The organism is Pseudoalteromonas sp. SIMBA_162, assembly GCF_046535955.1.
Lineage (GTDB): Bacteria > Pseudomonadota > Gammaproteobacteria > Enterobacterales > Alteromonadaceae > Pseudoalteromonas > Pseudoalteromonas marina.
Genome location: NZ_JAWJBQ010000021.1, coordinates 1 through 57,671, shown reverse-complemented (window position 1 = coordinate 57,671; position 57,671 = coordinate 1). Strand labels below are relative to the sequence as shown.

At 39.6% G+C, this 57,671-nt stretch carries 53 protein-coding genes and 1 pseudogene (1 of these 54 running past the window's edge); 22 read left to right on the top strand and 32 right to left on the bottom strand.

The window, feature by feature from the left end; translation table 11 throughout:
* Window positions 1–1,778 carry the 3' portion of a hypothetical protein gene (locus R0J88_RS15170; protein ID WP_410900323.1) on the top strand. Its footprint begins 334 nt before the window's first position, so 1,778 of the gene's 2,112 nt are visible here — the last part of the coding sequence; its start codon lies beyond the left edge, outside the window; the stop codon is at window positions 1,776–1,778.
* 41 nt (window positions 1,779–1,819) lie between these two features.
* Here the strand turns inward: R0J88_RS15170 and R0J88_RS15165 are convergent, their stop codons facing one another.
* The 14 genes from R0J88_RS15165 to R0J88_RS15100 all read right to left on the bottom strand — a co-directional run bounded on the left by R0J88_RS15165 (window position 1,820) and on the right by R0J88_RS15100 (window position 17,751).
* On the bottom strand, window positions 1,820–4,906 hold the full coding sequence (locus tag R0J88_RS15165; RefSeq protein WP_410900318.1) for a diguanylate cyclase domain-containing protein: 3,087 nt from the start codon (window positions 4,904–4,906) through the stop codon (window positions 1,820–1,822).
* 36 nt (window positions 4,907–4,942) lie between these two features.
* Window positions 4,943–5,428, bottom strand: coding sequence for a phosphatidylglycerophosphatase A (locus R0J88_RS15160; RefSeq protein ID WP_006794265.1), 486 nt, complete (start codon window positions 5,426–5,428; stop codon window positions 4,943–4,945).
* A complete protein-coding gene (thiL, locus tag R0J88_RS15155) occupies window positions 5,425–6,399 on the bottom strand; it encodes a thiamine-phosphate kinase (protein ID WP_006794266.1) in 975 nt (324 codons plus the stop codon). The genes R0J88_RS15160 and thiL overlap by 4 nt, the downstream gene beginning before the upstream one ends.
* 85 nt (window positions 6,400–6,484) lie before the next feature.
* Entirely contained in the window at window positions 6,485–6,895 is a 411-nt protein-coding gene (nusB, locus tag R0J88_RS15150; protein ID WP_006794267.1) for a transcription antitermination factor NusB, read from the bottom strand.
* 15 nt (window positions 6,896–6,910) lie between these two features.
* Entirely contained in the window at window positions 6,911–7,375 is a 465-nt protein-coding gene (gene ribE, locus R0J88_RS15145; RefSeq protein WP_006794268.1) for a 6,7-dimethyl-8-ribityllumazine synthase, read from the bottom strand.
* A gap of 98 nt (window positions 7,376–7,473) precedes the next feature.
* Window positions 7,474–8,586: a bifunctional 3,4-dihydroxy-2-butanone-4-phosphate synthase/GTP cyclohydrolase II gene (gene ribBA, locus R0J88_RS15140; RefSeq protein ID WP_006794269.1), complete on the bottom strand. Its 1,113-nt coding sequence runs from the start codon at window positions 8,584–8,586 to the stop codon at window positions 7,474–7,476.
* A 29-nt stretch (window positions 8,587–8,615) separates the two neighbouring features.
* On the bottom strand, window positions 8,616–9,269 hold the full coding sequence (locus R0J88_RS15135) for a riboflavin synthase (protein ID WP_006794270.1): 654 nt from the start codon (window positions 9,267–9,269) through the stop codon (window positions 8,616–8,618).
* Between the two features lie 4 nt (window positions 9,270–9,273).
* Window positions 9,274–10,425 carry a bifunctional diaminohydroxyphosphoribosylaminopyrimidine deaminase/5-amino-6-(5-phosphoribosylamino)uracil reductase RibD gene (gene ribD, locus R0J88_RS15130; RefSeq protein WP_410900317.1) on the bottom strand — a complete coding sequence of 384 codons (1,152 nt, stop codon included), beginning with the start codon at window positions 10,423–10,425 and terminating at the stop codon, window positions 9,274–9,276.
* Window positions 10,426–10,427: 2 nt separating this feature from the next.
* Window positions 10,428–10,877, bottom strand: coding sequence for a transcriptional regulator NrdR (gene nrdR / locus R0J88_RS15125; protein ID WP_006794272.1), 450 nt, complete (start codon window positions 10,875–10,877; stop codon window positions 10,428–10,430).
* 97 nt (window positions 10,878–10,974) lie between these two features.
* A complete protein-coding gene (gene glyA / locus R0J88_RS15120; protein ID WP_006794273.1) occupies window positions 10,975–12,231 on the bottom strand; it encodes a serine hydroxymethyltransferase in 1,257 nt (418 codons plus the stop codon).
* Between the two features lie 268 nt (window positions 12,232–12,499).
* Window positions 12,500–13,783, bottom strand: coding sequence for a threonine synthase (thrC, locus tag R0J88_RS15115; protein WP_410900316.1), 1,284 nt, complete (start codon window positions 13,781–13,783; stop codon window positions 12,500–12,502).
* Between the two features lie 11 nt (window positions 13,784–13,794).
* Window positions 13,795–14,730, bottom strand: a complete 936-nt coding sequence (gene thrB / locus R0J88_RS15110; protein ID WP_008132165.1) for a homoserine kinase — start codon at window positions 14,728–14,730, stop codon at window positions 13,795–13,797.
* 9 nt (window positions 14,731–14,739) lie between these two features.
* Complete coding sequence (gene thrA / locus R0J88_RS15105; RefSeq protein WP_410900314.1) at window positions 14,740–17,157, bottom strand: bifunctional aspartate kinase/homoserine dehydrogenase I; 2,418 nt, start codon at window positions 17,155–17,157, stop codon at window positions 14,740–14,742.
* 228 nt (window positions 17,158–17,385) lie between these two features.
* Window positions 17,386–17,751, bottom strand: coding sequence for a response regulator (locus R0J88_RS15100; protein WP_006794277.1), 366 nt, complete (start codon window positions 17,749–17,751; stop codon window positions 17,386–17,388).
* A 386-nt stretch (window positions 17,752–18,137) separates the two neighbouring features.
* Here R0J88_RS15100 and R0J88_RS15095 point away from each other — a divergent pair, with 386 nt between their 5' ends.
* Entirely contained in the window at window positions 18,138–19,904 is a 1,767-nt protein-coding gene (locus tag R0J88_RS15095) for an ATP-binding protein (protein WP_410900313.1), read from the top strand.
* An 84-nt stretch (window positions 19,905–19,988) separates the two neighbouring features.
* Window positions 19,989–20,906 (top strand): recombination-associated protein RdgC, encoded by a 918-nt coding sequence (rdgC, locus tag R0J88_RS15090; RefSeq protein ID WP_006794279.1) that lies wholly within the window; start codon window positions 19,989–19,991, stop codon window positions 20,904–20,906.
* Window positions 20,907–20,977: 71 nt separating this feature from the next.
* Here rdgC and R0J88_RS15085 read toward each other — a convergent pair whose 3' ends face one another.
* Window positions 20,978–21,817, bottom strand: coding sequence for an HDOD domain-containing protein (locus tag R0J88_RS15085; RefSeq protein WP_008126555.1), 840 nt, complete (start codon window positions 21,815–21,817; stop codon window positions 20,978–20,980).
* A 289-nt stretch (window positions 21,818–22,106) separates the two neighbouring features.
* Here R0J88_RS15085 and R0J88_RS15080 point away from each other — a divergent pair, with 289 nt between their 5' ends.
* On the top strand, window positions 22,107–23,795 hold the full coding sequence (locus R0J88_RS15080) for a dipeptidyl-peptidase 3 family protein (RefSeq protein ID WP_410900312.1): 1,689 nt from the start codon (window positions 22,107–22,109) through the stop codon (window positions 23,793–23,795).
* A 46-nt stretch (window positions 23,796–23,841) separates the two neighbouring features.
* Here the strand turns inward: R0J88_RS15080 and R0J88_RS15075 are convergent, their stop codons facing one another.
* Both R0J88_RS15075 and R0J88_RS15070 read right to left on the bottom strand, forming a co-directional pair.
* Window positions 23,842–24,369, bottom strand: coding sequence for a fused DSP-PTPase phosphatase/NAD kinase-like protein (locus R0J88_RS15075; RefSeq protein WP_410900311.1), 528 nt, complete (start codon window positions 24,367–24,369; stop codon window positions 23,842–23,844).
* A 32-nt stretch (window positions 24,370–24,401) separates the two neighbouring features.
* Window positions 24,402–24,800: an HIT domain-containing protein gene (locus R0J88_RS15070; protein WP_008126549.1), complete on the bottom strand. Its 399-nt coding sequence runs from the start codon at window positions 24,798–24,800 to the stop codon at window positions 24,402–24,404.
* 113 nt (window positions 24,801–24,913) lie between these two features.
* Here R0J88_RS15070 and R0J88_RS15065 point away from each other — a divergent pair, with 113 nt between their 5' ends.
* Window positions 24,914–27,139, top strand: coding sequence for a S9 family peptidase (locus tag R0J88_RS15065; protein WP_288337601.1), 2,226 nt, complete (start codon window positions 24,914–24,916; stop codon window positions 27,137–27,139).
* A 201-nt stretch (window positions 27,140–27,340) separates the two neighbouring features.
* On the top strand, window positions 27,341–28,978 hold the full coding sequence (locus tag R0J88_RS15060; RefSeq protein WP_006794285.1) for a methyl-accepting chemotaxis protein: 1,638 nt from the start codon (window positions 27,341–27,343) through the stop codon (window positions 28,976–28,978).
* Between the two features lie 52 nt (window positions 28,979–29,030).
* Here the strand turns inward: R0J88_RS15060 and R0J88_RS15055 are convergent, their stop codons facing one another.
* The 3 genes from R0J88_RS15055 to R0J88_RS15045 all read right to left on the bottom strand — a co-directional run bounded on the left by R0J88_RS15055 (window position 29,031) and on the right by R0J88_RS15045 (window position 31,985).
* Window positions 29,031–30,566, bottom strand: coding sequence for a M17 family metallopeptidase (locus R0J88_RS15055; protein ID WP_410900310.1), 1,536 nt, complete (start codon window positions 30,564–30,566; stop codon window positions 29,031–29,033).
* 116 nt (window positions 30,567–30,682) lie between these two features.
* Complete coding sequence (gene dinB, locus R0J88_RS15050; RefSeq protein WP_410900309.1) at window positions 30,683–31,735, bottom strand: DNA polymerase IV; 1,053 nt, start codon at window positions 31,733–31,735, stop codon at window positions 30,683–30,685.
* 73 nt (window positions 31,736–31,808) lie between these two features.
* Complete coding sequence (locus R0J88_RS15045) at window positions 31,809–31,985, bottom strand: hypothetical protein (RefSeq protein ID WP_006793665.1); 177 nt, start codon at window positions 31,983–31,985, stop codon at window positions 31,809–31,811.
* 144 nt (window positions 31,986–32,129) lie between these two features.
* Here R0J88_RS15045 and R0J88_RS15040 point away from each other — a divergent pair, with 144 nt between their 5' ends.
* The 3 genes from R0J88_RS15040 to R0J88_RS15030 all read left to right on the top strand — a co-directional run bounded on the left by R0J88_RS15040 (window position 32,130) and on the right by R0J88_RS15030 (window position 34,681).
* Complete coding sequence (locus R0J88_RS15040; protein WP_410900308.1) at window positions 32,130–32,564, top strand: acyl-CoA thioesterase; 435 nt, start codon at window positions 32,130–32,132, stop codon at window positions 32,562–32,564.
* A gap of 9 nt (window positions 32,565–32,573) precedes the next feature.
* A complete protein-coding gene (locus tag R0J88_RS15035; protein WP_410900307.1) occupies window positions 32,574–33,626 on the top strand; it encodes an aldo/keto reductase in 1,053 nt (350 codons plus the stop codon).
* Between the two features lie 131 nt (window positions 33,627–33,757).
* Window positions 33,758–34,681 carry a hypothetical protein gene (locus R0J88_RS15030; RefSeq protein ID WP_008126520.1) on the top strand — a complete coding sequence of 308 codons (924 nt, stop codon included), beginning with the start codon at window positions 33,758–33,760 and terminating at the stop codon, window positions 34,679–34,681.
* Here R0J88_RS15030 and R0J88_RS15025 read toward each other — a convergent pair.
* From R0J88_RS15025 to R0J88_RS15000, 6 genes are read right to left on the bottom strand one after another with little or no spacing between them, the layout of a single operon-like run.
* Window positions 34,638–35,252 carry a fumarylacetoacetate hydrolase family protein gene (locus tag R0J88_RS15025; protein WP_410900306.1) on the bottom strand — a complete coding sequence of 205 codons (615 nt, stop codon included), beginning with the start codon at window positions 35,250–35,252 and terminating at the stop codon, window positions 34,638–34,640. The genes R0J88_RS15030 and R0J88_RS15025 overlap by 44 nt on opposite strands.
* Window positions 35,253–35,271: 19 nt before the next feature.
* The gene (locus tag R0J88_RS15020) at window positions 35,272–37,236 is read right to left on the bottom strand and encodes a response regulator (RefSeq protein WP_058430250.1); all 1,965 of its coding nucleotides are present in this window, start codon (window positions 37,234–37,236) and stop codon (window positions 35,272–35,274) included.
* 10 nt (window positions 37,237–37,246) lie between these two features.
* The gene (locus R0J88_RS15015) at window positions 37,247–37,708 is read right to left on the bottom strand and encodes a response regulator (RefSeq protein WP_008126515.1); all 462 of its coding nucleotides are present in this window, start codon (window positions 37,706–37,708) and stop codon (window positions 37,247–37,249) included.
* Complete coding sequence (locus R0J88_RS15010; protein ID WP_410900322.1) at window positions 37,709–39,193, bottom strand: sensor histidine kinase; 1,485 nt, start codon at window positions 39,191–39,193, stop codon at window positions 37,709–37,711.
* A 34-nt stretch (window positions 39,194–39,227) separates the two neighbouring features.
* Window positions 39,228–39,437, bottom strand: a complete 210-nt coding sequence (locus R0J88_RS15005) for a hypothetical protein (protein ID WP_008126509.1) — start codon at window positions 39,435–39,437, stop codon at window positions 39,228–39,230.
* Window positions 39,438–39,450: 13 nt separating this feature from the next.
* Entirely contained in the window at window positions 39,451–40,794 is a 1,344-nt protein-coding gene (locus R0J88_RS15000; protein ID WP_006793674.1) for a sigma-54-dependent transcriptional regulator, read from the bottom strand.
* A gap of 222 nt (window positions 40,795–41,016) precedes the next feature.
* Between R0J88_RS15000 and R0J88_RS14995 the strand changes: the two genes are divergently transcribed.
* From R0J88_RS14995 to R0J88_RS14955, 9 genes and pseudogenes are all read left to right on the top strand, one after another.
* Complete coding sequence (locus tag R0J88_RS14995; protein WP_410900305.1) at window positions 41,017–41,532, top strand: NUDIX hydrolase; 516 nt, start codon at window positions 41,017–41,019, stop codon at window positions 41,530–41,532.
* A gap of 215 nt (window positions 41,533–41,747) precedes the next feature.
* Entirely contained in the window at window positions 41,748–43,127 is a 1,380-nt protein-coding gene (locus R0J88_RS14990) for an NAD-dependent succinate-semialdehyde dehydrogenase (protein ID WP_410900304.1), read from the top strand.
* 278 nt (window positions 43,128–43,405) lie between these two features.
* Window positions 43,406–43,594, top strand: coding sequence for a hypothetical protein (locus R0J88_RS14985; protein ID WP_006793677.1), 189 nt, complete (start codon window positions 43,406–43,408; stop codon window positions 43,592–43,594).
* 718 nt (window positions 43,595–44,312) lie between these two features.
* Window positions 44,313–44,561: a hypothetical protein gene (locus R0J88_RS14980; RefSeq protein WP_410900302.1), complete on the top strand. Its 249-nt coding sequence runs from the start codon at window positions 44,313–44,315 to the stop codon at window positions 44,559–44,561.
* A 67-nt stretch (window positions 44,562–44,628) separates the two neighbouring features.
* Window positions 44,629–44,814, top strand: coding sequence for a hypothetical protein (locus R0J88_RS14975; RefSeq protein WP_006793680.1), 186 nt, complete (start codon window positions 44,629–44,631; stop codon window positions 44,812–44,814).
* Window positions 44,815–44,952: 138 nt separating this feature from the next.
* Window positions 44,953–45,144 carry a hypothetical protein gene (locus R0J88_RS14970; RefSeq protein WP_410900301.1) on the top strand — a complete coding sequence of 64 codons (192 nt, stop codon included), beginning with the start codon at window positions 44,953–44,955 and terminating at the stop codon, window positions 45,142–45,144.
* Window positions 45,145–45,331: 187 nt separating this feature from the next.
* Window positions 45,332–45,568 carry a hypothetical protein gene (locus R0J88_RS14965; RefSeq protein ID WP_410900300.1) on the top strand — a complete coding sequence of 79 codons (237 nt, stop codon included), beginning with the start codon at window positions 45,332–45,334 and terminating at the stop codon, window positions 45,566–45,568.
* Window positions 45,569–45,696: 128 nt separating this feature from the next.
* Complete coding sequence (locus R0J88_RS14960) at window positions 45,697–45,987, top strand: hypothetical protein (RefSeq protein ID WP_243531551.1); 291 nt, start codon at window positions 45,697–45,699, stop codon at window positions 45,985–45,987.
* 81 nt (window positions 45,988–46,068) lie between these two features.
* Window positions 46,069–46,227, top strand: a pseudogene (locus R0J88_RS14955) (IS3 family transposase); the annotation flags it as partial.
* A 27-nt stretch (window positions 46,228–46,254) separates the two neighbouring features.
* On the opposite strand, the gene R0J88_RS14950 reads toward R0J88_RS14955, so the two are convergent.
* From R0J88_RS14950 to R0J88_RS14940, 3 genes are all read right to left on the bottom strand, one after another.
* Window positions 46,255–47,331 (bottom strand): endonuclease/exonuclease/phosphatase family protein, encoded by a 1,077-nt coding sequence (locus R0J88_RS14950; protein ID WP_410900299.1) that lies wholly within the window; start codon window positions 47,329–47,331, stop codon window positions 46,255–46,257.
* A gap of 23 nt (window positions 47,332–47,354) precedes the next feature.
* Window positions 47,355–47,720 carry a hypothetical protein gene (locus tag R0J88_RS14945; RefSeq protein ID WP_008126494.1) on the bottom strand — a complete coding sequence of 122 codons (366 nt, stop codon included), beginning with the start codon at window positions 47,718–47,720 and terminating at the stop codon, window positions 47,355–47,357.
* A gap of 81 nt (window positions 47,721–47,801) precedes the next feature.
* The gene (locus R0J88_RS14940) at window positions 47,802–48,050 is read right to left on the bottom strand and encodes a TIGR03643 family protein (RefSeq protein WP_006793686.1); all 249 of its coding nucleotides are present in this window, start codon (window positions 48,048–48,050) and stop codon (window positions 47,802–47,804) included.
* A 119-nt stretch (window positions 48,051–48,169) separates the two neighbouring features.
* Between R0J88_RS14940 and R0J88_RS14935 the strand changes: the two genes are divergently transcribed.
* Window positions 48,170–48,853 carry a substrate-binding periplasmic protein gene (locus tag R0J88_RS14935; RefSeq protein WP_410900298.1) on the top strand — a complete coding sequence of 228 codons (684 nt, stop codon included), beginning with the start codon at window positions 48,170–48,172 and terminating at the stop codon, window positions 48,851–48,853.
* 98 nt (window positions 48,854–48,951) lie between these two features.
* Complete coding sequence (locus R0J88_RS14930; RefSeq protein ID WP_410900297.1) at window positions 48,952–51,012, top strand: TonB-dependent receptor; 2,061 nt, start codon at window positions 48,952–48,954, stop codon at window positions 51,010–51,012.
* Between the two features lie 84 nt (window positions 51,013–51,096).
* On the opposite strand, the gene R0J88_RS14925 is transcribed toward R0J88_RS14930, so the two are convergent.
* The 3 genes from R0J88_RS14925 to R0J88_RS14915 form a co-directional block, all read right to left on the bottom strand.
* Window positions 51,097–51,510, bottom strand: a complete 414-nt coding sequence (locus R0J88_RS14925; protein ID WP_010557825.1) for a GFA family protein — start codon at window positions 51,508–51,510, stop codon at window positions 51,097–51,099.
* 108 nt (window positions 51,511–51,618) lie between these two features.
* On the bottom strand, window positions 51,619–52,908 hold the full coding sequence (locus R0J88_RS14920; protein ID WP_410900296.1) for a M20 family metallopeptidase: 1,290 nt from the start codon (window positions 52,906–52,908) through the stop codon (window positions 51,619–51,621).
* 227 nt (window positions 52,909–53,135) lie between these two features.
* Window positions 53,136–54,137: a fatty acid desaturase gene (locus R0J88_RS14915; protein WP_410900295.1), complete on the bottom strand. Its 1,002-nt coding sequence runs from the start codon at window positions 54,135–54,137 to the stop codon at window positions 53,136–53,138.
* Window positions 54,138–54,405: 268 nt separating this feature from the next.
* Here R0J88_RS14915 and R0J88_RS14910 point away from each other — a divergent pair, with 268 nt between their 5' ends.
* Both R0J88_RS14910 and R0J88_RS14905 read left to right on the top strand, forming a co-directional pair.
* Window positions 54,406–55,536 carry an FIST signal transduction protein gene (locus R0J88_RS14910; RefSeq protein ID WP_410900294.1) on the top strand — a complete coding sequence of 377 codons (1,131 nt, stop codon included), beginning with the start codon at window positions 54,406–54,408 and terminating at the stop codon, window positions 55,534–55,536.
* A 12-nt stretch (window positions 55,537–55,548) separates the two neighbouring features.
* Entirely contained in the window at window positions 55,549–57,441 is a 1,893-nt protein-coding gene (locus R0J88_RS14905; RefSeq protein WP_410900293.1) for an EAL domain-containing protein, read from the top strand.
* Window positions 57,442–57,671 lie beyond the last annotated feature (230 nt).

Genomic DNA, 57,671 nt, shown 5'->3' with positions numbered 1-57,671 from the left:
ATTTATTACAAGCAAGCGACAGCGAAAGTGGCAGTATTAAAACTATCTGTCAGCTTGCTAACCGTGCTGATGGCAGCAGCTATGATGCAAATACTGATCGCGAAATAACAGGTGCTAACACTACGCTCGTAAACCCTAAAGGAATTGCCGTTGCACAAAAAAGTGGCCTTATTTTTATTGCTGACTTTGGCGCGATGCAGGTAACGACTTTTGGCGCTACAGCCGCGGGTAACGCAATGCCATTAGGCACAACCATAACAGAAGCTGCACCGTGGGATGTTGATTATGATGAAACAAATGACCGTCTGTATGTAGCACTTACAAATGGTGATGTAGCCGTTTACGATAATTTTGTTGGTGGTGAATTTGCCGCTATGCCAAGTCGTACAATTACCCCTAGCAATAATGATGGTACGCAAATATCTGTAAATATTCATGGCATTGTTTATGATTCAAATACTAATAAACTTATTTTATCTGATGTAGGCAGTGCCTCAGATGCAACCGATGGTTCGTTATTTGTAATCAATAATGCATCAACCGCAGATGGCTTAGTGAGCGTTGCACGCAGTATTGCCGGCCCAGCAACAATGCTTGGTAACCCGGTTGATATTAGCCTTGAAGGGAGTGACTTGCGTGTAGCCGAAAAATCAAATGATGCTGTTCTTGTATTTAGCAATATTTTTTCAGGTGAAAGCGGCGATATTACTCCTGACTTAATCACTTCAACTATTAAACCTGAGTCAATTACCAAACTGGGTATGCAAAATGAAATGGCTGATATTTCAGATAGTGATACCGCTAATATGGCGCTACTTGGGGTTGCTGTTAGCAGTAATCCGGGTACTACAGGTGAAACAACTGGGCAAATTAGTCGATTAAGTTCACAACTTAGCACAGAGATTGGCAACTATAATGCGGGTCAAACTATCGAGAGTGTAACTTTTGATAAAGCAGGTAATAGCTATACAACGTTCGATAACAGTACAACCTCTATTGGCGGTATTGCTATTTCAAATAAGGTGGCAATAAACAGAGATGGACAAACGTATAATACAAACCAAGACAGTATTATTACTGGAGCAAATACAGGCCTTATATCTCCTAAAGGTCTTGATGTAGCTTCTGATAGCGGTATGATTTTGGTTGCAGAAAATAACGCAGATACGCCAAGTATCTCAATATTTTCAACGTGTACCACAGGAGATGCAAGCCCATTAATGACCCTTACTTTTGCTAACGGTGCGCGTCCTTGGGACGTTGATTACGATGTAAATACTGACCGTGCTTTTGTCGCACTCACAAATGGAACCGTTGCTGTATTCGACGAAGTCAAAAGCAAGCTTATGGCTGGAAATGTAAATATTGCTGTTGAAGATAGGCTTATAACGCCTGCTAATGCTGGAACCGCGGTAGAAGCGCCAAGCAATATACATGGCATCGATTTCGACTCGCTTAGTGGCTCGTTAATTCTCTCTGATGTGGGTAGCGCCGCGGTTGCTGACGATGGAAAAATATATGTATTAAATAACGTGGCAATGGCATCGGGGTTGGTAAACATCAGCACCACGATTAGCGGCCCAAATACCCTACTGGGTAACCCTGTCGATATTATGTATACCGGGACAGATTTATACGTAGCTGAAAAATCAAATAATGTAGTTATGCGTTTTAACAATATTTTAAGTATTGCCGGCGGTGATATTAGCGCCGATGCAAGCACAGCATTTACGGCACCTGAGTCAGTTGCAATATTACCAGCTTGGCTTAATCAATAGCGTTAACCTCACCATACCTGACCAATCACTTTGGTCAGGTATTATCGCATCCACACTTTTATATCGGCCAAACCATTTTTCTGTAGCATACCCAGTTGCTGCTCTACATTAGAGTTTTGTTCAAACTCAAATGCATCTAGCTGCTCGTCGAAAGTAATATGCGCTACACCGTCACCACCGCGTTTTTTAACTTGATGAAGCGAAATGTCAGCTAAATTAATAGAGGTTTCCCAACTAATTACTTGCCCACCAAGTAACGGTAATGGGTAGAAAGACCAACCAATTGAGGCTGTTATATTTGTCATATTTCCGTTAGGTAATTGGAAAGAGTACTCTGCAATCGCTTTACAAAGCTCTGAAGAGTAACTGTCTATTTTATTGCACTTAAAGTCACGTAAAAGTAATAAAAACTCATCACCACTCCAGCGCGCTACGTAGTCAGAGCCCTGCGTACGCGAGTTTAATAGCGCAGCCATTTGCTGCAAACAGCTGTCACCTGCAATTGGCCCAAAGGCATCATTTATACGGCTAAAGTTATCTAAATTAATAATAACCAGTACAAGTGATTTCCCTTGGGCCTGTAATGACTGTGAATTACGTTGAAAATGCTCAATATCTTTTGGTAATTGATCAAACAAGAAACGACGGCTACGCAAGCCTGTAAGCTCATCGGAGTGGCTTACAAGTTTAAGTTGTGAGTTAACTTGCCCAAGCTTATCATTCGCTTGTCGAAGCTCTAACGTACGCTCTGTAATTAAACCTTCAAGCACTTCTTGTTTTCTGCGTTCTTGTGCTTTAAGCACCCAAAATACTAAGTAAAGAAGTAAAATAAAGCCACTGGTGATCAGTAATCTAAAGTAAATCGTTTCATCAAACCGCTCTGGCACAATAAACTCATACTCTACGTATTGCGCCTTTGACCAATCTTCACCTTGGCGTTTTGCCTCTAACTGAAATAAAAATGCCCCAGCTGGTAAATTGGTATAAATAGCCTCGCGGCGCGTGTTTGCATAACGCCAATCATTGTCCAAACCACTTAACTGATACCTAAACTCAATACTGTTTGGCGCGTAATAGTCTATCGCCGTATAGGTTAGTGTTATGTCTCGCTCGTCAGTTTCTAAAGTCGGCTTTTTACCTAGCGCAGCCGTTGTTAAATTACGCTCAGGAGTTGTAATTGTTTCAATAGTTGGTTTTAACGACAGCACCCCAAATAGCTCTACATTTTTAGGGATCTCAACAACACCTTGTAGGCTCGGATACCACATTGAGCTGCCCATATTGACAACTGCATCATGGCCTAAACCACTACAACACTGGTTTGCTTTGCCGTCAAGCTGGCGATCGAATGACGAAATCACCTCTTCTACTTTTAAACTTTCTATGTTTGTTTTGAACTGCGCCGCTGGCATTCTGTAAACACCTTTCATGGTGCTCACCCACACGTTATTTAATTTTTCGTCGTACTCTAAGCTAAATATAGAGCCATACGGTAACCCATTTGCGGCATCAAGCTGTCGCCATTGGCCCTGCGTGCTTCGGTAAAATAATCCATCATTAAGCGAGCCTATTAAAATACCCACGCCATCAATATGCAAAACACTTGTAATATAAGCACTTTCAAGTGAAGTTTGATCCCCGACCTTTTCGATACCGCGATCAGTAAAGTAATACGCACCTTTACTGGTACCTATGACACCAAAGTTTCCTTTGTCTAATACATAAGTTATAAATTTACTGCCTAAAAAGGCGTTATAAGCAAAGGGAGTTAAACCTGCAAAGTTGAGCCTGTAGAGCCCACGGCCGGTGCCAATCCAAAACCCGCCTTTACTAGAGCGGCTTATAGCAAAAACGGGATTATCACGCAGTGCACGCCCAGGCACACTATAGAGTTTATCGTCTTCGTATACGAACAACCCTCGCCCTGTGGCGATGTATACGCGTTCTCCATCAAACTGTAAATCGTGTACTGAGGCACGCCCATACTGACTACTTGGAATTAAGTTAATATAACTTTTATTCAAGTCAAAATAACCAACACCACTTTTATTAGCGACCCATAATTTACCATCTGGAGCTTGGCTCAGCGCCATAACCGCTTCAGTCATTTGTGAAACAGCAGCGTGCCTCTCTACTCGCCCTTCGTGAGCAAGCCACAACCCTTCACTGAAGCTTGCTAACCAAATATTATTTTTATCATCTCTAAAAATATCAGCAAACCAAATACTTTGATCTAGCTGGCTCGGCTCAACCCATTGCCATTGGCTGGATTTATCTCTGAATAACAAGCGCCCATAAGTGGAAATCCATAAACCACCATCGCTGTCACTCATAAATTTATACACAGCAGAGTTATTCGCGTTGGGTAGTGGAAAGGGCCTTAGCTCGTCGTCTAAATCTAAAAAGTAAGCGCCTAGCTCCGAAGCTAAATATAAATTCCCATTTAAAAATGCAAGATCATGTACGATCGTTTGAGCTAAACGCTCGGGTAACGATATTTTAGCAGTAAGCTCTAAACGCAGTTTGGCAAAATCGGAGGAGTTTTTAGTTAAGCGTAACAAGTGACGATCGTTTACAAGCCAAATACCTTCTGGCGAAAGCGCCATTTGGCTCACTGAACCCACTATTTGAGTTATAACGGTTGCATTAGCCGTTGGTAAAATAGCTTTAGACTGACCGCGTAAGTTAACTTGACCACGACCAACGTAATATAACCCGTTTGCGGCTATCCAAGTGCCCCCTTTGGAGTCTTCTAGAATATCCCTTACAGGGCCTTTAATGTTAAATGCCTGCGCTGCAAAGGTCGCTGGATTAATAACCACTAAACCACTTCTAGTACCAACCCAAAGTAATCCATTCGAATCGATTAAAAGCTTATTAATGCCATTGCTTGGTAAAAAAGCGCTATTTTGGGTATTGTAGTTTGTAAACGTAGTGCCATCAAAACGGCTCAAACCAAACTGTGTGCCTAGCCAAATGTAGCCTTGCTGATCTTGCACTACGCTTTTTAATGATTGTGACGGTAAGCCGTCTTTAATATTCCATTGTTTAACAACATAGTCAGTAATTGAAGCCCCACTTGGCATTGCGCACAACATCAGTACACACACCAGTAAAAATCGCATCATACGCTGCCACCTAGTTAAACTAATCAAATATAAACACTAAAAGGGTAGTAAACCTGCTTTTATTAATGCTTGCAAACAAATCAATGAAAAAATACCCGCTAACACGTCATCCGCCATAATCCCAAAGCCACCATGTACGCGTTTGTCTAACATACGAATCGGGCCTGGTTTTGCAATATCAAAAAAGCGAAAAAGTAAAAAGCCAACTAATAAAGTTTGCCAATTTAATGCTGCACCTATCATGGTGATGTAGTAGCCAGCGACTTCATCCCACACAATAGCAGGATGGTCATGCACACCCAGATCATCAGCTGTTTTACCGCATGCCCAAATACCAAAGACACTGATCACAACTGCAAATACTATTTGTAACCAGATTGGATAATGCATTGTTATAAATATAAATGGCAATGCTGCAAATGTGCCAAATGTACCCGGCGCTTTTGGTGCAAGACCAGTACCAAACCCTAAACCAAAAAACTGGTGTGGGCGTTTTAAGTTAAATAATCGGTTCTTATTCAAACCTGCTCCTTTGTAAAATGCTCAAAGCCCTGTTGCTCAAAGTTAAACATTTCACCATTTTGTAAAAGCTCAATCTTACCGTTACCACTTTTTATCTGCCCAATACAGGTAATATCCACACCATATTGGCTTAGCTTTAAATCAAGCATACCTTTATTGTTATCGGGAACAGTAAAAATTAATTCATAGTCATCGCCGTAGCTAAGAATAAACGGTAATTGCTTATTAAAATCTAAGCTTGCTTTCATTGCCTCTGATGTAGGAATACTCTCAACATTAATCTCTGCATTTACTTGGGACATTTCAAGAATATGTGTTAAATCGGCAAGTAATCCATCTGATACGTCAATAGCTGACGTTGCAAGCCCACGGATGACCTGACCCGCAGCAACGCGCGGTGTTGGGTAGTCAAATCGATTGTTTAAGTATTCTAAATGCGTAGGATCTATATTAATACCTTGCTTACGTGCTTCAATAGCAAGACCCGCGTCCCCTAAAGGACCCGTAACATAAATCCAATCACCTACTTTTGCACCACTTCTACGAAGTGCCTTACCTTCCGGCACGGTACCTTTTGCACAAATAGTAATGGTGAGTGGCCCTTGAGTGGTATCACCACCAATAATTTGTACATTAAAGTATTCTGCAATTTCATGCATGCCTTCAGTAAATTCTGCAATCCACTGAGAATCTATTGTCGGTAACGTTAGTGCAACAGATACCCACGTAGGTTCAGCACCCATTGCAGCTAAATCACTTAAATTAACAGCAAGCGCTCTATGCCCCAATGCGCGAGGAGAAATATCTTCAAAAAAGTGCACGCCTTCAACCAAAGTATCGGTTGTGACTGCAAGTTGGCAGTTTTGTGGAACAGTGACAAGCGCGCAATCATCCCCTATACCTAGGTTAACATCACGACGAGAAATACCGCGACCTTTAAAGTAGCGGTTAATTAATTCAAATTCCTTCATACACAAAAAAGCCGACCTATGCCGGCTCTCCTTTTAACGGTTATATAAAGTAAATCTCTGAAAGCAAAATCAGAGAAAAATACTATTACTTGCGTAAATGCTTTACAGCTTTATCAAGTACACCGTTTACAAATTTATGACTGTCTTCTGCGCCAAATATTTTGGCAAGCTCAATACCTTCGTTGATAGCAACTTTATAAGGTACATCTTCACGGAACTTAAGTTCGTAGCTGCTTAAACGTAAAATTGCTCGCTCAACCATATCTAAGTCATCAAATGGACGCGTTAAATGAGGTGATACTGATTCATCAAGTAGCTTGTAATTTACAGCTACACCTGAGGCTAAATCTTTAAAGTATTCAACATCAATTTTAGTAACGTCGTTTTCGATCAACATTTGTTGCTCGATGTCGGCAATTGCATTACCGCTTAATTGCCAAGAATAAACGGCTTGAAGTGCTAAGATACGTGCTTTACGTCTTGCTGCTGGTTTCACAAAAATTCCTTAAACTTAAATTTTATCTAACACATTAACCATTTCAAGCGCACCCAAAGCAGCTTCGCCGCCTTTGTTACCCATTTTGGTACCTGCGCGCTCAATAGCTTGTTCAATGCTTTCAGTGGTTAATACGCCAAATGCAACCGGTATATCATACTCAAGTGATACTTGCGCAAGACCTTTGTTTGACTCGCCAGCAACTAGGTCAAAGTGTGGTGTTCCACCTCTTATCACTACGCCTAAAGCGATGATTGCATCATACTCTTTTTTTGCCGCAACGCGTTTTGCCGCTAAAGGTAATTCAACTGCACCCGGTACATAAATCACAGTAATGTCGTCATCAGATACACCACCGGTACGTTTTAGCTCATCAACAGCACCTTCAAGTAGGCTGCTACCAATAAAGTCATTAAAACGAGAAATGACAATGGCAAATTTTTTGCCCGGTGCGTACTTATTACCTTCAATAATTTTCATTTGATAACCCTAAAAATAAGTTCAAGCGGTTGCGATTGCGCAAAATTGCTGCGCATCATACCATAATAATAATAAAATAGCCTAGTTTAAGCGTTTGCCTATTGTGGCTCAATGTAATCAATAACTTCTAAATGAAAGCCCGAAAGTGCATGGTATTTTTTAGGGCGACTCATTAATCGCATTTGCTCAATTCCTAAATCTGCAAGAATTTGTGAGCCTACACCAACAGTACGAGAAGTACCTTGAAATTTACGCGGTGTAACATTTTCACCAGCGTCTGCAGCAGCAAATGCTTTAACTGTTGCTTCAAGCTCTTCAGTACTTTCTTGTTTACCTAAAATGACTAGCACACCGTCATTTTTAGCTATGTATGCCATTGCATCCGATAAGCCCCAGCTTCTGTCTGCGCTTCTATCCGAAAGTAAAATATCGTTAAATGTACTTTGTAAATGCACACGCACCAAGGTTGGTTCTTGCGCTTTAATTTCACCCTTGAGTAGTACGTAGTGTAACTGACCGTCAATCGTGTCTTTGTACGTGACTAAGTCAAATTCACCATGCTCTGTTGGCAGTTTACACTTAGCCACTTTTTCGATTGTGGTTTCGTTTAAATTGCGGTATTCAATTAAATCAGCAATTGTGCCAATTTTAATGTCGTGCTCTTTAGCAAAAACTTCTAAATCAGGGCGGCGTGCCATGGTGCCATCAGCGTTTAAAATTTCAACAATAACAGAAGACGCTTCAAGCCCTGCTAAACGCGCTAAATCACAACCAGCTTCTGTATGACCTGCACGTGTTAATACACCACCTGGCTGTGCCATAATCGGAAAAATATGACCCGGCTGTACAATATCGCTAGGAACAGCACCTTTAGCGATAGCTGCTTGTACCGTGCGTGCTCTATCTGCTGCTGATATACCTGTGGTTACGCCTTTTGATGCTTCTATCGACATAGTAAAGTTAGTTGAAAACGCAGCGCCATTATTTTTAACCATTAAAGGCAAGTCTAGTTGCTCACAACGCTCTTGTGTCATCGTTAAACAAATTAAACCACGGCCATGAGTAGCCATAAAGTTAATTGCTTCTGCGCTAATATGTTCCGCAGCAATGATTAGATCACCTTCATTTTCTCTATCTTCATCGTCCATTAAAATAACCATTTTACCGGCTTTAATGTCATCTATAATTTCTTGTGCGCTGTGTAAATTCATAAATTCGCTCGTGTAAGTTGTCAGTTTCGTTATTTAATAAAGCCCGCTTTTGCGAGTAAGCTCATTGATATATCTGCGCCGGTTGGCTGCTCTGCGCCTTTGATAAGACGCTCTAAATAACGTGCAATTTGATCGACTTCTAAATTAACTTGAGTGCCTACTTTAAAGTCGGCAATCGTTGTTTGACCGCTGGTGTGCGGCACAATTGTTAATTTAAATTTATTACCTTCAACAGCGTTAACTGTCAGGCTTATACCATCAATACATACCGACCCTTTGTACGGTATGTATTTCATTAAACTTTCATCGGTTGTCAGCCAATATTCAGTAGCTCTTGCATTAGCTGTAATCGCCGTTATTGTTGCAATACCATCAACATGGCCAGACACTAAATGCCCACCTAAACGCGAAACCGGTTGCATCGCTTTTTCAAGGTTAACTGTTTGCCCTATTGAATAATGTGCAAAACCAGTTAAATGAATTGTTTCGTTAGATAAATCAGCGCTAAAACCATCAACATGTTTATCAACTACCGTTAAACACACGCCATTTGTTGCAATACTGTCACCCAGCTTTACGTCACTCATATCAAGGTCGGCGCTTTGAATACGAATGGCTAAATCGCCTTGTTTTTTTTGTAATAAAGCAATTTTGCCTGTGGCTTCTATTATCCCAGTAAACATAGCGCTACTCTTCTTTGTTAAATGATTTTAATGCGTGCTTTTTTAACGCGTTGATACGTAAATCGTCACCAATGCGAACACACTCATTAAAAGATAAATCGATAGTATCTTGCATACTCGTCAATTCAGGGAAGTTTACTAAACTTTTAGCATCATAGCCCATCAGTTTTGGTGCGATATAAAAAACATACTCGTCAATTAAATCAAGCTCGGTCATTTTCCCCGCAAGGGTTGCCCCAGCTTCCAGCCATATATTATTAAACTGATGCTTTGCTAGTGTTTGTAATACATCGGTTAAATCAACCTTACCCTGTTGCTCGCGCACCGCTATGTGCTTAACAAAATGCGGCCACTGCATTGAATTATCAACCTTGGTAGTAAATATAATTACCGGGTGCGCTATTTTAAATAGCGCAAGGTCAGGTGTTAATCTGTTTTGCGAGTCTATTATAACACGCACCGGCTGACGTAGCGGTAAGTTGGTTGGTAATGAATACGGTAACTCACTTGCTCGAACATTAAGTTTTGCATTATCAACAAGAACCGTATCGGCCCCCGTTAAAATGGCACAGCTTTGAGCGCGGTATAGCTGCACATCTTTTCGTGCAGCAGGGCCTGTGATCCACTTACTTTTTCCGTTTTTTAGCGCTGTTTTTCCGTCTATACTGGCTGCTAATTTACAGGTTACGTAAGGAAGCCCTTGCTCCATACGCTTAAAAAAGCCAAAGTTTAATGCGCGAGCCTGTTGTTCAAGCAGTCCATAAGCGACTTCTATTCCGGCGTCACTCAGTATTTTAAGGCCTTTACCTGCCACTTGCGGGTTGGTATCAACCATGGCAGCAATCACCTTTTTAATACCAGCGGCCTTAAGTCCTTCAGCACAGGGTGGCGTGCGCCCGTAATGGCTACAAGGCTCAAGTGTTACATAGGCAGTTGCACCCTGTGCTTTTTCGCCGGCTACAGCAAGTGCATTTACCTCTGCATGTCCTTGCCCTGCCAATTGATGAAACCCTTCACCTATTATTTGATTATCTTTTACAAGTACACAGCCAACATTAGGATTAGGCGTTGTGGTAAATCGACCTTTTTTAGCAAGCTCAATAGCACGCGCCATATATAGCTTATCGTGCTCGGTAAATGCTGATTGGCTGCTCATGCTTATTCCCCTAAACGGGCAATTTCTTCGCCAAACTCTCGTATATCCTCAAACGAGCGATATACTGACGCAAACCTTACATAAGCGACTTTATCTAACTTTTTAAGCGCTTCCATAATGCATTCACCCACCAAATGGCTTGAAATTTCTCGCTCACCCGTTGCACGTAATTGCGACTTTATTATATTGACTACTTCATCAACTTGTTCTGTACTGACGGGACGCTTCTCAAGTGCACGATTTAAACCATTTAGTAACTTATCTTCATTAAATGGTTCGCGACTGCCGTCTTGTTTTACAACACGCGGCATAACCAGCTCTGCCCCTTCAAACGTGGTGAAACGTTCATGGCAATCGTTACATTCACGACGGCGGCGAACCTGATGGCCACCGCCAACAAGGCGGGAATCTATAACTTTGGTGTCTTTTGCTGTACAAAATGGGCAATGCATAACTAAAGGTATCCGTTTTAAAAACAAAAAAGCCGCTAAAAAGCGGCTTTTATAATAGCATGATTGCTTATGTGATCTAAATTACCGTTTTACTTTATTAAGCGTAAACAGGTAGTTTTGCACAAATTGCTTTCACTTTTTCTTTTACTTGTGCTTGAACAGACTCATCAGCAATGTTGTCTAGTACATCACAGATCCAGCCAGCAAGCTCTTTAGATTCAGCCTCTTTGAAACCACGGCGCGTGATTGCAGGAGAACCAATACGTAAGCCAGACGTTACAAATGGAGAACGCGGATCATTTGGAACTGAGTTTTTGTTAACCGTAATGTTCGCATTACCTAATGCTGCATCAGCATCTTTACCCGTAATATCTTTATCGATTAAATCAAGTAAAAACAAGTGATTGTCTGTTTTACCAGAAACAACTTTGTAGCCACGCTCTTGTAATACGCTAACCATTGCTTGCGCATTTTTAACAACTTGTGTTTGGTATTCTTTAAACTCTGGTTGTAAAGCTTCTTTGAATGCCACTGCTTTTGCAGCAATAACATGACATAAAGGACCACCTTGGCCACCAGGGAATACAGCACTGTTAAGCTTTTTGTAAATTGCTTCGTCACCACATGCAGAAATAATTAAACCGCCACGAGGGCCCGCTAATGTTTTATGCGTTGTAGTAGTAACAACATGTGCAAATGGTACTGGGCTTGGGTAAACACCCGCAGCAATTAAACCTGCAACATGCGCCATATCAACAAACAAGTAAGCATCTACTTTGTCTGCAATTTCGCGAAACTTAGCCCAATCAACAATACCTGAATAAGCAGAAAAACCTGCGATAATCATTTTTGGCTTGTGCTCTAGTGCTAACGCTTCAACTTGTGCGTAATCAATTTCGCCAGTCTCTTCGTTTAGGCCATACTGAATCGCGTTATATGTTTTACCTGAAAAGTTTACGTGTGAACCATGAGTTAAATGGCCACCGTGTGCTAGGCTCATGCCAAGTACTGTATCAAGCGGGCTTAATAAGGCTTGGAAAACAGCGGCATTGGCTTGCGAACCTGCATGCGGCTGAACGTTTGCGTAGTCAGTACCAAACAATTCGTTTGCGCGGTCAATAGCTAATTGTTCAACCACGTCTACGTGCTCACAGCCACCGTAGTAACGCTTGCCAGGATAACCTTCCGCATATTTGTTAGTAAGTTGAGAACCCTGTGCTTCAAGTACGCGTGGGCTACAGTAGTTTTCAGATGCAATTAACTCAATATGCTCTTCTTGACGTGATGTTTCTTTACTCATCGCGTCAAATAACTCTGGATCAAAGTCCGAAATATTCATGCTACGTTCTAACATTGGGGGCTCCTGGGCAACGTGTATGGTATTTTTTAGAGGCTATATTGTACGCTTAAAACCGCACTTTGCCTACGTTCTTAAGTTGAGGATATTTAATCAGGGATTGAAACTATTTCACACCCTTTTTAAGATGATATTTTTAAATAACTTACATAATTATTTTAAATGTTTTTTATTTATTACATTTAATTAGTTAATTAAAAAAGCTATTTCACGGTTTAAAATGTGCAAAAAAGCGGCCATAGCCGCTTTCGTGTTTACTTAATATTTAAGCTAACTTAGCCAGTATTTCTGTACGCAAAGCGTCGTAATCGGCGTTTATGTCGCTTGCAAGACATGGTTTAGCCAATGCGTCGCTCAATGGCTTTGGCATATCAAGCTCAATATTTAGTATACCTTCTACACTTTCTTTAAATTTAGCTGGATGTGCAGTTGCTAAAAAGATCCCCGCAGCACCCGGTGCTCGGTTATTAACTAAACCTTGATAGGCAATTGCTGTATGTGGCTCTGCAACATACCCTGTTTGATGAATATTTTTCATCACCGTTTGGGTATTTTCTTCATCAACACTAATTGAGTAAAAGTTGTCGTAACTAAACCAGTTGTTGTCCAACATAGTTTGCACACGTGGCCAGTTATTCGGCTTACTCACGTCCATCGCATTTGAAAGCGATTCAAGCGTTGCATTAGGCAACCAATTTTTATCAAGTATAAAACGAGGAACTGTGTCGTTTTGGTTTGTTGTTGCACTTAACTTTTCAACTGGCAACCCTATTACAGCGCCAATCATTGCGGCGCATACATTACCAAAGTTACCACTTGGTACAGAAATATGTGCTGTTGCACGCTTTTCTTTTGGCAGTTGTGCAATCGCTTCAAAGTAATAACATACCTGAGCGACTAAGCGGCTTATGTTTATCGAATTTGCTGAATTTAAGCCAAGTGTAGATTTAACTTCATCATCTAAAAACGACTTTTTTACAAGTTCTTGGCAATCGTCAAAACTGCCATCAACCGCGTAACAATGAATATTGCCACCTAATGTAGTAAATAGCTTTTGCTGAGCAAGTGAAATTTTTCCTTTGGGATAAAGAATAACCACATCAATGTTTGGTTTATTGTAAAATGCATGTGCAACCGCTGCACCAGTATCACCTGATGTTGCTGTTAAAATAGTCACTTTTTCACCTTGGTTAAACTGCGCTAAGCATTCAGCCATAAAGCGCCCACCAAAATCTTTAAAGGCAAGCGTAGGACCATGAAATAGCTCCAAGCAATAGGTATTTTCTTCTACCTCGACTAACTTAACAGGAAAATTAAACGCATTTTTAACCATGTCGGCAACAGTACTACTTGGCAACTCATCACCAATTAAATGGGATAAAATTTTGCTACTGCGCGTAACAAAATCCATATCAAGTAATGAGTCAACATCAGCCATAGGCGCTAACGATTCAGGAAAAAACACACCTTGGTTACGCCCAAGTCCTGTTTTTACTGCTTCAACAAACGACACTTTTTGTGAGTTATCTTTTAAATTATGTAATTGCATGACTTCTAATCCTATAAAACATTTAATTGACGCGTGCCGTCGTTATCTAACTTACAAATATGGCAAAAACCTTGCTCATTTATATAATTATCTTTTAACCATTTAGCGCATTGCTCGGCCGCTTCAAGTGTTTTACATACAGTAAATAAGGTAGGCCCTGCGCCTGAAATACTAACTACCTCAGCTCCAAGTGCGGGTAAACTTGCTTTCGCCTCGCTAAAACCAGTAATAAGCGGTGCACGGTAAGGTTCTGCTATTTCGTCTTTCATTATGCTTAATGCATCGTCAAAACGTGCTGTTAATAACAAGCTACTAAAAGAGGATAAACGCTGCGCAAACTCAACGCTTGCATGCATGCTAAGATCTTTTGGCAAAACAGAACGTGCTTTTGCTGTATTAAGCGAAAAGCCTGGAAACGCCGCAACGTAATACCAGTTTTCATCAACCGGTAGTTCTATAGATTTATTAGGAATTAAATCGCCAGTTAGCTGCAAACCGCCCAAATAACAGGGCGTAATATTATCGTAATGGCGTCCGCCACTTACAACTGCTTCAAAATCTGCCATCAACTCAATTAGCTGTACTTGACTTAACTGTGTTTTTGCAAACTTATCAAGCGCTGCAAATGTAGCAACCACCGAACAAGCGCTCGATCCTAATCCAGAACCAATTGGCAGGTTTTTTTTAAGCTCTAGCTTTACCGTAGGCATATCTGGTGCGACATGAGCTCTAAAGTGCACTAAACACTGATATGCTAAGTTTTCTTTCGCATCGCTTGGTAATTTATGAGCATATTCGCCTGAACAAACAAACTCATCACAAGGGGCTGCGCTAACAAGTGCTACATCCCCCAATAAACTACCATCAATTGGCGCAAGAGCAGCACCTAGCGCATCAAATCCAACTGCAAAATTACCAATAGATGCAGGCGCATATACTTCAATCATTTTCGACTCCTAGCGCGATAATGTTTTTAAAACGTCTGCAAATACACCTGCAGCAGTTACTTCAGAGCCAGCGCCGTAACCACGAATTACAAAAGGACGTGGTTGGTAGTATTGACTTAAAATTGCAAGCGCATTTTCACCATCGCGAATAACATTAAGCGCATGTGATGAATCAACCGCCTCAATACCTACTTTACAGTGGCCTTCTTTAATTGTGCCCACGTAACGAAGAACTTTTCCTTCACTTGCCGCTTGCTCAATACGTGCGTTAAAGTCAGTGTCTAAGCTAGGTAGTTTTGCCATAAACTCATCAATACTGTCTCCTTCGGCAAACCCTTGTGGTAATACCGACTCTACTTCAATGTCGGTTAGCTCTAATTTCATACCGGCTTCACGTGCAATAATTAACAACTTACGCGCAACATCAGTTCCCGATAAATCATCACGAGGATCTGGCTCTGTAAAACCACTTTCTTTTGCTTTAATGGTTGCCTCTGACAGTGATAAACCATCTTGCAAAGCACCGAACATGTATGACAATGAGCCCGATAAAATACCGCTAAATTCTAATAATTCATCTCCTGCACCAAATAAAGACTGCAAATTATCGATAACAGGAAGGCCTGCACCTACGTTTGTCTCGTATAAAAACTTGCGGTTATTTTTTTGTGTAGCAGCAATTAAATCTTGATAATACGTATATGAGCTAGTTGTTGCCTTTTTATTGGCTGCAACAACATGAAAACCCGCATTTAAAAAGTCAACATATTGCGCTGCAAGTGCATCAGACGATGTACAATCCACCAGCACAGGATTAACTAAATGGTTTTGCTTAACAAATTGCTCAACGAGTTTTAGGTCAAATGACTGCTCTGATACTGCTAATTTTTGCTGCCAATCACTAAAGGCGATACCCTCGCTATCAAGATGCAACTGACGAGAGTTAGCAACGCCGTACAAATTAAGTTTAATGTTACGCTTTTCAAGCCATGCTTGTTGGCGCTCTAATTGAGATATCAGTTCTTGCCCTACTAAGCCACACCCTAGTAAAAACACATCAATTGAAGGTACATGCGTGAAAAAGTTCTCATGGCATATTTTCACTGCGTCGTTACATAACTCACCGTCAATCACAGCTGAAATAGCACTTTCAGTAGAATCCTGTGCAATTGCCACAATGTTTACTTGTGCTTGAGAAAGGGATGCAAAAAACTTAGCGGCTAAACCACGATGTGCGCGCATGTTATCACCCACAAGCGTTACTATGGCTAAATTACGCTGTACTTGAACAGGCTCAATTAAACCTGCTTGAGACTCAAGCTCAAACGCTGTTTGTAAAGCCGTTAAAGCAAGGGCTAAGTCGCTCTCATGTACACAAAAGCTAATGCTAAATTCACACGACGATTGCGTGATCAACACAATAGATACGTTATCGTGGGCAAGCGCATTAAAAACTTTAGAGGCCATGCCTACTTTGCCTTTCATTCCTGGACCCGAGACAGTCAGCATAGCTAAGTCTTGCAGGCTTGAAATTGCTTTTACAGGCTCGTCTGATGAATAGTCATTTCCGATTAGCGACCCTTGGGCATCAGGGTTATGCGTATTTTTTATTTCACACGGCACGCCCGCTTTGGCACAAGGCAAAATAGTTTTTGGGTGAAGTACTTTAGCACCAAAGTAAGAAAGTTCCATTGCCTCTTTGTATGACAAAAAGTCAACTTTAGTGGCTTTTTTAATATAACGAGGATCTGCGCTGTAAACACCATCAACATCAGTCCAAATTTGGCAAACATCTGCCTCTAAACACGCCGCTGCAATAGCCGCTGAGTAATCAGAACCATTGCGCCCCAGTGTTGTAAGCTCGCCTTTATCGTTGCTTGCTGTAAAACCGGGCATAATATAAATCGTGGCTGGCTTTTCTTTTAATGCCGCTTGAAAATGCGCTTTACTTGCAACTAAATCAACTTCAGCATCAATAAAACCACCTGTTGATGCAACGCAACTTGTCGCCTCTAAATAAACCGCCTTATGTGAGTTTAATAAGCGCTGCATAAGCGACACACTCACTCGTTCGCCAAAGCTTATAACAAACGCACGCACTTGATCGGGGCAGCACTTAATTAAAGATACACCATCAAGCTTATTTTTTAGTTCTTCAAAATTTGGCCAGTGGTCAATTGGGCCATACCCTTTTTCTACGGCTGCTTTTAGCTCGTTACAACGACTCGTTAAAGCCTCCCATAAAGAGCTAAAGTCTTGGCCTTGTTCTGCCGAACTCGCTAGAGCAACTAGTGAGTCGGTCATTCCACCGGGCGCCGATAATACCAAAAGCATTTCATCTTTTAATTGTGCTTTAACTAATTGAGCTACCTGCTCAAGGCAGGCAAAGTCGGCAAGTGATGATCCACCAAATTTTAAAACGCGCATTGTTTATGTTCCTCATCCCATAAAACGAAAAAAGGCCTGTGTTCTAAGTGAACACAGGCCTTTAAATTTGTTGCACCGACCTATGCCACTATCCAGAAAGAATGGTGGTTGTAATAATAATGGTCAGTACGCGATTAATTGTTTTCATGGGGTAAGACTGCCTTAACAAAGGCTATGCTGTCAAGTGCAAATTAAAAGATAAAACAGCCTTTTTCGATATAAAAAAACCTAGTGAATGCCAAATTTATGCAAAATATTGTCCATTCTTGTTTTATCTATTGGTTTATTAATAAAATCGATAGCACCTAACTGAGCTACACGTAATTTCATTTTCTCTTGTATATCAGCAGAAATAACAAGTACAAAACACTCAATCTTGTTTGTTTTTATGTATTCAAGAACGCCAACGCCGTCAATCTCAGGCATAGTTAAATCCAAACATAACAAATCAAAGCGGTTAGTTTTTAGTAATTCAATAGCTTGTGCGCCATTTGTAGCTTGCTGAATATCTGCATCTATACACTGTTGCAAACATCTGATTACTTGTTTTCGTGCAACTGTTGAGTCATCACACACTAAAATAGAAAAATTCATATTATAAAACTACTAAATAAGCATAATTAATGTCGTTAAGGGCGGCTGTCGTTGGTAAGCTCATACCCCAGTGCAATAGTACCTATATTTACAACATAATACCTGGGCTTTTTGTCCACATTTTGTAACAATCTATTATTGAATAAACTTAACAAGCCAAAAGGGATAGTTTATTATTACTTGAAAGTATAAAAAACAAACAAAAACTAGTTAATCAATAATATACAAACACTCTTAAGCAGTTAGTATGTGGCAAACAAAAGCAAAAATCAGCCCTTATTTATCATAAAATAAATCATTTATTATTTGTTTTTAAGCATTTATTGACTAAATTTTAAATAGTAGTGTAAATACTTAATTATATCTCAAGGAATTGTTGACCTCTCATGCTACAGAAAAGCCTTTCTAAAAGATTATTGACCAGTGTGTTATCGGTCTATTTTTTGCTTACCTTTGTAGTGACATGCGGACAGGTGCTCGCTGAGTATTTAAACACTAAAGATTACATAAAAGATGAATTAGCAACCTTACAAAAAACCTTCAGCCGTAGCTTAACACGAGCTATTTGGGAGCTTAATACAAAACAAACAATCACCACCGCAGAAGGGCTACTCGCTATCCCCATGATAGAAGGGATCATAGTACGTGATGACAGTGGTGAAGTTATTTCGCAGCTTGGTCGCTCTTTAGATATTCATAAACTCTATAGCCAGCAACTTGTCCAAGAAGAAGCCATGCTAGAAGACTCTAAATCAGGCTTGTTTGGGTATACATTCCCACTCATATTCGAATTTTCAGGACGAGCCACACAAGTCGGTGATGTTACGTTATTTTCAAGCCGAGAAGTTGTATTAAGCAGAATAATGGTATCAATCTACTTTTTGATTGGTAATGCTATGATTAAGACTACATTCTTAATTATTTTATTTTTAATGGCCTTTAGAAAGCTACTTACCGACCCGCTTTATCAGCTCACCGAACAAATTGAAAACCTGCAACTCGATGAGCTAGAAGGGCAGCACATCGAAATTGAAACTGAAGAACACAATGAGCTTAAGGTAATGGAACACTCTTTTAATAACTTAATCGATAAGGTGGTTCAGTACAGAAAAGAGCTTGAACGAACTCAAAATAAATTAATTATTAGCAACGAGAAGTTAGACCAACATAACATACAATTAGAACAGGATGTTGCTCGTAAAACGTCTAACTTAAGTCAAGCAATGATGGAATTACAACAGCAAAAATATGAATTAGAAAAACAAAAAATAGTATTAACAGATGAGGTAGACCTTCGCCGCAGTACCGAAAAAGAACTGATCACCAAACAAGCAGAATCTCAACGCTATATTGATGAATTAAAACTGGCTCAAGAGCGACTCGTTGGTACAGAAAAGATGGCGGCATTAGGCGGCCTCGTTGCAGGTATTACACACGACATAAACACGCCTATTGGCATCGGTGTAACTGCAGTATCATTTTTAGAGGAGCGTTTAAATAAGTTAGAAAGTGCCTATGCTGAAAAAACACTTTCGCCCAAGGCGTTGGAAGACTTTATTAACGAAGCCAAACAAAGCACAAGCTTGCTCACAACAAATTTAGATAGAGCCTCTGACCTTATTGCAAGTTTTAAGCAAATTGCTGTAGACCAAGCCAGTGAAGCTGTGCGTACCATAAACTTTAAAGATTATGTAAATGAAATAATACGATCGCTTCACCCTAAATTGAAAAAAACATCGCACACTATTAATCTACAATGCCCTGATGACCTAGTATTAAATTTGCCAGCCGGCGCCATAAGCCAAATATTTACTAATCTCATCGTTAATTCGCTTATTCATGGTTTTGAAGGTAAAGACAATGGTGTTATGGACATTAACATCACAAGTGACGAAACCAACCTAACCATTAACTACAAAGACAACGGCAACGGAGTCACCGCTGAGCAGCTTGAAAAATTATTCAATCCGTTTTTCACCACCAAGCGAGATGAAGGTGGTAGTGGTTTGGGCACTCACATAATGTTTAATTTAGTTAAACAGACATTAAGCGGCTCAATTGAAGCGACAAGCGAGCCAGGCCAAGGATTGCACTATTTTATACAATTTCCTAAAAATATGGCTAAGCCTCTGTCTATATTCAATCAAAGCTAATTTAAATAGTCGTTAATCAGTCATTTCGAGGAGCGACTTTTATTGCTATGATTGAGCAAATTTTTCAGATGGATTATCTCCCCTATGTGGTTTAGTAACCTTATTTGTTACCGCTTTAAACAAGATGTTTCGTACACACAAGAAGACTTTGATAAAGCATTAGAACAAGATCTATTTCGTCCTTGCACAGGTCAAGAGCTCTCTACGTTTGGCTGGACGAAAGCATTTGGAAAGCATAGCGAAGCACTTTCTCACTTCTCTCAAAAAAGTATTTTAGTGTGCGCTAAACGCGAAGAAAAAGTATTACCCGCATCAGTCATCAACGAATTAGTTGCCGAAAAAGTTGATCAAATTGAAGCTGAAGAAAACCGCCCCGTTAAAAAGAAAGAAAAAGACGAACTTAAAGAAAATATTCTTCACACCCTACTTCCGCAAGCATTTAAAAAGTCGAGCTTACAATTTGCATTTATTGACCAGGAAAACGGTTGGGTTGTGGTTAATAGTGCAAGCTTTAATAAAGCTGAAGAGCTGTTAGCACTGTTACGTAAATCGTTAGGTACGCTTCCAGTTGTGCCTGCATTTGCAAATTATGACCTTGATGTATTTTTAACCGATTGGCTAACTAACTTCAGCACACCTGAAGGCTTTGCAATTGGTTCTGACGCTGAGCTTGAAGAAGCTGATGACAGTGGCGCGCAAGTTAAATTAAAAGGCCATGACTTGTCATGTGATGAAGTTAAATCACATCTTGAAAGTGGTAAACGCGTTACTAAGCTTGCACTTGATTGGCAAGAACGTGTTAAATTCATGCTTCAAAATGATGGGTCAATTAAACGTCTAAGTTATTCAGATACACTGAAAGAAGAAAACGCTGACATACCTAAAGAAGATATGGCAGTAAAACTTGATGCTGACTTCATTTTAGCATCAGAAGAAATTAAACAATTGCTAGAAGAGCTAACTCAAGGTCTAGGTGATGCAGATGATTTAGCCAATCCATAACCGAAAGTTTAATAGCAATAAAAAAGCACGATTAAATCGTGCTTTTTTATTGCGCTAAATTTAAGGCTTAATTAGCTAAACATGTCTTTTACATCTACAAGCATCTCGTTGTATTCATCGCTTGAGAACAACTGCATAGATGAAATAACACCTTTATCTATATACGTTTGTAAAGCAGCTGATTTATCAGATACCTGTAAAGTCCCCTCTAAAATAGCCCCAATTCGAATAAAATCTACATAACTTATTTGTTCTGGTTTATAGCTTGGATCTGCCCAACTTAGTGCTACATCGGAGAACTCTGCAGGAAATTCCCACGCATCCATGATTGATGAGCCAATTTTACCACTTAGTTTTTGAATGGCATGTGCCAAGAAGCTAGGATTTGCAAACACTTCAGGGTGACGCTCAGCCTCAGTTAAGATAGGCAGCACACCAATATTATAAACTAAGGCAGCTAAGGTAATTGAGTCGCGATTTAACGAGGTACGTTTATTATTTTGTAAGTAAAACTCCATTAGCGTAATGGAATGACTCGCCACCGTTAATGTTTTTTGCCACGCCTTACCCATATAGCCTTTAATAAGGTCGTTGTTAGAAACAAATAGTTGTTCCATTGCCATCGCTGTCGCTATATTTTTAATTTGGCGTAATCCAATACGGGTGACTGCTTGATGTAAGGTAGATACCTTAACCGCACGTCCCATGATTGCACTATTAGCCACTTTAATCATACGAGCAGATAACGAAGGGTCTTGTGAAATAACTTCCGACATTTGCATCAAATTAACTTCAGGATCGTCTGCAGCTTGGCGGACTTTAATCGCAACCTCAGGGAGTGTAGGTAATACAAGTGTATCGTTATTTATTCTATCAACTAATATTGTTAATAATGCATTCTCTGTAGACATAAAGCAGTCATCCTTTTTAGTTGTAATATTACTACACGCTACAACAGTTAATTTTTATAATAATAAACTTACAATCAGTATTGCCTAACTTACCGTTAAAGTTAAGAAAATTTTATAACTTTATTTCTGCCCCTCATTTTCAACGACACTATTGCCCATACACCGCCTAATACTTGCTATTTACTGTTTAGGTTTGCTTTAATGCTGGCACAATATAGTAGCGTGCCGTCAACGAGCCTCCCAACAAGCATCTACTTATCATTAAATTAACTTTTAAATAGGCAAAATAATGATCTTAAATAAAATTAGCCAAGCCATTTTACTCTCTGGTGTTGTTTTTCTGAGTGCGTGTTCAGATAAACCTTCGTCACCAGCCGAGACCACATCGCAAACACCCGTAAAAGTAATGGGGCCTGAGCTTATTAATGTTGATGAACAACGCTTAAATATATATACCGACTTTAGCTTACAAAGCGATTTATCACACTTAAGTGACAATCAAAAAGCAATGATTGCCATCCTTATAGATGCGTCAAAAATAATGGATGCCTTATTTTGGAAACAAGCATTTGGTGAAGATAAAGAGACATTTTTAGCAAAGCTAACCGATCAACAAATTCGCAAATTTGCTGACATAAACTACGGCCCGTGGGATCGTTTAAATGGCGATGAAACGTTCCTTTCAGGTTATAAAGAAAAGTCATTAGGTGCGCAGTTTTACCCAGCGGATATAACTAAAGAAGAGCTTAACAACGCAGACGTTGAAGACAAAACAGGCTTATACTCAATTATCAAACGCGACGAACAAGGCAAGCTTTACAGCGTGCCTTACTCAAAAGAGTACGCAACAGAACTTGCAAAGGCAGCCGACCTTCTTCGCCAAGCCAGCAAACTTGCCGACAATAAAGAATTTGCAAATTACTTAAATCTTCGTGCGGACGCGCTGCAAAAAGATGACTTTCAGGTTTCTGATTTTGCGTGGATGGACATGAAAAACAACCCCATTGATGTTGTTATTGGACCAATTGAAACTTACGAAGATCAACTATTTGGCTACCGTACTGCCTATGAATCTTATGTATTAATCAAAGATTTAAAGTGGAGCGAACGTCTTGCCAAGTTTGCAGCCTTTTTGCCTGAACTTCAAAAAGATTTACCTGTTGATGACAAATACAAACACGAAGTACCTGGTTCAGATGCTGACTTAAATGCCTACGACGTTGTTTATTATGCAGGTCATTCAAATGCAGGCAGTAAAACCATTGCAATCAACTTACCTAACGATGAACAGGTACAGTTAGAAAAAGGCACGCGCCGCCTACAACTTAAAAATGCTATGCGCGCTAAATTTGATAAAATTTTAGTGCCTATTTCAGAGCAGTTAATCGTGCCTGAACAACGAAAGCACATTACCTTTGATGCTTTTTTTGCAAACACCATGTTCCATGAAGTAGCGCATGGTTTAGGTATTAAAAATACCATTACGGGTAAAGGAACGGTTCGCCAATCATTACAAGAGCACGCAAGCGCACTTGAAGAAGGTAAAGCCGACATTTTAGGTTTATACATGGTTGAGCAATTATTAAATAAAGGCGAAATCAGCGAAGGAACCATTGAAGATTACTACATTACTTTTATGGCCGGTATTTTCCGCTCAGTACGCTTTGGCGCGTCAAGTGCACACGGTAAAGCAAATATGATTCGCTTTAACTTTTTTGCACAAGAAGGCGCATTTTCTAAAAATGAAGAAGGCTTTTACCGCGTTAATATGGAAAAAATGAGTATTGCTATGGCGAAGCTTTCTCGTCTAATTTTAACTTTGCAAGGTGACGGCGATTACCAAAAAGTCGACCAGCTGATTGCAACCCATGGTGATATTAAAGAGTCTCTCACCAAAGATTTAGAAAAACTAAGCCAAGCAAACATCCCTGTAGATGTGACCTTTAAACAAGGTAAAGACGTACTTGGTCTTAACTAATTAAAACTAAAAAGGCGTTACAGTTAACCTTGTAACGCCTTTATTTTTATTTGCTTATAACATCACGCACTTTAGATTCAAGGCTTTTCATCCCCCAACGTCTTCCTTTTTCGAGTGCTTCGTCAACGCTTAATCCGTCTTCATGGGCTGATATAGCGATTAAAGCACCGACCCGATTACTACTTGCACAATGAACCAAAACTGGCTCACCGTTTAGCTTTTTAAGTAAACTGGCTAGGTTGCGGGCATTTTCTACTGTAATATCTTGCGCGCCAGAAATAGGTAATGCGTGATAATCCATGCCAAGCGCCTGCACAAACTCGCCTTCATCCCAATCTTGTTCATTTGCTCCACGTAAATTTATAACGTGCTTCACATCTGCTTTAGACAATTGCTTTAATTGCTCTTTACTAGGCTGCGCAGCCGAATACACAAGGTTGCTATGAGCAGCAAAGTTCTTAATATCTGCCTTTTTTACAACCTCAGTATTATTTAGCGGCTCAGTAGCTGTAACATAACCGCCCGATAGCGCAATAATAAATAAGCTAGTACTCAGGGTTTTAAGTAATTTCATATTAATCCTCACTTGTGTAAATGTTTTCGCTTTTAAAAACGTGCTTTTATTTTTTCTATTTGTTCTTCAGTGTAAGGGACTGCCGCAAACTTACCCCATATTGGCGCAGGCCACGCTTTATCAGTTTTAAATCGTGCAATATGATGAATGTGTAATTGCGGCACCATATTCCCTAAAGCTGCGACGTTTAATTTATCTGGGTTAAAAACCTCAATAAGTAACTTACTTAGTTTTGCAGACTCTTTTAAATACACCACTTGATCGTCTTCAGATAAGTCGATTATTTCTTTTAAACCAGCTTGCCTAGGCACTAATACAAACCACGGGTACAGGCTATCGTTTAATAAAAGCACCTTGCACAGTGGCCAATCGGCTAACTCTATACAATCTCGTTTAAGTTCAACGGCCAGTTCAAAGTCGCTATCTGTCATTGTGTTTTACCTTGTTAATCTTTAATAATTGCTACTTTATAGCATTTAGTTGCAGTTGCACACGCTTGGCTTTACCATTCAAAATAATATTTATACTGAGCTAAGGTAACCTTGTGCTAAAAAAAATAAAACACCTCTCACTTGCTGTACCACTAATTGTGGGCGCTATCAGTGTTCAAGCAAAACCTTTATCGCTAGAACGCATTTTTGATGATCCAAGCCTATCAGGTAAATCTCCCGTTCAACTTAAATTCTCACCTGATGGAAGCCGTGTAACTTACCTACAGGGTAAAACTGACGACTACAACCGCTACGATTTGTGGGAATACAACTTAGAAGATAACACTAATCGTGTATTGGTCGATTCAGCCGAATTATTTTCTGGCCCTGAAAACCTATCAGACGAAGAAAAAGCACGCCGCGAACGCCAACGTATTTTTGGCAAAGGTATTCTAGAATACACATGGTCAACCGATGGCAAAGCACTTTTATTTCCGCTAAATGGCGATCTGTATTACTACGACTTAGCCTCAGCTAAAAGTAAAAAGCTAACCAACACAGATGCATTTGAAACCGATGCACGCTTTTCGCCAAAAGGAAACTATGTATCGTTTATACGCGAACAAAACCTATACGCATTAGCACTTAATTCAGGTAAAGAAATTCAATTAAGCCAAGACGGTGGCGGCGTTATTAAAAATGGCATGGCCGAATTTGTAGCACAAGAAGAAATGAGCCGCATGACTGGCTACTGGTGGTCGGGCGATGAAACTAAAATTGCTTATACACGTGTTGATGAGTCACCTGTTAAAGAAGCTATTCGCAACGAAATATACGCTGACGAAGTAAAGCTCTTTAATCAACGTTATCCATTTACCGGTACCGACAACGTTAAAATTCAACTCGGTGTGGTTAAATTAAACAATCAACATGTTGATTGGATTGATTTAGGTAAAGACGAAGATATTTACATTGCTCGCGCTAAATGGTTAAAAGACAGCAAAACACTTTCTTACCAATGGCAAAATCGTTCGCAACAAACACTCGAACTTCGCTTTTATGACTCTGAGTCTAAAAAGCAAAAAGTAGCCCTAACAGAAAACAGCGATACATGGATCAACCTACATTTTGACCTCGTTTTTTTAAAAGACAAAAAACACTTTGTGTGGGCCTCTGAGCGTGATGGGTTTAAGCACCTTTATCTTTACCGCACAAATGGACAGCTAGTTCGTCAAATTACTTCGGGTGACTGGGCTGTTGATAGCCTAAAAGGCATTGATGAAAAAAAAGGCATTGTGTACTTTGCTGGCAGAAAAGACACACCACTTGAAAGCCACTTATACAGCGCACCTTTATTTAAAAAAGGTGACTCTAAACGAATCACTGAACAAGGCCAGTACCACAACGTAGTGCTAGCAAAAGATAATAAAACCTTTATTGACACAAGTTCTTCTGTTAATAAGCCTAAGTCGGCAGCACTGCGTAAAGTTAACGGCGAATTTATTACTTGGCTTGAAGAAAACAAGCTAGATAACAGCCACCCACTTACACCTTATTTGAGCAATTTAGCAACACCTGAGTATGGCACGTTAAAAGCCGACGATGGACAAATAATGCATTACCGCTTATTCAAACCAACTAATATGAGTGCAGGTAAAAAGCACCCAGTCATTGTTAACGTATACGGCGGCCCGCATGCTCAACGCGTTACAAACAGCTGGCGCAGTAAAAATTTATACTTTCAATATATGGCGCAGCAAGGTTATGTAATTTTTCAACTTGATAACCGTGGTTCGTACAACCGTGGTAAAAAGTTTGAAGACGCTATATACAAAAACCTAGGTGACGTTGAAGTAAGCGACCAAATTAAAGGCGTTGAATTTTTACGTACACTTGACTACGTAGATGCTAAACGCATTGGTATTTACGGCCATAGCTACGGTGGCTATATGGCGCTTATGACCATGTTTAAAGCTGGTGACTACTTTACTGCCGGTGTATCAGGTGCTCCGGTAACTGATTGGGCATTATACGACACTCATTACACAGAGCGTTATTTAGGTCACCCTGATACAAATGCAAAAGGTTATGAAGCTAGCGCAGTATTTCCATATACCGATGGTCTTAAGGGACCACTAATGATTTATCACGGTATGGCAGACGACAATGTATTGTTTACTCATGCAACAAAACTATTTAAACAACTACAAGACAGTGAAAAACAGTTTGAAATGATGACCTACCCAGGTTCAAAACATAGCTTGCGCGGTAAGCAAGTTCAAACTCATTTACACCAAACTATTACAAATTTCTTTAACCGTCATTTTGATGTTAAATAACAAACAGTAACTAACTTATCAAGGCTGATTTTATAATCAGCCTTTTTTATTTAAAAAGAGTCTTAAACTCAGCCTTAGTTAAATGCCTCAAATACAGCTTTAAATTTAACCTCGAAATATAAACTAGCCCTAGATTAAACGCATATTTTTACTAAACTTATTTGGTGCACTTTTTTGTGCAAATAATTAAAGGATACGCACATGCTTAATCTTCGACGTTTTAGTATTTTTCAGCGTTTTGCTATGTTGGTTGGCATTGTTATTTTTGGCTTGATTGTATTGAGTGTTTCTAGCTTAAACAACCAATATAAAGCCCTTAAATACGAACAATACCTAAAAACACAAAATGTAGTGGAAACTGCTTATAGTATTATTGAACACTTTCACACACTTGAACAAAACAACACACTCACACAGCAGCAGGCACAAACGCAAGCAATGAATGCAATTCGTGCTTTACGCTATGACAAAACTAATTATTTTTGGATAAACAACTACCAACCAGAAATGGTAATGCACCCAATAAAACCCGCCCTTGAAGGTAAAGATTTAACTAACAATAAAGATCCAGACGGTAAAGCGTTGTTTGTTGAAATGGTTAATATTACTAAAAAAGATGGCGAAGGCTTTATTCCTTACAAGTGGCCAAAACCCGGTGAAGAACAACCCGTTGATAAAGTTGCCTTTGTAAAAGGGTTTAACCAATGGCAGTGGATAATTGGCTCAGGTGTATATTTAGATACCATAGATGCTGCTTTTTCGTCTCAACGTAACCTTATTATTTTAAACGCCGTAGTAATGATCATAGCTGTTATTGTGTTTAGTTACTTTATAGGACGCAGTGTATTACTACCCACGCGACTTGCCGCCAACATGATGAAAGATATTTCGCAGGGTGAAGGCGACTTAACCCGCACTTTAAATGAAGAAGGTAACGATGAAATTTCGAAGCTATCGCATTCATTTAATTTATTTGTTTCAAAAATGCGTGAATCGTTGGTACATGTATCACAAAGCGCAAACGATGTTAACGAACATGCCCATACCGTTGATGACTCAACAAAAACTAGCCAATCATTCATAGAGCTACAAAACGACAGCTCGACACAAGTTGCAGCGGCAATGGAGCAAATGACCCATCAAATACATGATGTGAGCAGCAACGCAGAAGCCGCAGAGCAAGCCGCTAATGATGCGGCACATAACGCATCAACGGGTAAACACGTAGTCGCAGAAACAATAACCGCCATAGAAACACTCTCGGCAAACATCGAGACAGTAAGTCGTGTAACAGAAGACTTAGCAAATGAAAGTCAGAACATAGGCTCTGTACTGGATGTAATTAGAAGTATTTCTGAACAAACAAACCTACTCGCGCTTAATGCTGCGATTGAAGCCGCACGTGCTGGTGAGCATGGTCGGGGCTTTGCAGTCGTTGCCGATGAAGTACGTACGCTTGCCAGTAGAACAGGACAAAGCACTGACGAAATTCAATCAATGATCAGTAAACTACAAGAAGGCACCCGAGCGGCTGTAGACGCAGTTAAAGCCAGCCAAACGCTTTCTGTATCAACCGTTGAACAGGCATCCTCTGCAAATAACTCACTCAATGAAATTGAACGACTCGTATCTGTTATCACTGAAATGAACAGCCAAATTGCACGTGCAACAGAGCAGCAAACTCAAGCTGCAGATGAGGTGAACCTGCGCATTAACGATTTATCTCAATCAACTGAGCAATCGTTAGATAATACCAAGCAACTCAATAGCGCCAGTGATAAGCTCAAACAAAGTAGTACGGAGCTTTCATCTATTGTTAATCGATTCAAATTAAATTGAGTATAAAAAAAGCCCTGTTAAACAGGGCTTTTTCATTTAAGTAGTTAACTGTTTATAAGCAGTAACAGGCAAATAAACTAGCAACAGATGCGGCTGTCGGTTTGCCATGTTGCCAATCACCACCTTCAACACCACTACCGGCAATATCCATATGCACGTATGGCAACGGCTGTGTAGAGTCTGTTCCGTGCTTGTCTAACCCGCCAACAACAGCTAAAAACGCCATCGGGAATTGGTGACCACGTGCCGTTACTGCAGAAGCTGCGTTATTACTTGAAAGCACATCATCCGCCAGCGTACGTGGCTTTATAAAGTCGTAATCTTCACGGCGCGATCGTGATACTTCTGCACCATCAGCCCATAAATCGCCACAATCAGCAATTTGGCGCGAAACTTTAGCAAGCCTTGCTGGGCCATTTTCTACATAGGCACCATAAGGACCCATTGCTCGTGCGGCATGACCTGTAAGCGTTGCAACGGTAAATAATGTAGGGTTAACCTCTGTTTTAGCTAAATCTTTCATTTCGCTTAGTAGATCACCCATTGCCAAGCGCCCTTCAGCATCCGTGTTACCAATACGTACGCGTACACCTTCGCGGCTTGTAATTATCTCATCAGGTACAAAACAGTCAGACCCAATTGAATTACGCACAACCGCTAGGTAAGCAATAACCTTCACACCTTCTGGTTGGTAGTCAGCCACGGCTTTCATAAACCCTGCAACCGAGGCAGCACCGCCTTTGTCACGGCTCATACCCGCCATATAACCACCCACTTTTAGATCTGCACCGCCGGTATCGTAAACTAGGCCTTTACCAACAAACATAAGAGTGCGGGTAACTTCGCCCTCAGGCACATACTCAAGCTTAACAACTCGTGGATGATGACGCTCAACCGCATAAGATGCACGCGCAACCGTACTTAACATGGGGTAATGTTTATCAATAGCCGTAATATCACCTATTACATCAACGGCTATATTTGTGCCTTTAAATAAATCAACACAATAATCAGCAAAGCGAGGTGGCGCCATGCGCTCAGGCTCGGTACCACATAAATCACGAGCAGCATACTGGCCAGCCGCAATAGCATTAACAGCTTTAACTGTTTGTGAACTCGCATTAATTAACCCAATAGTGGCTATCGGCTCAATCTTTTCGCCGTGGTACTCACGCGCTTCTAAAGGCTGCCAAAGTGCTTGGCACATACCTAAAAATGAAACTTCTAATGCATGCTGATAACGGCTATCGCCTGACAAACTTGGTAAAAACAAGGCTGGATTAACACTACCTGATAACTTGGCTTCATTGATTGCCAGTTTAGCGGCATCAAAGTAACGACGAACATCGTCGTAATCTCTATTTAGCGGCCCCGTTGGCGCTAAAATTACACGCTTATTTTCAATAACAAGTAAGGTTACCTGCTTGCCAATGCGCGCATCAATTTTTGACTGAGCTAAAACGTCATCGCGAAGAGAATTATTAGGTAATTTAGAAAAGTCATCACTTATGATGATCAGTGCGTCATGTGATGCACATTCAAGACTAGCGCTTGTTAATTGAGCTAACACAGCTTTAGGGTATGCCATAAATACAGATCCTGTTAAAAACATAGACCTTTATTATCGTCGATTTGTATATTGAAGACCAGTAAGATGCGATAAGCGTTTAATTTATCTAAAACGCTTTGTAAAAGCGTCACGCATCAATCCAAAATACTCAATTGTAAATTATGCTCAGGCTGGCTTTTAATACCAACGCCAATACCTAATAACCTAACAGGTTGCTGCAAACCACGTTGATACGCTTTAGTGAGTAACTGAACAAAAATTTCGGTATTTAATTGATGATAAGCCTGATCGGCTGAGGTCACCACAAAATTAGCAAACTTCACTTTCACACTTAATTTATTTATACGACTTTGTAATTGTTGCTTATCAAGCCTACGAGTTAATTCATCTATTAAGCTAGGGATCTGATCCAAGCATTCTTGCAGACTGGTTTTATTGTATTCGTAGGTATGCTCAACACTTAAAGACTTACGTATTCGCTCGGTTGAAACGCTACCAATGTATTCTCCCGCACATTTTTGATAAAGCGACACACCAAAATTACCAACGTGTTGCTGCATCCAGTTCACCCCTTTTTCACGCACATCTTTCCCTGTATAAAGCCCTTTAAGATTTAATCTCTCTAATGTGACTTTACCCACACCGGGAATTTTTCCTAGCGGCAGCTGTTCTAAAAATGGGTCAACCTCATTAGGCAGTACAACAAATTGGCCATTTGGCTTATTTTCGTCACTGGCTATTTTGGCAATAAATTTAACTGGGGCCACACCTGCAGAAGCGGTTAGCCCTGTTGCGTTGTATATATCAGCTCTTATTTGCTGAGCAATGAGTGTAGCACTGCCTTTACATGCTTGGCTGTCAGTAACATCAAGGTAGGCTTCGTCAAGAGAAAGTGGCTCTACAAGGTGGGTGTAACGACTAAACACTTCGCGTATTTGGCTCGATATTTCTTTATAAACAGCCATACGCCCGGGCACAATAACCAAATCGGGACATAGTTGCTTAGCATGGTAATTAGACATCGCAGAGCGCACGCCGAACTCTCTGGCTATATAGTTAGCGGTAGATAACACGCCGCGCCGACTGTTGCCGCCAATAGCAAGCGGTACATTTGCGAGCTTTGGGTTGTCTCGCATTTCTACCGCCGCATAAAAGCAGTCCATATCTATGTGTATAAACTTTTTCATCACCACAATAAAGACTGTTTATTTATACAGTCATTATTATGTAATCCCTATTTATAATCAAGCTCAGTGGCAATTAAAAAAGACGTTTAGTGCTTTCTTGCTCTTTCATACTTCGTAGCCAAAGCAAAACCTCAAAAAAGAACCCCGCCAAAATAAGAATAATAGCACCAGAGGCGTTACCCATTGCATAACAGGTAAACGACGCTATAAAAACTAAACTAGCTAATAACCAATTAATTATATTTTGCATGTGTGTGCTCCTGTGTGTGTTTTTTAACTGTATACCAAAATCAATTGGTTACAAAGTTTTTAAAACCACCTAATTATAAATCCCCTTGAGCTCACTAGTTCATATTGATAATCTAAGTGCTTTAAAGTTAAGAGCTATAAGTACATGCAAAGGTTCAAAGATAATCACCCTATTCATACCGACATCACTGTAGCATGGGCCGACATGGATGCCCTTCAGCACGTTAACAACGTGGTATACCTGCGTTATTTTGAAATAGCCCGAATAGACTTTTTAAATAAACTAAACTTATTCGACACCATTAAACCCGGTGGAGTTGGCCCTGTTATAAGTGAAAATACTATTCGCTATAAGCGCCCCGTTACCTTTCCCGACACTCTAACTGTTGGGGTCACTATTTCAGATATTAAAACCGACCGGTTTGTAATGAATTACACTGTATTTAGTCACGCACAAAGTGCGATAACCACCACGGGCACATCAAAAGTAGTGATGTTTGATTTTAAAACGGGTGCAAAAGCCCCCATTATAGAACCACTTTTATCAGCCTTACTAAAATACGCACAAGACGAGTCATAAGGAATTTCTATGCAATACAGCCCACTTGGTAGCAGCGGGGTTAACGTTTCAAGAGTCTGTCTAGGCAGTATGACTTGGGGCGTTCAAAACACTCAACGCGACGCAGACGATCAAATAGCTTATGCATTAGAGCGTGGCGTAAATTTTATTGATACAGCTGAAATGTATGCCGTACCTCCCTCGCCTGAAACCTACGGTAAAACAGAGCAAATTATTGGCGACTGGCTTTCTCGTAATCAACAAAAACGAAGCGACATAGTACTGGCAACAAAAGTAGCGGGTAATGGCCTATCGTGGGTACGAGAGGGTGGCGATATAACCCGCCAAGCAGTTATAGAGGCGGTTGATAATTCCCTTAAGCGCTTGCAAACCGATTATATTGATTTGTACCAATTACATTGGCCTAATCGTTCAACACCGCACTTTGCAAGGCAGTGGCCAGGAATACTTAAATTTAGTGATGTAAATACGCAAGCTCACCAAGCTGGCATGCTTGATATTTTAGAAGGCCTTAACGACTGTGTTAAAGCGGGCAAAATTAAACATTGCGGACTCTCTGATGATACACCTTGGGGGATTAGCCAGTTTGTGAGTTTGGCAAAAGAGCACAACTTGCCACGCATGGTGTCTATTCAAAATGAATTTAGCTTAGCTCATGCTAAAGATTGGCCTTATTTGATTGAGCAATGTGTACATGAAGATATTGCTTACCTGCCTTGGTCGCCTTTAGCAGCCGGTTTGCTAACAGGTAAATACCTAGAGGGTGCTCGTCCAAAAGGCTCGCGGTGGAGCTTCGCACAACGTAATGGTATTTTTAGAGATACCCCTAATGCCCAACAAGCAACCAAGCTATATGCAGAGCTTGCACATGCAAATAATATGACGCCAGCACAACTTGCTCTTGCGTGGTGTAATCAGGTAGATGGAGTAACGTCTTCTATAATTGGCGCCACAACTATGGCACAGTTAAAAGAAGACATAGACGCGTTTAATATCACTTTAAACGACGAAACCTTAACGAGCATAGCGACTATTTTCAAAAACTATCCTATGCCTTACTAGCTTTAGTTTTTTAAAAGTATAAAAGCAGGTAAATCACTACCTGCTTTTTTTAACTAATAAAAAAATGATTGTTTATTATTGTTAATTACTATCTATACTAAAAGTATTACTTTTTAAAGAAAGTTTATGCAATGGTAAAACGCGTATTAATAATTAGTTTGTTATTTTCATCGTTCACGGCACTCGGTAATACTAAGCAAGCTGAGCCCATTAAAGAAATAATTTGGCTACAAAGTTACACACCTCCTTTTCACATAACTAAAAGCGATAAAGCGCCACAAGGTGGGCTTTGTGACAACTTAACAGAGCAACTAATTAACACAATTACTGATGTAAAGCATACACGGCTTGTTGTGCCACAGCAGCGTATAAATAAATATTTAAATGAAGGTAAAAATGTATGCTTTCCATGTGTTATTTATAAAAAACAAAATAATCACATACTCAAACTATCAAACCCAACCACTGTCTACCCGCCATTCTCCGTATTAACAACCACAGAATTAGCCCCTAAATTAACAAAAAAACACGGCTTACCAATTAATTTAATTAATTTATTAGCCGATCAAAACTACATTTACGGCCAAGCCGCGGCACGCAAATTTTCAAATAGAATAAACACAATTATTAGCAATACAAAACTTAATAATAGCTCGTCATTTAGCTGGAGTAGCGAAAACGAAAGCCAAGCCGTGATTGCGCGCTTAAGCCGTGGCTTTTTAGACTACTCTATTGATTACCCATTTATGGCTGACTACTTTAATAAACAAGGAAGGTTTAATAACATAACCAGTATCCCTTTGGCTGAAGAGGAAGATGGCTTTATACGAGGTGCAGTGGGCTGTGCTGTAAAAGCAAAAAATAACTTTGCAACTCAAGCAATAAAAAGGATTAACAATGCATTAAAAACAACCATTTTACAGTCACCTGAGTACATAAAAAGTCAGCATGCTTTTTTAAACCCTAGTTTTGCTGACTTCAACAAACACTATCAACAGCAGGTTATTAACTTTAAGCTACCTGCCACTGATGCTCAATCAAACACTGTTCATTAGCGTACAGAGCAACAGAAAAAGTACTGTTTTCAGCCACTTCACCAACACCTGAAGGCGTACCAGTCATGACTACGTCACCATCGTCTAAGTGCATAAACTCGCTGATTTCTTGTAAAATAGCATCGGGTTTACTTAGCATGAAGTGAGTATCGCCTTGCTGAATAACGGCGCCGTTAATTTTTAATTCAAATTTAAAGTCATGTACGCTGCCACTTAATGCAACAAACTCACTAAAAACAACTGAGCCATCAAACGCCTTTGCGCGCTCCCATGGTAATCCTTTATTTTTTAGTTTACTTTGTACGGTGCGTTTTGTTAAATCAAGCCCAAGACCAACACCTACAAATTTTCTGTTTTTTACTACAAAGCATAACTCTGTCTCGTAGTGCAAAACATCGCCATTATGCTGAGCTCTTAGAGTGTGTGTAATTGCGCTGTTAGGTTTATTAAATAACACCATTTCATCGGGAGTTTCGTTATTTAACTCTGCAATGTGGGCCGTATAATTCCTGCCAACGCAGACGACTTTTGAAGGCGTTAATCTTTCAGAGTCTAGTCTTATAAACTGCATATAATTTAAACCTCACGCTTTAACTTATAAGTGTTTCTAATAAGCCTAAATTAATAGGTTTTAATAAAACACGATCAATATTTAAATCTTTTATCTCTTTTGGATCTGGTTCCGCACCACTTACAATAACTAATCGCAGCTCAGGGTATCGTTCATTAACCTGCTCACCTAAGTCAATTCCGCTACCATCTGGTAAATGCATATCTAACAATACTTTATCAAATTGCTGATCGTGGTTAAGTATTTGCAAACACTGCGCACAGCTTGACGCTATAACCGTCTCTACTCCTAAGCTTTCTAAAAGCAACTGGGTTATTTGTGCAGCATCGTCATCATCTTCTACCAATAAAAAGCGCTGCCTTTTTTCACTTAGCGCTTTGACTTGAATATCTTTTGCCTGAGGCGCATTTTCAGGCGAAACTAAGTAATCCTGAAGGCATTGATATAGTGCACTGCTGTCAACTGGTTTTGGTATTACGTCATTAAAACCAAGTGCTGCAAGCTCTTCATGTATGCCTTTCATTGTGGCAGCTGTAAGCGCAATTATTGGTCCTTTGTAGCCCATTTTTCTAAGCTCAATGGTTGCTTCTTTACCACCCATTATTGGCATATGAATATCAATAAAAATAATATCGTATGGCGCTTTATAGGCGTCGGCTATACGCACTTTTTCAAGTGCTTGCTGGCCATGCTCTGCGTAGTCTACTCGCGCACCGCAGCTACTGATCATATGCCCGACCAGCATTCGTAAATCGCGCAAATCATCAACAACCAGTACTCGCCCGTGTACTTTACTGGGTGTTAATTTACTTTGTAACTGTGGGGCACTGCTAAAGTTGAGCACTTGTCGCTCAACATCACTTATGTCACCTGGGTATACCGAAATAGTAAAGGTCGACCCTTTGCCTATTTCTGAATGCAAACTTATATTGCCCTGCATACGAGACAATAGCTCGGCACATATTGCCAAGCCCAAACCTGCACCGCCAACTGAACGCGACTCTACATCGGCTATTTGTTCAAATGGTTTAAAAATAAGCTGTTGCTTTTCAGGGGCAATCCCCATTCCTGAATCTTTAATGCTAAAAAAGAGCATCTCTGTGCCGTCAACATGCTGCGTCCAAGCCTTAACAACTATCTCGCCTTTATCTGTAAACTTAACGGCGTTATTAATTAAATTTATTAGTATTTGACGAACACGCGTCGCATCAAGGCGGGCAACTAGCGGGAGCGCTTGGTCTGATTCAAACTTAAGTGCTAACCCTTTATCAAGCACCGATACACGCATTAGCGTGTATACATCTGCAAGCATGCTATCGAGGTTTACTTCACTGGGTGTGAGCTCTAGTTTGTCTGCGGCTATTTTCGATAAGTCTAATACGTCATTAAGCAGGCTAAGTAAGTGTTTACCATTTCGGTAAATAACCCCTAGCTCGTTTTCGGCTTGTTGACTAAAGTCGCTTTGCATTAACAATTCTGTGTAACCTAAAATTGATGAAAGCGGTGTACGTAACTCGTGGCTTAAATGTGCTAAAAAACGGTCTTTTGAGCGGTTTTCAGCTTCCGCTTTTAAGCGCTCTACGCGCTCCCCCTCTACATCTTTTCGGGCAAGGGCATAACGAATTGCACGGGCAAAACGGCTTGAGCTCATTTCTCCTTTAATCAAGTAATCAACAGCTCCAGCGTCAAGCGCCGCAGAATCTAGTTCATCATCCGATTGCCCAGTAAGCATAATAATAGGCCCGCTAAAGCCATTAGCTATCGCTTCTTTTAAAACATCGAGCCCATTAGATGCCCCGAGGCGGTAATCAAGCAAACAAATATCGTGCTCGTTTTTACTTAGCGTTTCTATTGCTTGCTCTGGAGAGCTTACCCATTGAACGTTAAACGTATGTGAGTCTAATTGCTCCAAATAGTCGCAGGTGAGTATGTAATCATCTTCATCGTCTTCTACAAGTAGCAACTGAGTCACTTTATCTAACATACAATCTCCATTAATCGTTAAACGTACTTGGCAACTCTACAAACTCAACCCAATATTTCCCAAGGGTTTTCATCAAATCAACTAAGCCATCAAAAGTAACAGGCTTAGTAATGTATGAAGCTGCACCTAAGTTATACCCTTTAACCATATCTTCTTCTTGTTTCGATGTGGTTAAAATAACAACTGGAATCCCTTTTAAATTTGGATTTGCTTTAATCGCCTCTAACGCCTCGCGGCCATCCATTCTTGGCATGTTTAAATCAAGTAAAATTAGCCCAGGACGCGGCGATACTTCTTTATCAGCAAACTTTCCTTTGCGCTCCAAATACTCAAGTAACTCAACACCATCTTCTACAAAGTGCAGCTCGTTAAGTACTCGGCTTTCAGCAAGTGCATCTTGCGTTAATAAACGATCATCTTCGTCGTCGTCAGCCATTAAAATAGTAATTGGTTTAACTTTTGTGTAGGGCATTTAAGCCTCTCCTTGCAAAGTGAAAAGCGCAGCTTCCACTGGTAGTTTTATAATGAAGGTTGCACCTTCACCGTCTTTACTTTGAGCTGTAATAGTACCGCCATGGCGCTCTACAATCCGTCTGCACACAGAAAGACCAATACCTGTCCCTTTATATTGTGAGCGACCATGCAAACGCTGAAACGGTACAAATATTTTATCAGCATAGTCTTGAGAGAACCCTATGCCATTATCCTTTATGGTAATTACTTGAAAGCTTAATTCCGCATTGTGATCTTCATTAAAAATAGCCTCATGTTCGTAACTAATTTTTATATGCGGGCTCACATCTTGGCGTCTAAACTTAACCGCATTCGAGAGTAAGTTTAAAAAAAGTTGCTGCATTTGGCTTTTATCTGCTTGAATAACAGGCAACTCTGCCACTTCAATTTGTGCATCTGACTCTTTTATTGCAATCTCTAAGTCGCTAAGAATATCGTCAACTACTTCATTTAAGTTAGTATCATCAAAGTCTTTACCACGCGTAGTAACACGCGAAAACTCTAACAAGTCGTTAATTAAGTTCGACATTCGCTGTGCGGCGTTTTTCATACGGCCAATATAATCTAAGCCTTTTTCGCCTAAATCATCTTTGAACATGGTTTCTAACCGGTCACTAAATGCTTGAATTTTACGCAGAGGTTCCTGCAAATCATGGCTCGCCACAAAAGCAAACTCTTCCAACTCCCGGTTACTTCTGCTTAACTCGTCTGAATACAAGGTTAGCTCTTGCGTGCGTTCAGATACTTTACTAGCCAATGTTTCGTTTTGTTTCTCAAGATCAAACCGATATTGAGCGGCATTTCTGAGGTTTAAGCGTGTCATTACAAACATGCCTATAATCAGTATTGCACTAGTAATAGCGGTAATCGCAAACGTAATTTTGGCCTCGTTTTTGATTTGAGCAAGCTTTGAAAAATGGCTCACTTTAAACAGTAATTCACGGTCTTGAATATCATTTACGCGTTCACGAATTTGCTTGTAAAGCTCTCGGCCGTTATGGGTATTTAAAATAGCTAAAGCACGGCGCTCTTTATCATCAAGCGCTAAGTTAACTGTTTTTTTAAGCTCTTTAATTTTGCTTTCTGTCAGAACAAGTAGCTGTGCTATCCGCTCTGATTGGCCATCAATTTCCGAATGCAGTGATTTAACATGGTCTGTTTGTGCTTCTAACTGGCCAATTGCATCGAAGTAAGGTGTAAGGTAATCATCTTCTTCCGTTAATAAATAGCCACGCTGCCCAGACTCGGCCTGTACAATAGATAAATGCAATTGCTCTATTGCCGAACTTAGCATGCTAGTGTTGTCTAAGCTTTTTTGTGTTTGGGTTAACCCTTGAATTGTATTTAATGCCAAAAATGCATTACCCACAATAATAGATAACACCACAACTATAAAAGCTGCCCACGTAACATTCGCTTTACCTTGTTGTTTTTGCATGCTTATTTAGTTTCCTGTTTGCGCATAAAACACGCTTTCATCATTGTGAATCAACAATTTTTTGTAAGCTTTCACTGCATTGTTGGCAATTGCTAATAATTTTATTTAGTGCCTCGAGTGCCTTTTCTTTTGGCATATCGTTTTCAAGTACTAACTTAATTAGTTCAGCATTCATTGAAATACGATTTAAAGGGGCTCTTGCATCATGAACTAATTTATTAAGCGGCTCCGATTGATTGTTCTGCGTCATGTTACCTCTCAACTTATTTATACTCGCCAATACCACCGTAAGCATTAAGGCGGTTATAAAGTGTTTTAGTGCTAATTCCTAGCATTTGTGCGGCAAGTGTTTTATTCCCTTGTACCTTGTCGAGCGTTGCATGAATGAGCTCTTTTTCAACTTCTTCTATGGTTTGTCCAGCCGACACTGCGTTATCAGCACTTTGATTATTTACACGTGAAAATGGCGACTCTAGATTATCTGGCAGTGTCACTTCGCCTGATTTCGGGTCACTCATGATAAAGGCACGGTGAATAGCATGGCGAATTTCACGCACATTGCCCGGCCACTCATAACTTTGCAGCTCTTTAAGCTGTGCAGCAGTCCAACTAAATGCGGTGCCATTCTCATCGTTTAGCTGATCTAAAAATGCTTTTGCTAACAATGGAATATCGTCTTTTCGATCTCTTAAAGGCGGAATATCAATAGGAAACACTGCGAGTCTAAAGTAAATATCTTCACGAATAACGTTGTTTTGAGCCAAGTCTTCTAACGTTCGGTTAGTTGCAGAGATTACTCGACAATTGGTTGGAATTTCTTTATTGCCCCCTACACGCGTTACTTTTTTAGTCTCAAGAACTCGTAATAAATTAGGCTGCATATCAATTGGCATTTCGGTTACTTCATCTAAAAACAAAGTACCGTCGTTTGATTGCTCAAATACCCCTTCTTTACGCGCAATTGCACCTGTAAATGCGCCTTTTTCATGGCCAAATAATTCACTACCAATCAGCTCTTTCGAAAGTGCACCACAGTTACTAGCCACTAATGGGCCTTCGCACTGGCTTGCATTGTGTATTGCCTGAGCCACAACTTCTTTACCTGCGCCACTTTCGCCCATTAACATGACATTGGCATTTGTTTTGGCTACTCGCTCAATCATATTGTACAGTTTGTGCATTGGCTCTGACTCGCCAATTAAGCTGCCAAAATGACGCGTAATACCACTGGTTTTTGCCTTTTTAACGGCTACTTTTTTAGGGCCATTTAAAACAAGCTCTAAATCTTCGCGTTGAAGGGGTTTTAGAAGGTGCCCAATATTAGGCTCACACATATCAGCCAATATTCCCTTCACTGAAGGGTGGCCCGATATGAGTGTAATTTTTGGAGACTGGCCAATTATTTTTAAATGGTCAAGCAAATGAAGTCCGCTTCCATCAGGTAACATGAAATCAAGTAACACATGATCAAAGGTATTATTTTCAAACCATTGGTGTGCTTCTTTTAAACTGGTTGCGGTGCTTATATTGTGGCCGAGGAATTCGACTATGTGGCAAACAACGTCACTAAATTCAACGTCATCATCTACTAAAAGTATGTTTAACATGATAAATCCCTGTTCTTTTTTTTTATTCTACGCACCCTAAGAACTAATTTAAAGGTGCGTATTGAGCTAATCTTTTAAAATAACTTAAATGATTTATTGTCCTATTATATCAACCCTCTATTTACGTAAGCTGAAAGCATAACGATCACAATAAAAACAATTTTTATTTGCAAGTAACACTTATACAGCTGATATACTCGTATGTTAATAAAAGGAGATGAAATGCAGCAATTAAAAACCTTAATCCACTCTGGTATTAATATAATCCAAGGCACTCATTTCACACGTATTACCGCTCGTGCCATTGTAATAAAAAACAATAAAATATTACTTATGTACACAAATCGTTATGAAGATTATAGCCTACCTGGCGGTGGTGTAGATGAAGGCGAAAGCATTGAACAAGGCTTAATTCGCGAGTTGAGCGAAGAAACCGGCGCTAAAAATATTACTGTGGTTAAAGATTTTGGTCTCTACGAAGAGTATCGCCCTTGGTATAAAAACGACTTTGATATTATTCATATTAAATCGTATTGCTTCGTGTGTAATATTGCCGATGAATTTGGCAAAGCGAAATTAGAGCACTACGAACAGCAAAATGGCATGACCGCAAAGTGGGTTGATATAAACGATGCAATTGCACATAACGAACGCACATTAGCTAATAGTGAAAAACAAGGCCTTTCTATTTTACGAGAAACCTACCTGCTCAAACAAATTGCACAAATACTATTTTAAAGCCAAGTATAATTTATTAATCAGTTTGTAAATTTTGCACTGACCAGTACTTTTTACTTTATCTAATTTACAAAATTATAAATTAAAAAAGTAAAACAAGACTTTAAAAATAAAATAGCCAATAACAATCAACAAGTTAAAACAAAACCATTCCTGCGATTATATTGGCCTTTGATTTGCACCTATCTGCTTACATAAATTGTAAGGAGATAGGAATGAGCAATACAGTTAAAACGATTAATCCGGCAACTGAGCAAACCATCGATACCTACACGCTACTTTCTCAACATGAGGCTGAGCAAGTAATCGAAAAATCTCACGAAACATATTTAAAGTGGCGTTTAACGTCATTTAGCGAACGCGCAAAACATTTAAATGCCCTCGCAACACTTTTTGAGGAACAAAAAGAAGCCATTGCTAAATTAATGACCGAAGAAATGGGTAAAGTTTACGAGCAAGGCTTTCAAGAAGTTGAACTATGTGCCGGAATTTGTCGTTATACAGCTGAAAACGGCCCACAAGTTTTAGCGGACGAAGAACGAGACATGGACGGTGGCCGCGCCATTATTAGTTACCAACCTACGGGCGTTTTATTAGGCATTCAACCTTGGAACTTCCCGCTTTATCAAGTTATTCGCTACAGCGTAGCTAACATTATGGCCGGTAACACGACCGTGCTTAAGCACGCAGGTAACGTTTTTGGCATGGCTGAAAAAATCGAAGCCCTATTTAAACAAGCCGGTTTCCCGGAGCATTGCTTTAGCAATTTACTTATTGATGGTAAAACAGCAAGCAGCCTAATTGCCCACAAAGCAATTAGCGGTGTAACCTTTACAGGCAGTGATGGTACGGGTAAAAAAGTAGCCGAAGAAGCCGGTAAACACGTTAAAAAAACAGTACTGGAGCTTGGCAGTAACGATGCTTACTTAGTACTGGATGATGCCGATTTAGAACTTGCCGTTAAAACCTGTGTAACAGGACGTATGATCAACAATGGTGAAACCTGTGTATCAGCAAAACGTTTTGTTGTAGTTGAGTCACTTTACGATGACTTTAAAGCACAAATTAAAGAACAATTTGAAGCCCTTAAAATGGGTGACCCCATGGCCGATGACACAGACCTTGGCCCAATGGCACGTGAAGATTTACGCGACGGTATTCATGACCAAGTCATGCAATCGGTTAAAGCAGGTGCAAATATTGTAACGGGTGGTGAAATTCCATCGCAAATGGGTTACTACTACCCGCCTACAATTCTCGATAACTTATCGCCGGGCATGCCTGCATACGACGACGAATTATTTGGCCCTGTCGCTTCACTTATTAAAGCAAAAGACAACGACGATGCTATGCGCATTGCCAACGACTCTCGCTATGGTTTAGGCGGGGGTATTTTTTCAAAAGATGAGAAAAAAGCCATCGAACTGGCTAAAAAGCACTTTGACACCGGTATGATCAACATTAACGGTTACGGCCTTGCACAGCCTAATCTACCGTTTGGTGGTGTTAAAGAAAGTGGCTACGGCCGAGAGCACGGTGGCTTTGGTATGCGCGAATTTGTGAATATTAAAAGTATTATGATTGCCAACGCATAATACAACGCAACATACCTGTTATTGAATAAAATAGCAGCAATAAATATTAAGCCTAAAAGCGAACTGCCGCTTTTAGGCTTTTTTATGCTTAACAAATAAAAGCTCGCTAAGCGCTAATAATCAAAAATAGTTTAGCAAACATACACTGTTACAAATTTAGGGTTTTAAGCCAGCTTAATGGCTGCTAACTTATTTACTACTTATTAAATATTTCATAAAAAGCTGAGTGCCTTAATAGCAAAAGTCTCAATTAAGTAGAGCAGCATAAAGGATTAAACATGAATAAAACGATAAAAAAATTAGTCGTTATTGCAGCGGTTGCATTATCAGCAGGCGCTTTAGCACAAACCTACAATGCATATAACCACAAAAAAATGGCTGCCATTGAATGCGGTGGTGAACAAAACATAAAAAGCGTTACAAGTAAAAAGTTTGAATGCATTGAGCAAGCTAGAAAAACACTATAAATGCGACAAAATCAGAGCTTAAAAATAAGATAAAAACCAGAGGGTTGGCCTAAAAGGCAACGATGAATTCACAATGCAAAGCAACCTTTACCAAGGTGAGCGCTAGTTTAGGAATAATAAGAGGAAACTTTCTTTTTTTCTACATGCTTAAATAACCTACATTAAGCATAATATTTATAGCTGGCAATAAGTTACACTATTTGCTAATAGTAAAAACTCATGAATTAGGACCTTTTTAAGCAAATATAGGGAAAGTGTCCTTTGATTAAATTGTTAGCTTTACAAGGAGGTATTTTGAGTCACGGAAATTGTCCAAAGTGTAACCATGAAATTGAGCCGTTTGGCTTATCTTTTAGTCGTTTTCCATTTTACTTCAACTGCTCTAGTTGCAAAGTACGTTTAAAACTTGTCTCGTCTAAAGTTTTTTGGTCGACAGTTGGTTTATATTCATTGGCTATGATCTTATTTATAGTTTATGTACCTTTGGCAAGACAGTATGGACTAAGTGTTATAATAAGTATTTTAGGGTGGTTTATTACTTATTATAAAATGTCAGGCTACTGGCTTAAAGCTAATAACTTGAAAGTAAATGAGTAATGCAAAGCTAACAAGTCAATAAATTAAGATTCACCAAGGCTGTCATGCCTTTGCTGAGCAAATCGCCCGCCAGCACATGGTTCACTTATTATTGAGGCGTTTATGTTTAGAAGGAGGTTTTATGGAAGCACCATGGAACGGTGAAAAAGTTATTTTGTTTATTAGAATTTTGGCAATAATATTTATTATTTGTGGGCTTATTGCTTTTTGTAGCTTGTTATTTGCACTTTTTGAACGCGGTAATGTCAATTTTGATAACCTAAGTTTTAGGGATGTATTCGGTATATTATCAGTTCCTTATTGCTTCCTATTGTTTTTAAAAGTTGCGGTAACAGGTCATGCACCCAAATCATGGATTCCATGGAAGTAGTGTAAACATAAAACGGCGTTATGTGTTTAGGATTATTCACAGTAAATTCACGGATTAGGAGTCCAAAATGAAATTTAATAATAAACTCAATCGATCACAACTTGGTGCTTTAACCTTATGTTTAGGTACTTCACTTGGTATGTCTATTTTTGTTGGCAGTTCCTCGCCATTCATAGGGTTAATGCTTGGTACAATTACCATCGGTGTTTATGTCATGATTGTCACTGGAAAGTGGAGTGCAAAAAACACATAACGAGCAAATTAACAGGACAAAAAACAGTTGGTTTTGCTCCTGCGTCGCTATTTTAACCAACTATTTTTTGCCCGTTATTTGGGCGTTAACTTCATCGGCCTATACGTGAATTGTTCAATCTAAAAAAAGGAATTAGTAATGAAAAAAGTTATATATGGGGCTGCGGCTATTTTATTGCCTACAATCTGTGGTGTTTTAGTTGCTGGAATTGTAAGTGAAAAAAATGGTTTTATAGAAAGCTTTCAAGCATACGGTTTTATTTGTCTACCAATTGCAGCTATAACCTATTTTGCAGGTTTACGTGCAAATAAAAATAAAGTTAATAACTAAAGATAAAGTTAACAATAATTTAAAGCGGGACTGTGCTGCTAGCAGTTTGCTCGGTTTCGCTTCGCTACACAATATAAGCAAACAATTATTAGCCCCTTAAATGGGCATTATATTTACAAGGAGGTTTAATGTTTTATTTTAATTTATATGATGAAAAAAGATAAAAAGGTCTCAAGCAAAGTGAAAAATGGAGATCGTAAATAGCGCAGTTAAACAATTCAGAGAAGACAAACCTATAAATATTTCTCGCCGATTGCTAATTATGTTTCTTTGGTGCGGAATACCAGCTTTAGTCTTCTTAATACTTTTTAATTTTGGTTTCGCTATTGGCTGGTTTGCTCTTTCCATACTCATTCTTGGGATAAAGACCGCTAATGATGAAAGTGCTGAAATCGAACCTTACTTAGATAAAGTATTAAAGTGACATAAATATAACAAGTCACTGAAGAAAGACTCGTCACGGCTTGATCGAGTTCCTTCGTAACATAAGTTTAGCAAGCCTAGACCGCTTCTTGATCAAGCGTTATATTTTTAAACGAATTGGAGCATTAAATGAATTCAGAAGTTAAAATCGATATATTATTTGCTGGGCTATTATTGATTCCAGTATTGATCCTTGCAATTCCTTATATTAAAAATAAGCTAGTGATCCTTTCTCGCGGTAAAGCTTTTTCAATTATCTCATTACCAATATCAGCATATTTAATTTATGACATATCAATTGAAAGCAATGTTTTCGGCTTAGTCGGTTTGTGTGTGGCGTATATCGCTTTCTTTTCTACTTATGCCGCTTCAATATCACTATTGGCTGTTTCAACCAAAAAAGAAGACTTGGCGCAATAAAAATATAACAATGCACTCAAAAGGGTAATTACTCCTCACCCGTTTTAGTAGACACCTCCTCATTACTTTGAGGAGGCTAAAATGCCTAGATATACCCAATCTAGATAGACATCGTTTTACCCCGTTAATTTCAAAATCAAAGCAGTCGAACTAAGCTTATGAGACGATGTCATGTCAAAGGACGTTGCCGAGGCGCTAGATATTTATACGTTAATGCTTAGTCGTTGGCGCTTCGCTTATCCGACCTACACAACCTAATAACAATTACTATTTTTCAAACTTGGGGACTTTTCGCTTATCGGCTTTGCTCATGGTAAGTTCTGCTACTTCTTCTTGCTTTAACTCGTCGGGTTTGTCCTCTAATGACTGCTGACTAGCATTTTCATAAGAAAGCTCGGTAAGCAGCGCAAAGTGGTCTGAGCCATATTTGGCTAAGCGCTCAATACGCTTAACCTTAAAACCCTGGCTATGAAAAAGGTGGTCGAGCGGCCAGCGCATAAAAAAGTAACCAGCGTGGAATGTGTTATAAAAGCCGCGACCTTTACGGGGATCTAAAAAGCCACTTATTTGCATAAATAATCGCGTACTGCGCGACCATGCTACATCGTTTAAATCACCCGCTACGATTGTTGGACGAGTTGGGTTTTTAACTGCTTTGGCAACCATTATTAGTTCTGAGTCGCGTGGGCGCGATGAATCTTCTTCAGTTGGGCTTGGTGGTGCAGGGTGAATAAAGTGCCCTTGCATTTCAAGGCCTTCGTCGTTTTCAAATAAAATATGAAATGAAGGAATATCATCTTCAATGAGTTCACATATTTGCGCATCGAGTAATTTAAATTTGCTGTATAAATGCATGCCATAGCGATTGTCTTTAGGGCATTCAATATAATGAGGGTAGTTTTTTTTAAGGACCGATAGCTTTTCTTCCCACCAGCTATCGCTTTCAAGTGTAATAAGTAAGTCAGGTTTATGCTGATTCACCAACGCTATTAGTTGCTCACTATTGTGGTTTGACATTAGCACATTAGCCGACATTATTCTTATGCTGTGCCCGCTGTTTTTGCTCGCGCTTTGTACTTCTTTTTTTGCAAGCCAAGTATAAGGAAAGATCCACTTACCTTGTAAAACCATAATAATTACAGATGCGAGCGTAATATAAATATAGTGCGTATCACTATTTAGCCATAACAAAAATAGTGAACTAGCAAATATAAAACCAGCAATATATAACACTTGTAAGCGAACAAAATCGCAACTTCTAACCAAGTAGTGCTGGCTGTATGACATGGGTAGTAAAGTTACCAGTAAAAAAAAGCCAGTAGTTACAGCCAACAATGTAAGCATTACTTAAATCCCTTTAAATTAATTTAGCGACTCAAAATTGATAAGATTTCTCGTGTATCGTGTACTAAGTGGATAATTTTACGGTCGATTTCAATACTTACAGTACCATTATTTCTCGAACGTTCAACAACCCTACCACGTTTGTATATATCCACCTCTAAAATATCACCAGTATGGTAACGCTTATTTTTACCTGGCGGAGTCCACCCTGCACGAAGTAACTGCTTTTTCTCTTTTTTAGAAAGAGAGTTATGATCATGATGCTTGTGTTTTTTATGGCCAACCTTTTTACCTTGGTGCTGGCCATGATTGTCTTTGTTTGGGTTAGCTTGTGCCCCAACAGATGACAGCGCAAGTGTGATGAGTGTGATATAAATAGCTGCTTTCATAAGTATCTCCAGTGCTAAAAGTCATCTAAGACTAACAAGCTAGGATGAACATCAAATGAAATAGCGCTTAAATTTACGGTGTTAACGGTGTTTGTACTGAGTTTTACAATGACTGCGCATAATAGCGGGATCGCGTAACTTTAAGTGCTTAGTTTTACGCCCTGCGTGGCGCTTACGCCACACTTTAAAGCTCCCTTTAGAGATGTGCTCTCGCATAAAAACGACGAGCTGAGGGTATTTTAATCCGTATAGTTGTTCAATGGCTTCGAATGGCGTTCTATCTTCCCACGCCATTTCAATAATGCGTGATTGCTGCTCTGCGTTAAACATGGTGTGTTCCAAAAATTAAATTTATACGCGACTTAAAAACGCGTAGATCATCAATTTCATCACTCACTTTAAAATTAAAAAATAGCTTATATACTTAAAAGAAAATGGATTTGATAGTCATGCGTTTTATTTTATTAATCTTCGCTTTAATGGCGCCATCGTTAGCAGTTGCCGAGTCAGGTAAAACATTACGCTGCGTTACAACTCACTACCCGCCTTATACTATTTTCGACGAGCAAAAAAACACATTTACGGGTTCAGACATTGATCTAATAAATTACTTAAATCAAAGCTTAGGCTTAAACATTAAAGTAATACACTTACCTTGGGCACGCGTAAAAAAAGAAATGACCCTTAAATATTACGACTGTTATTTCTCTTTAGCAACAAACACCCTACGTGAAAAGCATTTAGAGTTTACTCAGCACCCTACACATGTGACCAAATTTGGATTATTTGCTTTAGATAAAAGTACCCTAAATAACAAAGACTTTTCTAGCACTAGAATAGCTATGCTCCGAGGCGTTGCCTTACCTAATGAAATAGCTGATAAATACAATATATTGCCTAAAAATATAATGCATACACTTTCAACGTCAGATTCTTTCAAGTTATTAGAAAAAAAGCGTGTTGATTTTATAATCACTAATTATCAAGCTGGGCTTTGGTTTGCAAAAAGCAGTGTCGGCATTCACGCTCGTCAGTTCCATGAATCCAGCTTACCTGTTTATATTGCATTTAAGCCGGGTGTAGTCGATATAAATTTAATTGATAAGCAAATAAAGCAATATTACGAACAATAATTTACGGTTATACATGCACTTTAACGCAACAAGTTTAAAAGCCTATAAAAACCACATATCATTTAACCAAGCTATTTCCCCAAACGTTTTAGGTATGTATGAAATATTATTGTTTGCCGCTCATTTTGCCGTTTAGCCAAGCTGTTGTTGCTGATCAGAAAAGTACAGACTCAATTGAAGTTATTACCACCACAGCATCAAGGGTAGAAGCACTTTCTAGCTCACTCCCATTGTCTATTTCTACCTTAACCGATGCGCAACTTAAAAGTATTGCACCTACTCATATTGAAGAAGCCCTGCAACGCGTTGCTGGTGCTAATGTGCAACGCGGCAATGGCCAAGAATATTTACCTGCGCTTCGCTCGCCAGTTTTGTCTGGGGCTGGCGCATGTGGTGGTTTGCTAACTTTAGAAGATGGAATAGCACTTCGCGCTGCAGGTTTTTGTAATATTAACGAGCTATTTGAATCGCATAGTGAAATGGCCCAACGTATTGAGGTGTTAAAAGGGCCGGGCTCAGCTTTATATGGCTCAAATGCTGTGCATGGTGTTATTAATGTAATAACACCCGACACAACTCAAGGCGGCGGCTTATTTGGCGTAGATTATGGCTCATATGGCTATGCACGCATTAAATTACGTGCAGGGCAAGACTATGGGAACAGCGGAATTGGCATAAACGCCAGCATTACTGACGATACAGGGTACCGTGATGATGAAAGTGTTAAGCAACAAAAAGTCAATATACGCCATCGTCTAGAGCGCGATAATCTATTGCTCACATCAGGTATAACTTATACACATTTAGATCAGCAAACAGCTGGTTTTATTACTGGGTTTGAAAGCTATAAAAATAAAGATATAGCACAGCAAAACTTCGATCCTGATGCATTTAGAAAGGCAACATCTTTGCGAGCGTGGAGCAATGCAACATGGCAATTAGCCAATAACGATGTACTTTCTACCACTGTGTATATGCGCGATCAAAGTATGGACTTTTTTAAGCACTTTTTACCAGGTACACCGCTTGAAAAAAACAGCCAAACAGGTATTGGGGTTCAATCGCTTTATAAGCACAGTATAAATAACAATGTAACTCTGAACCTAGGCTTAGATGGCGAGTACACCCAAGCCGACTTTTTACAAAGTCAAAACGAGGCAACGCAAGGTTCGGCATTTTTAGTGGCTACCGTGCCACAGGGTAAACATTACGATTACAACGTCAATGCCACACTTTATGCACCATTTGCATCCGTGAATTGGCAATTAAATAAATGGCTATTAACGGCCGGGGTTCGTTACGAGCACATGCAGTACGACTACACAAATAATATGCTTGCGGGCAGAACAAAAGAAGATGGTAGCGAGTGCGGGTTTGGTGGGTGCCGATACAGTCGCCCTGCTAGCACTAAAAATAGCTTTAGTAATGCCTCACCTAAACTTGGAATAAGTTACCAATACAACAGTAATAACACGTTTTATGCTAACTTTTCTCGCGGTTACCGAGCGCCACAAGCTGCTGAGTTATATCAATTACAACGCGAGCAAACCACCGCTAATTTAAACCCAGAAATAGCTAACAACGCTGAGTTTGGTATAAAAGGATTATACAGTGCATTTAATTACGGCTTATCTGTATATGCTATGAGTAAACACAATACTATTTACCGTGATAGCGACTTTTTCACTGTAAATGATGGCAGCTCTCGCCATCGAGGTGTGGAACTTGAACTTAATTATCAATTACCCAATAACGTGTCGGTTAACTTTGCAGGTACACATGCTAAACATAGTTACACTAACAACCAAGTTATTAACGGCCTAAACATAAATGGCAACGACATAGATACCGCACCACGCAACATTGCTAATATTGATATTACATGGCAAGCACGTAACAACACCCAATTTGCACTTCAATGGCATCATGTTGGCCATTACTACACAGACCCTGAGAACTTAAATGAATACGAAGGCCATTCGGTTCTTAGCTTACGCGCCCAGTGGCAAGCAACTAAAAATCTTGAAGTTATGGCTCGTATTATAAATGTGACCAATAAAGCGTATGCAGAGCGAGCTGATTACACTAGTTTTACAGGCGATAGATATTTTCCGGGTAAACCACGCAATGCCATGTTATCGGCATCGTATACTTGGTAAATAAAGCTATTAAAATAAAGCGGCTTATATACGTATAAGTCGCTTTATTTTACTGCAGGAATGAGGTTTAAAGCATTTATAAGACTAATTCTTAGGGGTGCTATCAAATGCATCAACATGATGTAAATCATCAAGCCAAGGCAATGCTGACTTTGTCCAAATTTGTATTGAAGGTTTAAACAAATCGCGCTGATCAATCGAACCTAAACGCAACCCATATATACGATCGATAGGAGACTCATTTGTTGCATAAAGTGACGTACCGCAATTTGCACAAAAACCTTGCGCTCGCTTATTGCCACTTTGCGCTGTTTTTACATACTCTTTCGGTTGTCCTTTTGTAAAATCAACCGAATTAGGATCTGCAATTACAACGGCTCTAAATGGTCCACTCGACATCCGTTGGCAATCACTGCAATGACATACTACTACGTTATTATTTTGTGTGGTGGCCTCATAAGTTATATCGCCACAAAAACAGCTTCCTGTGATTTTCATATAGTAATCCTCTAACATAGGCCTATAGAGCCTTCACACATCTTTACGTACTGCGCTTAAAATACATTGAGTTAGCTTATGACTTTTACTAACTCAATTGTTAGCAGCCTACTTTTTACTATCTAAGTAATCTACAGCGAGCAGGCTTAATGCCTTAGTCCCTACTTTAAACGATGATTCGTCAGCATAAAAATAAGGTGAATGATTACTTGGTACCGTTTTTAAATCTTGGCTACTTGGCGTACCACCTAAAAATACAAAGACACTTGGGATTTCTAATGCATAAAACGAAAAGTCTTCTGCACCTGTAATCTTATTCATTTCCACTACGTTATTTATACCCGCCGCTTTTGCGAGGGTTGGCAGCATTTGCGCAGTAAGCTCAGGGTTATTCACCGTTACTGGGTAACCTTCATGAATATGCACATCGGCAGTTGCTCCCGACGACTTAGCAATATGTGTAGCCGTTGTTTTTATTTTTTCAAAAATCTGTGCTCTATTATTCATATCAAAATTGCGAATTGTACCTACCATTTCAACTTTTTCAGGAATTATATTATTGCGCACTCCACCTGCTATTTTGCCAAACGACACAATTGCGGGCTCTTTGGTTATATTTACTTGGCGGCTCACAATATGATTAACACCCGTTACAATTTGTGCAGCCGCTGCAATAGGGTCAACCCCAGTCCACGGTGCTGAACCATGTGCTTGACGACCATTAACAGTAATTTCAAACCTATCAGAACTGGCCATAGCAGGGCCGCTTCTGTAACCAATTTTGCCGCTGTGTAAGCTCGATGTTATGTGAAGACCAAATGCCACGTCGGGTTTATATTTGGTAAATATCCCCTCTTTGAGCATCAATTCTGCACCGCCTTCCTCGCCAATAGGTGCGCCCTCTTCAGCTGGCTGAAACACAAACATAATATTACCGTGCAGCTCGCTTTTCATATCGGCCAATACTTGTGCTGCGCCCATCAACATGGCTACATGCGTGTCGTGCCCACAGGCATGCATTACACCCACATCTACACCGCGGAAATTTGTGGTTTTGGTTGATTTAAATGGCACATCTGTTTTTTCTGTTACCGGTAGTGCATCCATATCAGCACGTAGCATTACTGTAGGGCCTGGCTTTGCGCCTTTTAAAATTCCCACAACACCGGTGTAAGCAATATCGGTTTGTACTTGCATACCTAACGACTTTAAGTGTTTAGCCACAATGCCTGCGGTACGTGTTTCGCGATTACCAAGCTCAGGGTTTTGGTGAAAGTCACGTCGCCATTCAATTACCTGCTGCTCTACATTTTTAACGTGTTGATCAAGGTTTGCCTGCGCGTTAAATGTACCAAGTGCAGCAAAACCTAATACCACTGAAAGTAGTGATTTTTTCATCCTGTTTTCCTTTATTATTTTAATGAAGCCCAACAACCGATTTAGTATTATAGAAAAGTGCTGTTGAGTTATAGCCTACACCATTTTAAATGCACTATCCTTAAATCGCACAGACGACATAGATTTACTCTGCGATACTAAAACTTAATTTAATTGGTAAATGTAATTAAAAAAAACCAATCGCAAATACGATTGGTTTTAAAAATAAAGCTCAAATTGCTTTTGCATTAATTAGCTTGGGCTTTATAAGCGTTTGCATTTTTAATGCTGTCAAAATCGTTAAAGCGCACGTTGTGTTGTTGCATCACTTTAAGTATTTTTTCACTTAACATTTGGCGCAGATAAAAAGGTTGGTTTGGTACAAAGTGATGGATGGTATGCGTTTTACCAAAATTAAAACAAAACAAGTGAAACGGCATAAATAAACGGCTTGTTAGTACATGAGTTTGCTCTAGCATGTTATTAACGCCGCCATAGTAATGCATGCTTGATGTGACAAAATTAAGCGAGCTTGAACGCACTATATTAGGCACAATTAACACAATCATCATAAATTCAAACACATTTAAAACCTCTAACGCTAGAGCCGGAGTGCTTGCTTCAATGGGTACAAAAAAGTTAACTGTATGGAATATAATTACGCTATACAAAATAATGAAGTATGTTGTTGTTACTGGAAAGCCCGCATTAAATACGCTAAAAAAACTAAACCCTTTAATTTCTTTACTAAAACGTTTGGCATTAATAACTAAACCAAGCAAACCGTCCACAATAACAAGCACACGCATAAATGGGTTTTTAATACCATTGCCCACTAAGCGTTCTTCGAGATCTTGCTTTGTACCTGATGTTTTATGATGATGTAAATGCATTTTGCGTCTATACCACGGGCTAATGGTGTTCGGCCTCATTAACCAAACAGTTAACATCATAAAATTATGAATTATGGGCTGATTACTAAAATACTGCTTATGAATTAGATCGTGTTCAAGTTCATGCGAAATCGAAGCCGCCATCGCTGCTAAAATAATACAAGTCCATGCAGGAATAATGGCAAGGTAATACAAAACACCAACGCCAATTAAAGCACTCAACGAGAGCAATAATATAACAAGTCCAATGGTATTTTGATGAGCAAGCAAAGGGTATTTTTGGCGTAGTACTGCCTCTTCTGCTTTTATGGCTTTAACAATTGCTTGAATATTTTGTTTGGCACTTAGCTGAGTCATATGAACGTTCTTAAAACCGTGTTGTAAACATGATACTTAATTATATTGTACGCTAAAACATTAAAGTTGGATTTCATTGTATTTAAGCAAAAAATCAATTTTTAAATGTGAAGCCACATTACTTATCTAAAAGAGTTAAATACTTAATTTATAAAATGGTAAACACTATAAAAAAGCGTTAATTAAACGTAACAAATGTGGATTTACCTGCATTTACCCTATAATCTATATTATAAATAACATAGTTGTACGGGAAAGCCTTTAAATTATGAACACTTTTCAATCTATTTATAAAGAAGGCGAATGGCAAACGCCGTTACCAATAAATTCTGATGCCGCATTAGTATTTGCTTTTGGTGACAGACATGTCATGGCAACATCGCACATGTTGTCACAATTAAAATCATCTTTCCCTGAGGCTGAAATTGTAGGGTGCTCTACCAGCGGAGAAATTCAAGGTAGTGAAATACACGACGAAAGCATAGCGCTGACCGCCGTCCACTTTGAGAAAAGTCATGTTGTTGCCAAGTCAGATAACATTAGTAACTATGCCGACTCAAGCTCTTTGGGCGCTGCACTTGTAAATCAATTAGATCATAATGGCTTACGTTATGTGTTTGTTGTTTCTGATGGACAGCTTATAAATGGCAGCGAGCTCATTGAGAGTATTACTGGCGCATTACCTAAAAACGTACTTGTGACCGGTGGCTTAGCGGGTGATCAGGCCCGCTTTAAAGAAACCATAGTATGGCACAACGATAACGTAACTAAAGGCTTAGTCGTTGTTGTTGGGTTTTATGGCGAAAAGTTAAATATTAGCCATGGCACCATGGGTGGGTGGAAACCATTTGGCCCTATACGCGAAATTACCAAATCAACTAAAAATACCCTTTACGAAGTAGATCACAGTCCGTCACTGGAGTTGTACAAAACGATGCTGGGTGAATACGCTGACGGCCTGCCAAGTTCTGCTTTATTATTCCCGTTATCTATGCAGGAAGTTGGTGAAGAACAAGCCGTAGTCAGAACCATTTTAAGTATTGATGAAGATAAAAAAAGCATGACCTTTGCGGGTAACCTCCCAGAGGGTGCTAAATGCCAACTAATGCGCGCAAACTACGAAAATCTGATTGATGGAGCACAACAGGCAGGTGAAGCAGCCATACAAATGATGGGCAGCAACCAGCCTAGCCTTGCGCTTTTAGTGAGTTGTGTTGGCCGACGAATAATACTCGACCAATTAATTGAAGAAGAGCTTGAAACAATTGCAGACTTACTTCCCGAAAACTGCACTAGAACCGGCTTTTACTCTTACGGCGAGTTATCGCCTCACGTACCTCTGGGGCCATGTCATTTACATAATCAAACCATGACCCTGACTTTATTAAGTGAAGACTAGGAGGTTTACAAGTTGCATAAACTGTTAGCACGCCAGTTAAAACGTAGTAAGGTGGATGAAAGCTTTGTTCAAGAGTATGCCGATATTATATCGCGGGTATCTGATGCTTATGAACTGAATGAGCGCGAAACCAATATTTTAGAGCGCTCATTATTTATTACGTCTAACGAATTAAACGAACGTAATGATTTACTTAAAAACCAACTTAATGAGCTTTCTGATACACAGCAACAATTAGAACATTCAATTAGCGTGCTTAATGCAACATTTGACGCTATAGGCGAACAAGTTACTGTGCTAGACCTAAAAGGTAACGTTGTGAGTGCCAATATAATGGCCAGAGAGTTCTTCGAGCGCTTTAATTTAAACGCATATAATTACTTTAGCCAAATAGATACAATAATAAAAAAAGGCAACAAAAGCGCCGACATTATCGCGCAATTAAAAGCAAACTCAAAACAGGCCTTGAGTGGCGAGTTTGAATCTATCGACGACAAACATTATAGCTACCGCTCACTTCCTCAGCTTAAAAATGGCCAACTTATTGGTCGTGTATTTTGTATTCGTGATATCAGTGTTGAAAAAGAACATGAAGAAATCATTCATTTTCAAGCCTACCATGACGCCCTAACTGGTTTAGCAAACCGTCAATTATTTATGGACCGTCTGGAGCATTCACTAACCCTTGCAAGACGCGATGATTCGATGACCGCAGTGCTCTTTTTAGACTTAGACAACTTTAAGCGAGTTAACGACACTGAGGGCCACAAAGGCGGCGACGAACTACTGATAAAAATGGTAGAGCGTATTAATCACCGTTTAAGAGAGCAAGACACACTTGCCCGAATAGGTGGTGATGAGTTTGTAATACTTGTTGAGCTTGTTAAGTCTAAAAATAATATTGAAAACTTATGCGAGGCGTTGTTAGAGGCAATAAGTAAAGAATTTATTATAAATGGTCGACCTCAATATGTATCATCAAGCATTGGAATTGCATTGTATCCACAAGATGGTATTACGCCCGACTCCTTGCTTAGTAACGCCGATATGGCGATGTATGATGCCAAAAATAATGGCAAAAATGCCTACCGTTTTTATCATAGGAAATTAGAAGCTCATGCCCGTGAACAAATGGATATTGAGCGCGAACTTCGCAAAGCAATAAACAACCAAGAATTAGAAGTATATCTACAACCTAAAATAGGTTTAGACTGCAATCAGATCTTGGGAGCTGAAGTATTAATGCGCTGGTTTACGGCTAGCGGAGAGTCTGTACCGCCCGATTTATTTATTCCTATTGCTGAATCAACTGGGCTAATAAAAAAAATAGGTGAGTTTGCTATTAGCTCGGCTATATCGCTATTAGAGCAATGGCAACTAGAGGGCATCGCGCCTTTAAAGCTTGCAGTTAACCTATCAATTATTGAATTTCAGGACGAACATTTTATTGATTACATTATTGAAAGTATTTCAAACTCATCAATTAGTGGCGATCAATTAATTATTGAGTTAACTGAATCTATTTTTATGGAAAATAAAGAGAAGATGAGTAAAACCATGCATAAGCTCAAACACTATGGTGTTGCGTTTGCATTAGATGACTTTGGTAAAGGTTACTCGTCGTTTAGTTATTTACAGTTATTGCCTATCGATTACTTAAAAATCGACAAATCGTTCTTACAAAATGTCATTACTGATGAACAAAGCGCTGCCATTGCCAAGTGTATTATCGATATTGGTCATAACTTAGATTTATCTATTATTGCAGAGGGAATAGAGGATCAAGAAACGCTTGATTACGTATCAAAGACTCACTGCGAAATGGCGCAAGGGTTTTTTATGTACCGCCCTATGCCCTCTGATTCATTTACAAAGCTAATACGAAAAAACAGCCACGCAAAGTGATATGACTATTTAGAATATCACCTTGCGTGCCGCTCGAGCCTGTAAGTAAAAGCCCCATTAAAGAGTAATTAATTCGTCCATGAAGCTACATCCATCGTTCATCCATGAACTCACTTCGAATAACTGCGAAACTTCGTTTCGGTTTACTCTCACCCAGCGGCCGGACCTTAACTTATAGCAGCGCACTTGAGTGCCGCTCGAGTCCGTCATCACAAATTTTAGACATAAAA

Coding starts and splice junctions, on each gene's coding strand:
- R0J88_RS15165 (WP_410900318.1), bottom strand. CDS start 4,906: ATGATGCGATTTTTACTGGTGTGTGTACTGATGTTGTGCGCAATGCCA.
- R0J88_RS14975 (WP_006793680.1), top strand. CDS start 44,629: ATGAAATTTAATAATAAACTCAATCGATCACAACTTGGTGCTTTAACC.
- rdgC (WP_006794279.1), top strand. CDS start 19,989: ATGTGGTTTAGTAACCTTATTTGTTACCGCTTTAAACAAGATGTTTCG.
- nrdR (WP_006794272.1), bottom strand. CDS start 10,877: ATGCATTGCCCATTTTGTACAGCAAAAGACACCAAAGTTATAGATTCC.
- R0J88_RS15020 (WP_058430250.1), bottom strand. CDS start 37,236: ATGTTAGATAAAGTGACTCAGTTGCTACTTGTAGAAGACGATGAAGAT.
- R0J88_RS15045 (WP_006793665.1), bottom strand. CDS start 31,985: ATGCAAAATATAATTAATTGGTTATTAGCTAGTTTAGTTTTTATAGCG.
- thrA (WP_410900314.1), bottom strand. CDS start 17,157: ATGCGCGTTTTAAAATTTGGTGGATCATCACTTGCCGACTTTGCCTGC.
- R0J88_RS15060 (WP_006794285.1), top strand. CDS start 27,341: ATGCTTAATCTTCGACGTTTTAGTATTTTTCAGCGTTTTGCTATGTTG.
- R0J88_RS15095 (WP_410900313.1), top strand. CDS start 18,138: ATGCTACAGAAAAGCCTTTCTAAAAGATTATTGACCAGTGTGTTATCG.
- R0J88_RS14940 (WP_006793686.1), bottom strand. CDS start 48,050: ATGTTTAACGCAGAGCAGCAATCACGCATTATTGAAATGGCGTGGGAA.
- R0J88_RS15030 (WP_008126520.1), top strand. CDS start 33,758: ATGGTAAAACGCGTATTAATAATTAGTTTGTTATTTTCATCGTTCACG.
- thiL (WP_006794266.1), bottom strand. CDS start 6,399: ATGAAGGAATTTGAATTAATTAACCGCTACTTTAAAGGTCGCGGTATT.
- R0J88_RS15000 (WP_006793674.1), bottom strand. CDS start 40,794: ATGTTAAACATACTTTTAGTAGATGATGACGTTGAATTTAGTGACGTT.
- R0J88_RS15085 (WP_008126555.1), bottom strand. CDS start 21,817: ATGTCTACAGAGAATGCATTATTAACAATATTAGTTGATAGAATAAAT.
- dinB (WP_410900309.1), bottom strand. CDS start 31,735: ATGAAAAAGTTTATACACATAGATATGGACTGCTTTTATGCGGCGGTA.
- R0J88_RS14985 (WP_006793677.1), top strand. CDS start 43,406: ATGAATAAAACGATAAAAAAATTAGTCGTTATTGCAGCGGTTGCATTA.
- R0J88_RS15025 (WP_410900306.1), bottom strand. CDS start 35,252: ATGCAGTTTATAAGACTAGACTCTGAAAGATTAACGCCTTCAAAAGTC.
- R0J88_RS14970 (WP_410900301.1), top strand. CDS start 44,953: ATGAAAAAAGTTATATATGGGGCTGCGGCTATTTTATTGCCTACAATC.
- ribBA (WP_006794269.1), bottom strand. CDS start 8,586: ATGAATTTACACAGCGCACAAGAAATTATAGATGACATTAAAGCCGGT.
- glyA (WP_006794273.1), bottom strand. CDS start 12,231: ATGTTAGAACGTAGCATGAATATTTCGGACTTTGATCCAGAGTTATTT.
- thrC (WP_410900316.1), bottom strand. CDS start 13,783: ATGCAATTACATAATTTAAAAGATAACTCACAAAAAGTGTCGTTTGTT.
- R0J88_RS14950 (WP_410900299.1), bottom strand. CDS start 47,331: ATGCTTACATTGTTGGCTGTAACTACTGGCTTTTTTTTACTGGTAACT.
- R0J88_RS15070 (WP_008126549.1), bottom strand. CDS start 24,800: ATGACAGATAGCGACTTTGAACTGGCCGTTGAACTTAAACGAGATTGT.
- thrB (WP_008132165.1), bottom strand. CDS start 14,730: ATGATTGAAGTATATGCGCCTGCATCTATTGGTAATTTTGCAGTTGGA.
- R0J88_RS15075 (WP_410900311.1), bottom strand. CDS start 24,369: ATGAAATTACTTAAAACCCTGAGTACTAGCTTATTTATTATTGCGCTA.
- R0J88_RS15135 (WP_006794270.1), bottom strand. CDS start 9,269: ATGTTTACTGGGATAATAGAAGCCACAGGCAAAATTGCTTTATTACAA.
- R0J88_RS14995 (WP_410900305.1), top strand. CDS start 41,017: ATGCAGCAATTAAAAACCTTAATCCACTCTGGTATTAATATAATCCAA.
- R0J88_RS15080 (WP_410900312.1), top strand. CDS start 22,107: ATGATCTTAAATAAAATTAGCCAAGCCATTTTACTCTCTGGTGTTGTT.
- ribD (WP_410900317.1), bottom strand. CDS start 10,425: ATGAGCAGCCAATCAGCATTTACCGAGCACGATAAGCTATATATGGCG.
- R0J88_RS15015 (WP_008126515.1), bottom strand. CDS start 37,708: ATGCCCTACACAAAAGTTAAACCAATTACTATTTTAATGGCTGACGAC.
- R0J88_RS14915 (WP_410900295.1), bottom strand. CDS start 54,137: ATGACTCAGCTAAGTGCCAAACAAAATATTCAAGCAATTGTTAAAGCC.
- R0J88_RS15005 (WP_008126509.1), bottom strand. CDS start 39,437: ATGACGCAGAACAATCAATCGGAGCCGCTTAATAAATTAGTTCATGAT.
- R0J88_RS14945 (WP_008126494.1), bottom strand. CDS start 47,720: ATGAAAGCAGCTATTTATATCACACTCATCACACTTGCGCTGTCATCT.
- R0J88_RS15100 (WP_006794277.1), bottom strand. CDS start 17,751: ATGAATTTTTCTATTTTAGTGTGTGATGACTCAACAGTTGCACGAAAA.
- R0J88_RS15040 (WP_410900308.1), top strand. CDS start 32,130: ATGCAAAGGTTCAAAGATAATCACCCTATTCATACCGACATCACTGTA.
- R0J88_RS14980 (WP_410900302.1), top strand. CDS start 44,313: ATGGAAGCACCATGGAACGGTGAAAAAGTTATTTTGTTTATTAGAATT.
- R0J88_RS14930 (WP_410900297.1), top strand. CDS start 48,952: ATGAAATATTATTGTTTGCCGCTCATTTTGCCGTTTAGCCAAGCTGTT.
- R0J88_RS14925 (WP_010557825.1), bottom strand. CDS start 51,510: ATGAAAATCACAGGAAGCTGTTTTTGTGGCGATATAACTTATGAGGCC.
- R0J88_RS14965 (WP_410900300.1), top strand. CDS start 45,332: ATGGAGATCGTAAATAGCGCAGTTAAACAATTCAGAGAAGACAAACCT.
- R0J88_RS14990 (WP_410900304.1), top strand. CDS start 41,748: ATGAGCAATACAGTTAAAACGATTAATCCGGCAACTGAGCAAACCATC.
- R0J88_RS15055 (WP_410900310.1), bottom strand. CDS start 30,566: ATGGCATACCCTAAAGCTGTGTTAGCTCAATTAACAAGCGCTAGTCTT.
- ribE (WP_006794268.1), bottom strand. CDS start 7,375: ATGAAAATTATTGAAGGTAATAAGTACGCACCGGGCAAAAAATTTGCC.
- R0J88_RS14960 (WP_243531551.1), top strand. CDS start 45,697: ATGAATTCAGAAGTTAAAATCGATATATTATTTGCTGGGCTATTATTG.
- R0J88_RS14920 (WP_410900296.1), bottom strand. CDS start 52,908: ATGAAAAAATCACTACTTTCAGTGGTATTAGGTTTTGCTGCACTTGGT.
- R0J88_RS15035 (WP_410900307.1), top strand. CDS start 32,574: ATGCAATACAGCCCACTTGGTAGCAGCGGGGTTAACGTTTCAAGAGTC.
- R0J88_RS14910 (WP_410900294.1), top strand. CDS start 54,406: ATGAACACTTTTCAATCTATTTATAAAGAAGGCGAATGGCAAACGCCG.
- R0J88_RS14935 (WP_410900298.1), top strand. CDS start 48,170: ATGCGTTTTATTTTATTAATCTTCGCTTTAATGGCGCCATCGTTAGCA.